The following is a 56,958-nucleotide window of genomic DNA, read 5'->3' on the forward strand; positions in this document are numbered from 1 at the left end:
GACAACGCCCTCCGAACCCTCGCGACCCTCGGCTACGACGTCACCCTCACCCCCAGAACCGCGTGAAAGGTCACCATCCCTTTCCAAGTAGATCCGCCGTGGCACGGGCGGGGGCACGGGGCCAGCGCGCTGGCGGGCGTGGGTCTCGATACGCCGCTGCGCGGCTACTCGACCAGCATGGGGGTGCCGCTGCGCGGCTACTCGACCAGCATGGGGTGCCGCTGCGCGGCTACTCGATCAGCATGAGGGTGCCACTGCGCGGCACTTCGACCAGCAGGGGGGTGCCGCTGCGGGGTCGGCGGCGCGCCCGCGGTCAGGCCTCCGCGGCGCGGAGGGCGAGCTTCGCGTAGAGGTCCTCGAGGAGGAGGCGGGTGTCGACGTGGGTGTAGACGCGCAAGTCCGGGCCGACGCCGACGCGGGGGCCGTACTGGCCGTCGGGGGTGATCGAGGGGCGGGGGACGCGCGCCGTGCGGCTGGAGGAGGCGTCGGGCTCGAAGGCGGAGAGCAGGGCGGTCGCGAGGACGAGCGGGCTGTCGCCGAGGGCGTAGGTCTCGCCGAAGCTGAGGCCGTGCGCGGCGCCCATCCGGAAGACGCCGTCGAGGGCGTCGAAGAGGTGCCGGCCGAGCTCGCCGGCGGTGCGCATCCGCACGCGCAGCTCGGCGACGGAGGCGAGCGGCTGCCGGTACGCGTCGCGCGGGAACTGCTCGATCGGCAGCGCGGACGCGAACACCTCCGCGGCGGCGGGCACGTCGATCAGCAGGTTGTACTCGATCGGCATCGCGCCGGGCGGAGGGACGGCCAGGCCCGGGTGCTCCGGCCCGCCGATCCAGACCAGCGTCATCCGCGACGCGATCGACGGCTCGAGGCGCAGGGCCGCCGCCACCTCCGTCAGCCCGGCACCCGCGCAGAGGTACAGCGGCCGCGGGTCGTCCCGCAGCGCCTCCGCCACGATCGCGCGCGCCGCCTCCGACACATCAGCCCCGTCAGCGGTGTTGGACCCCGCCACCACCGGCACGTCCGGGCGCCCGCAGAGCGCGAGCACCTTCCGTGCCGCCGCGGCCGCGTTGTCCGCCGTCCGGTCGGAGGGATCGAACGGATCCCCTGGCCGCAGCCGCGAGCCGACGATCAGCGCCAGCTCGACCGACGGCGACAGCGCGTGCTGCGCGAGCTGCACCAGCCCGTCCGGATCGCCGGAGTAGTCGTTGTCCGAGATCACCCGCACCCGCGGCGGCACCCCGCCCGCGTCCCCGCTCGCACCCGCGCAAGCGTCCCCGCCCGCGCCAGCACCCGCGCCCCCGCTCACGACACGACCTTCGTCAGCCGCACGGCCATGAACTGCCGCGCCGGCAGCTCCACCCGGAACGACCCCGAGAACACCCCGGGCACCCGCGAGACGGTCATCCCCCAGGTGTCGATCACGTCGACGATCCAGGAGTCGGAGGGGTCGCGCACGATCTGCCGGAACCGCGGCCGGTTGAAGCCGAAGTACACCAGCTGCACGCCGCCGCCCCCGCCCCAGGGCGCGTCCCAGTCCGAGGGCAGCGGGTCGATCCGCCCGTCCGGCATCTCGGCGGTGATCCGCCGCAGGAACGCGATGCGCGCCGGACTGTCGCCGACGAGCTCGCCGCCCTTCGACCACCAGAGCTCCTCGCGGTCGTTGAGGTACGTCTCGCCGTGGCCGACGTAGCCGCCGCGGACCGCTCCCTCCCAGAACCGCCGGACCATCTCCTCGCCGGTGATGTTGCCCCAGCCCTGGTCGATGTCGCCCTCGTAGGCGCACTCGTCGATCACGACGGGCTTGCCCCACTGCTCGCGCCAGGCGTCGGTGTTCTCGGCGGTGCGGTACACGTCGATCCGCTGCACGCTCGCGTGGGTGATCCACGCCCGGGAGTAGTCGTAGAAGCCGAAGCAGTTGTGGATGGAGAGCAGGTGGCCCGCCGGGTCCTCGGCGACGACGAGCGCGGCGAGGCGCTCCCAGTCGTCGACCGTCTTCGACCAGAGCAGGTCGTACTCGTTGGCGAGCGACCACCAGACGTTCGGCGAGGCGGCCAGGCGCCGGACCACGTATCGGGTGACGAGGTCGTCGGCCGCGCGGCCCATGTCCGAGAAGCCCCAGCGGTCGTAGGCGTGGAAGAGGATCACGTCGGCCTGGATGCCGAGCCCGTCGAGATCCGCGACCCGCTCCTCCAGCCGGCGGAAGAACGCGGGCACGGGCCGGTCGAAGTCCCAGCCGTCGCCATCGGGCTCGAACGGGTACAGCTCCGGCTCGTTCGTGTTGTACAGGTACGCCTTCGGGAAGACGCAGTGCCGCACCTTGCTGAACGGCGCGTCCGCGAGCGTCGCGAGGGTCGCCTCCTGCAGCGCCTCGCTCTGGTGCGTCCAGGCGTACGCGGTCGTGCCGAGCGGCAGGTGCCGGGTGCCGTCCTCGTGCGCGAAGTGGAAGGTGTCGGCGACCCGCACCGGCCCGTGCGCGCCGGGCAGGGCGGCCTCCACGGTCACGGAGGCGGTGAGCCCGTCGAGCGAGCGCGCGGTGGACGCGGTGGACACGGTCCAGACGCCGGCGGCAGGAGGCAGGAACCGCACCCGGTACACCCCGTCGCCGTCGTAGAAGCCGCCGGCCCGCACCGTCTCGTCGCCGAGCGAGAACTCCGCCGAGAACTCGACGTCCACGAACGGATTGCCGTGCGCCGGCCCGTCGACGACGACCTCGGCCGGCGCCCACACGGTGCCGGAAGCGACCGGGCGCACCACGGCCGACGCGACAGCCACGTCCTCGCCCTCGTAATCCGCGCGCGGCAGCACGGCCACCCGCTCCGGCCGCGGCGCCGCGACTCCGGAGTCGTCGACCGCGTCGAGCGCCGCCCAGAACGAGGCCTCGCGCTCGGGGTCCGCCTTCAGCAGCGGATCCATCCCCACGACGAGTCCGACGGGGGCGGAGCGCAGCTGCACCAGCAGCGGCGAGTTGACGACACCCGGGACGAAGCGGCGCACGACGTCGCCCGCCTCCCCGTGGTCGAGGACGGCGGCCAGGGTCGATTCGCGGGAGAAGCCCACGGTCACACCTCCACGGTGGTCAGGGTCTGCACGGTGCGCCGGAACTCGGCCTGCATGTCGAGGGAGTCGCGCTGGAGGAGCCACTGCACCTGCAGCCCGTCCATGGTCGCGATGACGCGGATCGCGGCGCTGCGCGGATCCACGCCCGGCACCAGCTGCCCGCGGGTCAGCATGTCGCCGAACGCGCCGGTGAACAGGTCGACGATGAAGCGGTAGCGGTTCGCGAAGTACTCGTGCGCCGGGTGGTCGGCGTGGGTCGCCTCCGCCGAGAGCACGCACTGCAGCTCGACGAGGCCGGGGATCTCGGTGTTGTAGGCGACCAGGTCGATCAGCGCGCGGACCGTGTCGATGCCGGGCACGGCGTCGCCGCTGGGCACCCGGACGATCGAGTGGTCGTCGCGGAGGGTGAGCACCGCCGAGAGCAGCTCCCACTTGTTGGCGAAGTGGTGCAGCACGCCGGCCTGGCTGAGCCCGACCTTCTCGGCGATCTCGCGCAGCGACGCGGCGTGGTAGCCGCTCGCGGAGAAGACCTCCAGGCCCGCGGCCACGATCTCGGCACGCCGGGCGGCGGTCTTGGCGTACTGCCCGCGCGGTCGCCGCGGGGGAGAGGTGGGGAGTGCCATGAAGTGCCTCCAGGCGCATCGTTGCGAGGGGGCACGGAGCCTCCGGTGCGAGAAACCTAGCCGCTAGAGGTTTCCGAGTCAAAAACCTGGCGCCGAGTCGGTTTTCGGAAAGCTCCCCGTCAGCGCCCAGTTCCAAGCGCCTCGCGAGACGTGAACGGTCACGAGAATCACGAAAACCTAACGGGCCGAAGTTTTTCTTCCCAAAACCTAGGGGTCGTCTGTTTTTCGTGTTAGCTTCCTCGGCACCGGTTCATGGGAGAACCGGGAGAACCTGGAGACCGAAGATGTTCCGATGGAAGAGGCTGGCGGCCGCTGCGATCGCCGTCACCACGATGGTCGGCCTGACCAGCTGCGCGGCCGACTCCGGCGGAGGCGCTTCCGGCGGCTCGAGCGAGACGCTCACGCTGGGTGCGATCCAGACCCTGTCGACGTTCGCCGCGGCGGACTCGTACTGGGCCAACGAGTCGCCGTACATGCAGGCCGTCTACGACAGCGTGCTGCGGGCCGAGCCCGACGGCACCATCACCGAGGGCCTCGCCTCGGAGTGGACCTACAACGAGGACAACACGGTCCTCACCCTGAAGATCCGCGACGGCGTGACCTTCTCCGACGGATCGACGCTCGACGCCGACGCCGTCGCGCAGAACCTGATCCGCTTCCGCGACGGCAACTCGCCGGACACGAACAAGATGGCCGACCTCGCCGACGCGGTCGCGACCGACGCCTCGACCGTCACGGTGACCCTCAAGCAGGCCAACCCGACGTTCCTCTTCTACCTGACCCAGAACGCCGGCCTCGTCGAGGCGCCCTCCGCCTTCGAGTCCGCCGACATCCAGACCGTCCCGGTCGGCTCCGGCCCCTACGAGCTCGACGCGGCCAAGACCGTCATCGGCACCTCCTACGCCTTCACCAAGCGCGACGGCTACTGGGACGAGGACTCGGTCCACTACGACAACCTGAACATCAACGTCTACAGCGACTCCACCGCTCTGGTGAACGCGATCAAGGGCGGTCAGGTCAACGCGGCCAACACGGTCGACAACAACGACCTCAAGGAGATCGAGGCGTCGGGCTTCACCGTCAACCCCTTCGAGCTCAACTGGACCGGTCTGCTGCTGCTCGACCGCGACGGCACCATCGCGCCGGCCCTGAAGGACGTCCGCGTCCGCCAGGCCATCAACTACGCGTTCGACAAGGAGTCGCTGCTGAAGGCCATCGGCCAGGGCTACGGCACCCCGACCACGCAGATCTTCCCGACCTCCTCCGAGGGCTACGACGAGTCGCTCGACGACGACTACCCCTACGACCCCGAGAAGGCCAAGGAGCTGCTCGCCGAGGCCGGCTACCCGGACGGCTTCGAGCTGAACATGCCCTCGAGCTCGCTCATCGGCTCCTCGACCTTCACGCTGATCCAGCAGCAGCTCTCCGAGGTCGGCATCACCGTCACCTACACCGACGCCGGCAACAACTTCATCGCCGACGTCCTCGCCCCGAAGTACGCCGCGACCTGGCTCACGCTGCAGCAGGACCCCGACTGGGCCCTGATCAACTTCGAGCTCAGCCCCAACGCGATCTTCAACCCCTTCAAGAACGCCGACCCCGAGCTCGAGACGCTGATCGAGGCCGTCCGCACCGCGGACGAGTCCGGCTACGCCGCCGCCGTCCAGGCCGTCAACGCCTACACGGTCGAGAACGCCTGGTTCGCTCCCTGGTACCGCCAGCAGTCGAGCTTCGTGACCGACGCGAACACCAAGGTCGAGACCCAGACGGGCAACGCCTACCCGTACCTCTGGAACATCACCCCGGCCTGATCCGGATCGGCGGGCGGGTCGGCTCCGGTCGACCCGCCCGCTCCCTCTCTTCGCGCCGCCCGATCCGCTGATCAGGCCCGCGCCCTCCTCCGTTCGAAGGACCACTGATGACCAGGTTCATCCTGCGACGCGTCGTCTCGGGGATCATCCTCGTGGTGCTGATCTCCGTCGTCGCCTACGCACTCCTCTATCTCGGCGGCGGCGACATCGCCCGCCGCATCCTCGGGCAGAACGCGACGCCGGAGGCGGTCGCCCAGCGCGCCGCGCAGCTCGGCCTCGACCAGCCGATCTGGTCGCAGTACCTCGGCTGGCTCGGCCACGCCGTGACCGGCGACCTCGGCAGCTCCTGGTTCACCGGGCAGGCGGTCACCACCGCCATCTCCACCCGCGTCACCGTCACGCTCTCCCTGGTCATCGGCGCCACGATCATCTCCGCGATCGTCGCGGTCGTGCTCGGCGTCTGGGCCGCGGTCCGCCGCGGCTGGGCCGACAAGCTCGTGCAGCTGGTGTCGATCCTCGGCTTCGCGATCCCCGGCTTCCTGATCGCGCTGGGCCTCGTCACCGTCTTCGCGATCAACCTCCGCTGGTTCAAGCCCACCGGCTACGTCAACCTCACCGACTCGTTCTCGGGCTGGATCGCCACGGTCACCCTGCCGATCATCGCCCTCGCGATCGGCGGCATCGCCGGTGTCGCCCAGCAGGTCCGCGGCTCCGTCATCGACGCGCTCCGCCAGGACTACGTGCGGACCCTGCGCTCGCGCGGCCTGCCCGCCAACCGGATCGTCTTCCAGCACGTGCTGCGGAACGCCGGCGGCCCCGCGCTCGCCGTCCTCGCCGTGCAGTTCATCGGCCTCCTCGGCGGCGCCGTCATCGTCGAGCAGATCTTCGCGATCCCCGGTCTCGGCCAGGTCGCGGTCACCGCGACCACCCAGGGCGACATCCCGCTGGTGATGGGCCTCGTGCTGATCACCGCGATCATCGTCGTCATCGTCAACCTGCTCATCGACCTGCTCCAGGGCTGGCTCAACCCGAAGGTGCGACTCTCATGACCGCCACGACTCCGCTGCCCGCCAGCACCCCGTCGGTCGGAGTGGAGGAGCGCGCCGCCCGCACGCACCTCTTCCGCCGCCTGCTGCACAACCCGGTCGGGCTCGTCTCGCTCGTCTTCCTCGCGATCGTCGTCCTCTCCGGGATCTTCGCGCCGCTGCTCGCCCCGGCCGACCCGAACCGCGCCTCGCTGCAGGACGTGCTCGCCGAGCCCGGCGCCGCGCACCTGCTCGGCGCCGACAGCGCCGGCCGCGACGTCCTCTCGCGACTGCTCTTCGGCACCCAGTTCAGCCTCGCCGGCGCCCTGGTCGCGCTCGCGGTCGCCGTCGTGATCGGCGTCACCAGCGGACTGCTGGCCGGCTACTTCGGCGGCTGGTTCGACTCCGTCTCGGCCTGGACCTCCGGCCTCGTGATGGCGCTGCCCGGCTTCGTCGTCCTGCTGGCGGCCCGCGCCGTCATCGGCCCGTCGATGTGGCTCTCGATGGCCATCTTCGGCGTCCTGCTCTCGCCGGCGTTCCACCGCCTGGTCTACGCCTCCGTCACCGCGGTGCGCGGCGAGCTCTTCGTCGACGCGGCCCGGGTGTCCGGCCTCAGCAACGGCCGCATCATCGCCCGGCACATCCTCACCGTCGTCCGCGCTCCCGTCATCATCCAGGCCTCGCTGGTCGCCGGCATCGCGATCGCGATCCAGGCGGGACTCGAGTTCCTCGGCCTCGGCGACCTGTCGATCCCCACCTGGGGCTCGATGCTCAACGACGGCTTCTCCAACGTCTTCAACGCCCCGATCCTGATGCTCTGGCCGAGCCTCGCGATCGCGCTCACCTCCATCGCGCTGACCCTGCTGGGCAACGCGATGCGCGACGAGCTCGAGCGCAGCGCCTCCGGAGCCAAGCGCTCGAAGAAGCGCAAGTCGGCCTCGGCGCCCGCGACGGTGCCGACCAGCCTGTCCACCATCGGCATCCAGACGATGCTCGACGAGGACGCCGCGGCGCCCAAGACCGTCGTCCACGAGGAGGAGGCCGGCGCCAAGAGCTCAGAAGAGATCCTCCGCGTCACGAACCTCTCGGTCGGCTACGGCCAGAACGACGGCTCGGTGAAGACGGTCGTGCACGACGTCTCGCTCGCGGTCCGCCGCGGCGAGATCCACGGCCTGATCGGTGAGTCCGGCTCCGGCAAGACGCAGACCGCCTGGTCGGTGCTGCGCCTGCTGCCCGAGGGCGGCCGGATCACCGGCGGCTCGATCGTCTTCGACGGCAAGGACCTCGCGCACCTGTCGGAGAAGGAGATGACCAAGCTCCGCGGCAAGCGCATCGCGTACATCCCGCAGGAGCCGATGTCGAACCTCGACCCGTCCTTCACCATCGGCACGCAGCTCGTGCAGCCGATGCGGATCTGCCTCGGCCTCTCGAAGGCGGCGGCGAAGGAGCGGGCGCTCGGCCTGCTCGCCCGGGTCGGCATCCCCAACCCGCAGCGCACCTTCGACGCCTACCCGCACGAGGTCTCCGGCGGCATGGCGCAGCGCGTGCTGATCGCCGGCGCCGTCTCCTGCGACCCCGACCTGCTGATCGCCGACGAGCCGACCACCGCGCTCGACGTCACGGTGCAGGCCGAGGTGCTCGACCTGCTCCGCGAGCTGCAGTCGGAGCTGAACATGGGCATGATCCTCGTCACGCACAACTTCGGCGTCGTCGCCGACCTGTGCGACCGCGTCTCGGTCATGCGCGACGGCCGGATCGTCGAGACCGGGCCCGTGCGCTCGATCTTCGCCGACCCCCGTCACCCCTACACCCGCGCCCTGTTCGACGCGATCCTCGAGGAGGGGCCCGCCCGCGGACCGCTCGTCGCCACCACCGCCGTGAAGGAGTCGAGCCGATGAGCGCCGCACCCGCCGCACCGTCCGAGCTGCTGCTGGACGTCAAGGACGTCGTCGTCGAGTACCCGGGCAAGGGCTTCCGCGCGAAGCCGTTCCAGGCGCTGAAGGGCGTCTCGCTCGACATCCGCCCCGGCGAGACCGTCGGCCTGGTCGGCGAGTCCGGCTCGGGCAAGACCACGCTCGGCCGCGCGGTGCTGGGGCTCGCCCCGGTCACCGGCGGCGAGATCCTCTACAACGGGCGCGACATCGCGCACCTCGACCGACGTCAGCGCCGCGGGCTCTCCTCCGAGATCCAGGTCGTCTTCCAGGACCCGTACACCTCGCTCAACCCGTCGCTGACGATCGAGCAGATCCTGGTCGAGCCGCTCACCGTGCGGAAGGTCGACGCCAAGGTCGCCTCGAAGCGGGTGCGCGAGCTGCTCGACCAGGTGGGGCTGCCGCAGTCCGCGGCCGATCGCCTGCCGCGCGAGTTCTCCGGCGGTCAGCGCCAGCGGATCGCGATCGCCCGGGCGCTCGCCCTCGAGCCGCGGCTGATCGTCTGCGACGAGCCCGTCTCGGCGCTGGACCTCTCCACCCAGGCGCGCGTCCTCGACCTCTTCACCGAGATCCAGGAGCGCACCGGAGTCGCGTACCTCTTCGTCTCGCACGACCTCGCCGTCGTGCGGCACCTCTCGCACCGCGTCGCCGTGATGTACCACGGCGAGATCGTGGAGTGGGGCGACGGCGACCAGGTCACCTCCCGCCCGGAGCACGCCTACACCCAGCGCCTCTTCCTGGCGGCCCCCGTCGCCGACCCGGTCCGCCAGGCCACCCGCCGCGAGGAGCGCCGCGCCTTCGTGGCCGCCCACCCCTGACGCCCGCCGCCCCCCGGACGCGCGCGCGTCCCTCCCCCTCTCCGCGAGATGCCACTTATGAGCGCGACACGCCGCGCGATCGCGTCATAAGTGGCATCTCGCGGAGGGGGGTCGGGCGGGGTGCACCGTCAGAAACCCACTACTGCTAGGTTTTGAGGGACGACGACGTCGCCTCCCGAGAGAGAAAGAGTCACCGTGACCGACACCTCCACTGCTCCCCGCATCCCGGCCGAGGGACCTGACGCCGACGCCCTGCTCACCGAGCTGATCGGGCGCCTCGACCTCGAGGAGAAGGTGCAGCTGCTCACCGGCCGCGACTTCTGGACCACCTGGCCGATCGAGAGGATCGGCCTGCGCCGCATGCTCGTCTCCGACGGCCCGTCGGGTGTCCGCGGCGAGGTCTGGGACGAGCGCTCGCCCTCGCTCAACCTGCCCTCCGCCACCGCGCTGTCCTCCTCCTGGGACCGCTCGATCGCCCGCCGCTACGGCGCCGCCGCCGCGGTCGAGGCGCGCCGCAAGGACGTCGACGTCGTCCTCGGCCCGACCATCAACCTGCACCGCTCCCCGCTCGGCGGCCGCCACTTCGAGGGCTTCAGCGAGGACCCGGTGCTCACCGCCGACCTCGCCGCCGCCTACGTGGCCGGCGTGCAGGAGAACGGCGTCGGCGCCACTCCCAAGCACTACATCGCCAACGACTCCGAGACCGACCGCTTCACCGTCGACGTCCGGGTCGGCGACCGCGCGCTCCGCGAGCTCTACCTGCTCGCCTTCGAGCGCGCGATCGTCGAGACCCGCGCCTGGCTCGTGATGAGCTCCTACAACTCGATCAACGGCACCACCGCCACCGAGAGCGACCTGCTGGAGACCCCGCTGAACAGCGAGTGGGGCTTCGACGGCGTCGTCATCAGCGACTGGACCGCGGTCCGCACCGTCGACAGCGCCCGCGCGGCGCAGGACCTCGTGATGCCCGGCCCCGACGGCCCATGGGGCGCCGCGCTGGTCGCCGCCGTCCGCGACGGCTCGATCGAGGAGTCCGTCGTCGACCGCAAGGTCCGCCGCATCCTCCGCCTCGCCGCCCGCGTCGGCGCGCTGGAGGGCTTCGAGCCCGCCGTCGCCGAGCCGGTCCTCGTCGAGGACGGCCGCGCCTTCGCTCGCGAGGCCGCCGCAGCCGGCAGCGTCCTGCTGCGCAACGAGGGCGAGCTGCCCTGGGACGCCTCGGCGCTCACCTCCGTCGCCGTCATCGGCCACAACGCCCGCGAGGCGCGCACCCAGGGCGGCGGATCCGCGACGGTCCTGCCCGAGAAGGTCGTCACTCCGCTCGACGGCGTCCGCGCCGCCCTGCCGCAGGCCCGCGTCGACTACGCCCTCGGCGCGGTGGTGCAGGACGGCGTCGCCCCGCTCGTCCTCGAGACGATCACCAACCCGGTCACCGGCGAGCCCGGCCAGCGCGTCCGCTTCCTCGCCGAGGACGGCGCGGAGCTGTTCGTCGAGGACCGCCGCGCCACCTCGCTGGTCTGGTTCGGCGGCACCGCCCCGATCGCCGCGTCGGCCCGCGTCGAGTTCTCGACGATCCTCACCCCCGCCGCCGACGCGACCGTCCGCCTGGGCTTCGCCGTCGCCGGCACCGCCCGCGTCTACGTCGACGGCGCGCTCTTCCTCGAGGAGACCCTCGCCGCCGTCGGCTCCGACCTCGGCGCCGCGCTGCTCGCCCCGCCGTCGGTCTCCGCGCCGCTGACCGTCACCGCCGGCACCCCCGTCGACATCCGGATCGAGTACGACATCGTGCATGCCGAGGGCGACCTCGAGGGCGCGCTCGGCTTCACCTACGGCCTCGAGCCCGACGCCACCCCCGCCGACGAGCTGATCGCGGAGGCGGTGGCGCTCGCCCGCGACGCCGACGTCGCCCTCGTGGTCGTCGGCACCAACTCCGCGGTCGAGTCCGAGGGCTACGACCGCAGCTCGCTCGACCTGCCCGGCCAGCAGGACGCGCTCGTGCGCGCCGTGGCCGCGGTCAACCCGCGCACCGTCGTGGTCGTGAACGCCGGCGCCCCCGTGCTGCTGCCGTGGCGCGACGAGGTGGCGGCCGTGCTGGTCGGCTACTTCGGCGGGCAGGAGATGGGCGACGCGGTCGCCGACGTCCTGCTCGGCCGCGTCGAGCCCGGCGGACGCCTGCCCACCACCTGGCCGGTCGCGATCGAGGACGTCCCCGTCCTCTCCACGCTGCCGACCGACGGCGAGCTGCACTACGACGAGGGCATCCACATCGGCTACCGCGCCTGGCTGCGCAGCGAGGTCGAGCCGGCCTACGTCTTCGGCCACGGCCTCGGCTACACCTCGTTCGAGCTCGTCTCGGTCTCGACCCCCGAGCCCGTGCGCGGCGGCGAGGACGTCGCGCTCCTCGTCGACGTCGTGAACACCGGCGAGCGCGCCGGCAAGGTCGTGCTGCAGGCCTACGCCGAGCGCCGCGACTCCGCCGTCGAGCGCCCGGTGCGCTGGCTGGTCGGCTTCGAGAGCGCGACGCTGGAGGCGGGTGCGAGCGCGCAGATCGCCGTGACCGTGCCGACCCGCCTGCTCGCCACCTGGAACGACGGCTGGGAGTACGAGGCCGGAGCGTTCACGATCCGCCTCGGCACCTCGCTCGAGGACGTCCCGCTGGTGACCGAGCTGGAGCTGCGCGCATGAGCGGCGGCGTCGTGCCGGGCGGAGTCGCGCAGGGCGGGGTCGGCGCCCCGTTCCCGAACCCGCTGATCCCCGGCTTCAACCCCGACCCCAGCGTCGTCCGCGCCGACGGCGTCTACTACCTGGTCACCTCGACGTTCGAGTACCTGCCCGGCATCCCCGTCTACCGCAGCACCGACTTCGAGACCTGGGAGCGCGTCGGCAACGTCGCGACCCGCGCCGAGCAGATCGGTGTGGAGGAGGTGCCCACCGGCCTCGGCGTCTGGGCGCCGACGATCCGGCACCACGACGGCCTCTTCCACGTGATCGTCTCGGTCCCCGCGGGAGTCGGCACCGTCGTCTTCACCGCGGCGGACCCGGCCGGCGAGTGGAGCGACGGCACCGTCCTGACCGACGCCGACGGCGGCCCGCTGCAGGGCATCGACCCGGACCTCGCCTGGGACGAGGACGGCACCGCGTACGTCACCTACTCCGGCCTGATCCTGAGCGGCGAGGAGGCCGGCGCGCACCTCGGCATCCAGCAGGTGCGGGTCGACCTCGCGGCCGGTCGCATCCTGGAGGAGCCGCGCTCGCTGTGGTCGGGCACCGGCGGCGGCTTCCCGGAGGCGCCGCACCTCTACCGGCGCTCGGTCGACGGCCGGGACGTCTGGTACCTCCTCATCGCCGAGGGCGGCACGGAGCGCGGCCACGGCGTCTCGATCGCCCGGAGCGACGCGCCGACCGGCCCGTTCGAGACCGCGCCCGGCAACCCGTTCCTCACCGCCCGCGGCACCACCCGACCGGTGCAGAACACCGGCCACGGCGACCTGGTCGAGGGCCCCGACGGCTCGACGCTGATCGTGCTGCTCGGCGTCCGCCCGCGCGGAGCGACCCGCGCCTTCTCGGCGCTCGGCCGCGAGACCTTCGTCACCCGCGTCAGCTGGGAGGACGGCTGGCCGGTCGCCGAGCCCGTCGCGCTCGCGCCGCGCGGTCCGCTGCGCGACGACGTCGACTTCTCCGGGCCGCTCGACGCGGGCTGGATCGGTGTCCGCCGCCTCCCGACCGCGCTCGCGAGCGTCGAGGGCGGCCGGCTGTCGCTGCCGGGGGAGGGGCGCACCCTGCGCCACCCGCAGCCCACGTTCATCGGCCGCCGCCAGCTCACCCAGACGATGCAGGCCTCGGTCGTCGCCGACGTGTCGGCCGGCGTCGGCGGGCTCGCCGTCCGCTACGACGAGACGACCTTCGCGTCGGTCGAGGCGGAGTCGACCGGCTCCGGCACGCGGGTCACCGCCCGCGCCGTGATCCCCTCCTTCGAGCAGGAGTGGACCGCCGAGCTTCCCGAGGGCCCGGTGACGCTGATGCTGGAGTCCGAGCGCGACGCCGGCGTCGGCTTCGGCCCCGGCCAGATGACGAGCGACTTCCTCGTCCTCCGCGCGGAGGCCGGCGGCGTCTCCCGCACCCTCGCCCGGATCGACGGCCGCTCCTTCACCGCGGAGACCGCCACCTCCTTCACCGGCCGCGTCCTCGGCCTCTACGCCACCACCGGCACGCCGTCGTTCACCGCCTACCGCTACGCCGGCACCGACGACTGACCCGCGGGTCTCGATACGCCGCTCCGCGGCTACTCGACCAGCATGAAGCGGAGCGGCCCGCGCCTCATGTCGATCGAGTAGCCCTCGCAGCGGGCGTCTCGAGGTCCACCGCCCGCTCCCGGGTTGTACCACGTCTGCGTCCAGCCGCAACCACCTGAACTCCCAGGCGGCTCGCCTCTACCGTCGAGGGAGGCGACCGCAGCAGCGGCCTGCCGCACACCGAGTGAGACATCAAGGAGCACTACCGTGTCGCAGATCATCGAGACCGTCGACGTCAACGTCCCCGTGTCCGTCGCGTACAACCAGTGGACGCAGTTCGAGGAGTTCCCCAAGTTCCTCGACGAGGTCGAGTCCATCCAGCAGGTCACCGACGTCCTCACCGTCTGGAAGGTGAAGGTCGGCCCCGTCGAGCGCGAGTTCGAGGCCAACATCACCGAGCAGCACCCCGACGAGCGCGTCGCCTGGAACAGCACCGGCGGCGAGACCGACCACGCCGGCGTCGTCACCTTCCACAAGCTCTCGGACACCGAGACCCGCGTCACCGTGCAGCTCGACTGGGAGCCCGCGGGCTTCCTCGAGACCGTCGGCTCGCTCGTCGGCGCCGGCAGCCACGCGGTCAAGAAGGACCTCAAGAACTTCAAGGAGTACATCGAGTCCAAGGGCTCCCCGGACGGCGCCTGGCGCGGCGACGTCGAGGCCTGAGCCCGATGTCGGACGACAGCACCCCGGACACCGGCACTCCTGAGGACGGCGGCCTCGGCACCGAGGGCACCATCCCCGACTCCGAGGACGGGATCGCCCTGGGCGTCTCGGGCGACTCGCACTTCAACCCCGAGGAGGACGCCCCGAGCGACTCCGAGGGCGAGGCGGACGAGAAGTAGCAGAACGATGTGAAGGGCCGGAGGCGGTGACGCCCCCGGCCCTTCGTCGTCTCAGCGCCAGGCCCGTGCGTACTGCGGCGGCACCAGCCCGAGCGGAGCCCCCAGCTCGCGCGCCATCCGCGACGGCGCGTGCGGGTCGCGCAGCAGCTCGCGCGCCAGCAGCACCACGTCCGCGTCGCCGCCGGCCACCACGCCCTCGGCCTGCTCCGCCGTCGTGATCAGCCCGACCGCCCCGACGGGAGCGCCGGTCGCCCGGCCCACCTCGCGAGCGAACGGCACCTGGTAGAGCGGCGCCACCGGGATGTCGGTGCCCTTCACGAGCCCGCCGGTCGAGACGTCGAAGAGGTCGACGCCCTCGTCGCGCGCCCACTCCGAGACCCGGATCGTCTCCTCGAGCGTCCAGCCGCCCTCGGCCCAGTCGGTGGCGGAGAAGCGCACCAGCAGCGGCAGCTCGCCGATCTCGGCCCGCACCGCGCGGACGACCTCGAGCAGGAGCCGCGCGCGGTTCTCCAGCGATCCGCCGTAGGCGTCCTCGCGGTGGTTCGAGAGCGGCGAGAGGAACTGGTGCAGCAGGTAGCCGTGCGCCGCGTGCAGCTCGATCACGTCGAAGCCCGCGTCCACGGCACGGCGGGCGGAGGCGCGGAACGCCTCGACGAGGCCCGGGAGCTCCTCGACGTCGAGCGCCCGCGGCACCGCGTAGCCCTCGAACGCGACGGCCGAGGGGGCGACCGTCTCCCAGCCGCCCTCGTCGACGGGGACGGAGCCGCGCCCGCTCCATTCGCGGTAGGTCGACGCCTTGCGGCCCGCGTGCGCGAGCTGGATGCCGGCGAGGGCGCCCTGGCCGTGCACGAAGTCGACGATCGGCGCCCAGGCCGCCTGCTGCTCGTCGTTCCAGAGCCCGGTGTCCCAGGGGCTGATCCGCCCCTCGGGGACGACGCCGGTCGCCTCGACGATCACGACCCCCGCCCCGCCGCGCGCGAGCGAGCCGAGGTGCACGAGGTGCCACGGAGTCGGCACGCCGTCCTGCGCCTCCACCGAGTACTGGCACATCGGCGCGGCCCAGACGCGGTTGCGCGCCGTGCGGGAGCGGAGGGTCAGCGGCTGGAAGAGGGCGGGGGAGTCGGTGGTGGTGCGAGGTGCGTCGGTCATCTCAGGGCCAACCGACGGAGCGGCCCGGGTATGCCCGCTGTCGCGCGGCGCGCGTCCCCCTGACGCGACGCCGACGATCCGCCGACGCCCGGCGCGGCCCTCCGAGGGACGCGCCGCGCCGTCGCTCAGCGCGGCCAGGTCGACCCGGGCGCCTCCTGCCAGACCGAGCTCGGCGGCGCGAGCGACTCCAGCTCCTCGAACAGCGCGTCGGGGATGTCGAGCGCGTCGTCCGCGACGAACGCGTCGTAGTGCTCCGCGCTCGTCGCGCCGACCACCGTCGTCGTCACCCGCGGGTCCCGGGTCGAGAACTGCAGCGCGGCGGCGGCGAGCGGCACGCCCGCCCGCTCGCAGGCCTCGCCCATCGCGGCGACCGCGTCGACGATCTCCTGCGGCGCCGGCGCGTACGCGTAGCTGCGGACCGGCTCGGGCCAGCGCGCGAGCGCCCCGCCGCCGTAGACGGCCGCGTTGACCACGACGACGCCGCGCGCGACGGAGGCGTCGATCAGCTCCTCGGAGGAGCGGTCGACCAGCGTGAACCGGTTGTGCGTGATCACCGCGTCGAAGAGCCCGGTGTCGACGTAGTGCCGCAGCATCGGCGCCGGCCCGCCCGAGATGCCGATGGAGAGCGCGACGCCCGCCTCCTTCACCGCGACGAGCGCGCGCACCGGGCCGTCCTCGGCGAAGGCCTCGTCGTAGGAGATCCGCTCCGGGTCGTGCAGGTAGAGCAGCGGCAGCACGTCCATGCCCAGGCGCTCGCGGCTCTCGTCGAGGCTGCGGCGCATCCGCTCGGCCGAGTAGCTGCCGGTCTCCGGGTCGCGGTCGAGCTTCGTGACGACGGTGATCCCCTCCGGGACCCCGCCGCGCGCCCGCAGCGCCTCGCCGATCAGGCGCTCGCTGTGTCCGAGCGCGTACTCGTTGGAGGTGTCGATCACCGAGACGGCGCGGTCGGCGCCGGAGTCGAGCACGCGCTCGAGCGCGGGCACCGTGTCGAGCGAGCCGACGCGGTCGGGGTTCCAGGAGGTGCCAAGGGTGAGCCGGGTCACCAGGGCGCCTGACGGGCCGAAGGGGCGGAGCGCGGAGGGCTGAGAGGTCATCCCGTCAGCCTGGCAGCCGCGCCCGTCGCCCGTCGAGGGTTCCGTGCACCAGCAGTTCCGTGCACCAGCAGCTCAGTGCACCTGCAGCTCAGTGCACCAGCGTGCTCAGCCACACCACGACGAACCCGAGCAGCGTCGTCACCAGCGTGCTCAGCACCCGCCGTTTCCACGAGCTGCCGCGCCGCGCCGACATCAGGTAGCCGAGCGCCGCGAGGATCACGACACCCGCTCCGAGCGCCAGGTAGTACGCCGTCCACTCGTCCAGCACCCCGAGCGGCCCGAGCGCGAGCAGCAGCGCCGGCACGACCATCGCGGCGATCATCCCGATCGAGTGCCGGGCGGTGTCCCGCACGGCCGCGAGGACCGTGCGCGGCGTCGGATCCGACTCGGGCAGGCGCGCGATCGTCCCGGAGTAGAGGTGCGCGACCCAGAACACGGTCACCGAGCCGAGCAGGAACAGCAGGACGTCCAGGTCGGTGTCCTTGTCCCAGCCGACGGCGATCAGCGTGATCGAGAGCACCGTCCCGTAGATGGCGCCCTCGGTGCGCATCACCGCGCCGAGCACGCCGACCGCGACCACGGCGCCGGTGCGGGTGGTGACGATCCGCCGCTGCGGCGGCGCCTGCTCGAGGGTCGGGGAGTCGTCGGGATCCATGGAGCTCGGCCTTCCGTCGGGCGCGGGCGACCGGCGGCGGACCGGCCTGACCACACCCTAGGGCCTGCGCGCCCGCGGCCGCGTCTTCAGCGGCACGGGCGGCAGGGCGGCGAGCGACGGCGCGACGAAGCCGACCACGTCGGAGTAGTGCTCCTCCTCGCCCGAGCGGACGAACGACCAGCACTTGAGCGACGCGGGCCGGTCGCGCAGCGGCAGCGGGCTCGCCTCGACGACCAGCGCTCCGTCGCTCCGGTAGACCACCCGCGCCGGGACTCCGCGGCGGCGGCCGTCGATCGTGTGGCTCGCGGTGGGGTGGAGCACGCCGTCGCGGCTGTCGAGGCCGATGGAGAGGACGGAGCGGAAGTCGTCCGAGGCCGCGCCCATGCCGATCAGGAAGTCGGGGCCGGTGCCGCGGAGCAGGAACACGACGTCGAGCCCCTTCTCGTGCCGGAGCGCGTACGTCGCGGTCAGCATGCCCCGGCCGAAGGAGGCCGCGCGCGCCTCGGAGTCCTCGTGGTGGGATCGGGCTTCCTGCTCGCGCATGCGGCGCTCCTTCGCGTCTCCGGCTCGGTCGAGGCGCCGCCCCCGCCGCTCGTCGTCTCCTTCACCGTAGAGGAGAGCCGCCCTATGATCGCGCCATGCCTCGCATTCCGGACAGCGTCCCCACGCCCGCGCTCGTGCTCGACGAGGCGATCCTCGACCGCAACATCGCGGCCACCGCCCGCTCGGCTCGCGATAGGGGCGTCGCGCTGCGCCCGCACGCCAAGACCCACAAGTCGATCGAGATCGCCCGGCGGCAGCTGGCGGCCGGCGCGGTCGGCCTCACCGTCGCGACCGTGTCGGAGGCCGAGGTGTTCGCGGCCGGCGGTGTCGAGGACCTCTTCATCGCCTACCCGCTCTGGCTCGACGCCGAGCGCGCGGTCCGGCTGCGCGGCGTGCTCGAGCGGGCGCGGGTCCGGGTCGGCGTCGACTCCGCGGAGTCGGCTCGCCGGCTCGCCGCGGCGATCCCCGCCGGCCTCGAGGTCGTCGTCGAGGTCGACTCCGGGCATCACCGCAGCGGAGTGCCGCCGCAGGAGGCCGGCGCGGTGGCCGCCGCCGCGGCCGAGGCCGGGCTCGACGTGGTCGGCGTCTTCACCTTCCCCGGTCACAGCTACGCCCTCGACGGCCGCCGGGCCGCGGCCCGCGACGAGGCCGCCGCGCTCAGCGCCGCCGGGGCCTCGCTAGCCGACGCCGGAGTCCCGGCCCGCGTGATCAGCGGAGGCTCGACCCCGTCCCTCGAGTTCGCCGACGCGGGCGTCCTCACCGAGCTGCGGCCGGGCGTCTCCGCCCTCGGCGACGCGCAGCAGTGGGAGATCGGCACCATCGGCCCGGAGTCGGTCGCCGTCACCGTGCTCGCGACGATCGTCGCCCGCCGCGACGACCACCTGATCGCCGACGCCGGCAGCAAGGTGCTCTCCTCCGACCGCGGCGCCGCCTCGACCGGCTTCGGCCGCCTGCTCGAGCACCCCGAGGCCCGCATCACCGTCCTCTCGGAGCACCACGCCACCATCACCGGAGTCGACCTCCCGCTCGGCACCCGGATCCGCATCGCCCCCAACCACGTCTGCGTCGCCGTCAACCTCGCCGACGACTACCGCGTCCTCCTCGCCGACGGCAGCACCGCCACCTGGCCCGTCGACGCCCGCGTCCGCAACACCTGACCCCGCTCGCGCCGAGACGTCCTCGAACGGTCGAAGCGTCCAGGTGCTGCTGGACGCCTCGACCAGTGCGGGACGCCTCACCGGCGTGCCCTCGTCCCTGCTGATCGAGCAGCGCGCGTGGCGGGCCGCCCTGCATGCTGATCGAGCAGCCCGCGCAGCGGGCGTATCGAGATCCACCAGCGCCGTACGGATGGCCTGCAGACTCGGCCTGCTGATCACGGCGGGTCTCGATACGCCGCTCCGCGGCTACTCGACCAGCATGCCTGCGGGCGTCTCTTCCCAGTGAATCCCGCGCGGCTCAGCGCCGCGGCACCCGCAGCCCGACCACCGCGGTCAGCCCGAGCAGCACGAAGGCCGACGCGAACGCCGCCGTCGGCGACGCCGCGTCCGCGAGAGCCCCCGCCAGGAGCGGCCCGACGACCCCGCCGAGGTCCGACGCCGCCTGGAAGAACGACACCGGCTTGCCGCCGCGCTCGCCCGCCGCGTCGCCCACGAGTGCGCCCGGCGCCGTCCCCATGAACGCCGCCGCCGCCCCGTACACGCAGAGCAGCGCGATCAGCAGCCACAGCTCGTGCACCAGCGGCATCGCCAGCATCGCGACGGCCGCGACGGCGAACCCGCCGATCAGCGCCGGCCGCCGCCCGACCGTGTCGACGAAGCGCCCGGCCGGCGCCAGCGCGATCGTCTGCACCACCGCCGCGATGGCGAAGGCGATGCCCGTCCAGGCCGGCTCGTCGCCCAGCCCCTCGACGACGAGCACCGGCACGAGCGTCGCCCGGACGCCCATCGCCGACCAGCCGAGCGCGAAGTTCGCCAGCACCGCGCTCTGGTACCGCCGGTCGCGCGCGACCTCGCGCATCGGCTTCGCCACGGCCGTCGCCGCCGCCTCCGCGTCGCGGTCCGGCCGCTGCAGCAGCACCAGCCCGACGATCCCGGCGATCGCGAGCGTGCCCGCGTAGAAGAAGAAGGGAGCGGTCAGCGAGATCGCCGTCAGCACGCCGCCGACGGCCGGTCCCGCCATGCCGCCGAGCAGGAACCCGCCCTGGTAGAAGCCGATCGACCGGCCGCGCCGCTCCGGATCCGCCGTCCGCAGCAGCAGCGTCATCGCCGCGACCGAGAACATCGCGGAGCCGATCCCGCCCGCCCCGCGCAGCAGCAGCAGGTGCGCGTAGTCGCCGGCCAGCCCGACGAGCGCGCTGGACACCGCCACGATCCCGATGCCGACGGCCAGCACGATGCGCTCGCCGACCCGGTCGACGAGCGGCCCGACGAACGGATTCGCGACCAGCCTCATCAGCGCGAAGGCCGACACGACCGCGCCGACCTCGACGTAGCCGACCCCGAAGCTCCGCACGTACACCGGCAGCACCGGCACGACGACCCCGAACCCCAGCATCACGAAGAACGCGACGATCCCGAGGACCTTCACGTCGCGGGGGAGCCGCGCCCCGGGTTCACGGTTCTTCCACGGAGCACGCACCCACCGACGCTACCCCGTGCCCCCGACACCGCGATCCCGGACGGACGGTACCCTCACTCGGATGAGGCGGAGAAGCAGGGCGACGGCAGTGCTCCTCGTCGCGCCCGTCCTCCTCCTCACCGGCTGCGCGCTCCCCGGGCAGACGCAGGACCCGGCCCTCTGCCCGCCCGTCGAGGAGTCGTGGAACGCCTTCGCGGCGGACCCCGCGACGGCGAACCGCGAGGCGTTCGAGGCCGCCCTCGACGCGCTCGAGTACGAGAACGCCACCTCGACGGCGGTCGACGCGGCGCGCTCGGCGAAGTCCGCACTGCAGAGCACCCTCGCCCGGAAGCCGGTGCGCAGTCCGTCCTTCTGGAACGCCCTCGACTTGATCGCCGAGGAGTGCTCCGAGGTCGGCGTCGAGCTCTCCTTCGACGGCCACGGCGAGCCGCTGCCCGCCGTCGGCTGACCCGCCCAGGAATGCCGGGCCGGGACGCGCGTTGTCCTCAGGGATGACTTCCGCAGCAGACCCGTCCACCGTCCCCACTCCCGAGCAGCGCGCCCTCGTGGTCGGCGCCACCGGCATCGGCGGCTCCGCCCTCGTCGACCTCCTCACCGAGCGCGGCTGGCCCGTGACCGCCCTCTCCCGCCGGCCGATCGCCGAGCGCCCCGGCGTCACCCCGCTCTCCGCCGACCTCCGCTCCGCCGAGGACCTCGCCCGCGTGCTCGCCGACGAGAAGCCGACCCACGTCTTCTTCACCGCCTGGTCGCGCCAGGCCACGGAGGAGGAGAACATCGCCGTCAACGGCGGCATGGTCCGCGACCTCCTCGCCGCGCTCTCGCACGCGCCGCTCCAGCACGTCGCGCTGGTCACCGGGCTCAAGCACTACCTCGGCCCGTTCGAGGCGTACGGCCAGGGCACGATGCCCGACACCCCGTTCCACGAGGAGGAGGAGCGCCTCGACGCGCCCAACTTCTACTACGCGCAGGAGGACGAGCTGTTCGCCGCCGCCGAGCGCGACGGCTTCACCTGGTCCGTGCACCGCTCGCACACGGTGATCGGCCACGCGGTCGGCAACGCGATGAACATGGGCCTCACGCTGGCCGTCGCCGCGTCGATCCACCGCGCGCAGGGCACGCCGTTCGTCTTCCCCGGCTCGCTCACCCAGTGGAACGGCCTCACCGACATGACCGACTCCACCGTCCTCGCCGAGCAGATGCTCTGGGCGTCGACGTCGGAGGCGGGCCGCGACGAGGCGTTCAACGTCGTCAACGGCGACGTCTTCCGCTGGCGCTGGATGTGGTCGCGGATCGCCGAGCATTTCGGCGTCGAGCCCGTCGGCCCCGGCGAGGAGCCGCAGCCCCTCGAGCAGCAGATGGCCGGCGCCGACGAGGTCTGGCAGCGCCTCGTCCGCGAGCACGACCTGATCGAGCCCGACCTCGAGCGCGTCGCCTCCTGGTGGCACACCGACGCGGACCTCGGCCGGCAGATCGAGGTCGTCACCGACATCAGCAAGTCGCGCCTGGCCGGCTTCGGCGTGCACCACCGCACGGTGGACTCGTTCACGGCCCTGTTCGACCGCTACCGCGCGGAGCGCCTGATCCCGTAGCCCCGTCCGGTCGCCGATCCGTCGCCCGCACGACACCCGGGCGACACCCTGCGTCCCCCCGCGCTGCCTAGCGTCACGGCATGGCGGCGGCGGAGTACGGACGGGTGGGCACCCGGTGATCGAGCGGGTGGACCCGTTCCTCGGCACCGAGGCGACCCTGCTCCCCGACGCGACCGGGCTCGCGGCGACCTGGTGGTCGCCGAAGCCGCAGATCGGCAACACGCACCCGGGCGCGACCTTCCCGCTCGGGATGGTGTCCGCCTGCTCCTACTCCGGCGCCTACCCGACCGGCTACGGCCGGTACGACCTGGCGCTCGAGGGCGTCCCGCCGACGATCCAGGACGGCCTCGTCGCCTCGGGCTTCACGCACTTCCAGCAGTCCGGCACCGGCGCGATCCGCAAGTACTACAACTACCTCCGCGTCACGCCGATGCTCGAGCCGCTCGACGAGCTCGGCCGCAGCTGGGCGATCGAGGACGAGGTCGCCGAGCCCGGCTACTACGCCGCGACCCTCTCCTCCGGCATCCGCGCCGAGCTGACCGTCGGCCCCGCCTCGGTCGTGCACCGCTACACCTTCCCCGAGCACCGCAGCGCCCGCGTGGTCGTCGACGTCTCGCTCGGCGGCCTGGCGATCCCGTCCGGAGCGACGATCCCGCTGCGCGCGCAGCTGCACTCGATCTCGCCCGGCGTCGCGGCCGGCGAGGTCGTGATGGAGGGCGCGCCGCTCGCCGTCCACCTCGAGTGCGACGCCCTGCAGTGGCGGCAGATGCTCTGGTACGACCGCCGGCTGATGCCGGGCGGCACCCGGCTCGACTTCGACCACATCCGCCCGACGACCCTGCGCCCGTTCGGGCTGATGTGGGCCGGGCCGAGCACGGCCGGCCAGACCGTCGAGCTGCGGATGGGCTTCTCCCTCCGCGGCACCGAGCGCGCCCGCGAGAACCTGCACCGCGACGTTCCGCCGACGACCGGCGGCTTCGACCAGCGCCGCGACCGCACCCGCAAGACCTGGCGGAAGCGCCTGCGCACGATCGCCGTGGACACCCCCTCGACCGAGCGCGAGACCGTCTTCGCCACGGCGCTCTACCACTCGCTGATCAAGCCCTGCCTGGCGCCGGACGAGAGCCCGTTCTGGCCGACCGACGGCCCGTTCGTCTTCGACCTCAGCACCATGTGGGACATCTACCGCACCCAGCTCCCGCTGCTCACCGCGCTCCTGCCCGAGCGCGCCGTCGAGATCGGCGCGGCGCTGCTCACCATCTGCGAGGAGGAGGGCAACTTCCCGATCGGCTACCGGATGGCCAAGGGCAGCGACCGCTTCTCCCGCCAGGGCAGCGCGCTCGCGCACACCTTCCTCGCCGACCTCTGCCGCCTCGGCCTGCCCGGCATCGACTGGGAGGCGGCCCTCGTGCACATGGGCGAGGACCTCAAGCGCACCTACGGCGAGGAGTTCCTCGCGGCGGGGGAGGCGCACCCGATCAGCCACACCCTCGACCTCGCGCACGGCTACTGGTGCACCGCGGTCGTGGCGCGGCACGTCGGGGACCACCTCCTCGCCGACCAGCTCGAGGAGCGGGCGGCCCAGTGGGTGAACGCCTACGACCTGCGCTCGGGCCTGCTCAAGGACTCCACCTACTACGAGGGCACCCGGCACAACTACTCCTTCCGCCTGCTGCACGACATGGCCGGCCGCATCGCGATCAGCGGAGGCGACGATGCCTTCGTCGCGCAGCTGGACGAGTTCTTCGGCTACGGCGCCGAGCCCGTCGTGCAGCCGGGACTGCGCCCGGACCGCGCGGAGATGCTCGCGGGCGCGGCGCTCGGCCGCTTCGAGGGGCTGAACAACGAGCCCGACATGGACGCGCCGTGGGCGTACCACTACGCCGGCCGCCCCGACCGCACGGCCGAGATCGTGCACGGCGTGCTGCACCAGCGCTTCGGCGCCGGCCGCGGCGGTCTGCCCGGCAACGACGACTCCGGCGGCCTGAGCTCCTGGTACGTCTGGGCGAGCCTCGGGCTCTTCCCGGTCGCCGGCCAGGGGCTGCTGCTGGTCAACGCGCCGGCCTTCGCGCGGGCGTCGATCGCGGTGGGCGGGGCGGACGTCGAGCTGCGCACGACCGGCTTCGTCGAGCCGGTGCCCGGCGGCCCCGTCCAGTACGTGCAGTCCGCGGAGCTGAACGGCGCACCGCTCGACGCGAGCTGGATCACCGCCGCCGAGCTGCACCGCGGCGGCGAGCTGACGCTGCACCTCGGCGCCGAGCCGGCCGGCTGGGGGAGCGCCCCCGAGCACCGCCCGCCGTCGTTCCCGCGGCACTGAGCGCCCCGCACCCCCTCCACCGCCTTCACCCCGCCCGCCTCCATCCCGCCCGCACCGATCACCCCTGAAGGAGCACCATGGACCAGAGCACGCACGCCCACACCGTGCAGAACCGACTCGTCATCGTGGTCCGCGCGGATCCGGTGATCTGCGGGCACTCGGTCGAGGCCCGCAACCTCGCCGAGACCGCCCTCGAGCGCGGCTTCGACGAGGTGCGGATCGTCACCTGGCCGATCGAGCGGCTCCAGGCCGCCGGCCTCCCGCTCAAGCCGCTCGACGCCGTCCTCCCCTACAGCGACGGCATCATCGTCGAGCGCCCGGAGCCGGTCGGCGACTACAAGGTGCCGGACGGTCGCTTCCTCGCCGGCATGGTCGGCCGCCTGGTCGAGCTGTTCACCGACGGCGTGCCCACCGTCTGCCTCTCCCTCTACCTCAGCCCGCACACCCTCGCGGTGGCGGACGCCCTGCGGGCCGCCTGGAGCACCGGACTCCCGGTCGACGTCACGACGATCGCCGAGGCGGTCGGCTCCGACGTCACGAACGTCGTCCGCCGGGCGGTCGAGGAGGGCCGCCTCGGCGCCGCCGCGCACATCTTCGCCTCGTACCTCTCGCAGGACCACTGCGTCGCGGTCTCCGAGTACACCCGCGACCTGATCGTCGAGGAGGCCGAGCGGATCGACGCGGTGCACGGCACCCGCTTCGCCGAGCAGTGCCACGCGCGCATCGAGATCTCCTACCCGGCGATCGACTCCGACGCCTACACCGGGCTCGACCCGGCCGTGGTCGACGAGGTGGTGCGCGCCCGCGGGCTCCGCACCGACGGCTACGTGCTCTTCCTCTCCCGGCTGACGGAGGCGAAGGGCGTCGAGGATCTGATCGCCGGCTACGAGCGCAGCGCCGTGCACACGGACCGGGAGCTCGTCATCGCCGGGCGCGGTCCGCAGGAGGCGGAGCTGCGGCGTCTCGCCGCCGCGTCGCCGCTGGCGCACCGCATCCGCTTCCTCGACGACGTCGGCGACGCGGAGAAGCCCTACCTGATGGCCGGCTGCTCGGCGTTCGTGCTGCCGAGCAAGCCGCGCCCGGAGTTCGTCGAGACCTTCGGCATCGCGCTCGCCGAGAAGATGCTCGCGGGCGGCGGACCCGTCATCACGACCCTGACCGGCGGCATCGGCGAAGCGGTCGGCGAGCACGCGTTCATCACCCCGGTCGACGCCCCGGACACGATCGCCGCGCTGCTCGACCACGTGGTGCTCGAGCTGACCGCCGAGGACCGGGCGCAGCGGGCCGTCGCGGCGCGCGAGTACGCCCTGCAGTTCGACCGCCGCAGGGTGTTCGACCGGATGTTCGCCCGGCTCGGGCGACCGGTGCAGGCGGGACAGGCCGCCTAGGCGCCGCCCTCAGCCGCGACGGCCAGGCGGTAGCGGACGAAGCGGAGGGTGAAGCTGTGCCGGTCGCCGCTGCCGAGGCGCTCCGCCAGCACGCGGATGCCGAGCACGGCGACGACGCGCCACCACTCGAGCTCGTCGGCGACGACGGCGGTGAACTCGTCGCCGGGCCGGACGTCACCGGGATCCGTGCCGGGGGCCTCGGCGCTGGAGCGCGGGGCGGTGGTCGTGTCGAGCATGGCGCCGACTCCTGTCGGCAGGCCTCGCGGGAGCGCTTCGGGTGCGCCGCGCACCCGGATGCCGGGCCCACGAGAGGGGGAGCTCGCTACCCGGCATCCGGTCATGCGCGCGGTCACGGGGTCGAGCCCGCCGGAACGAACCCGGACCGCACTCGAAGTGTAGGCCTGTGCCCTGGGCGTGGCGCGGAATGTCAAGCGCTTGCGAGGCAGTTCGGAGAGTCCGACAGATATCGGCGAACTCGATGCCGGCCGGTCGTTCAGAGACGGCCGGCGCCAGGCGGCGAGCGTCAGTCGGCTGACGTCAGGCGGCTGACATCAGGCGGCCGTCGTCAGGCTGCGGGCTCCGCGCGGCGCAGCGGCACCGCGGTCGCGCCGACGGGCTCGGGGACGATGCGCAGACCGGCGCCGCTGTTGGCGCGCTCCATCAGGGCCTCGATCCACTCGGGGTTGATCGTGGGCTGTCGGCTGCCCTTGAAGTCGAACTGCAGCGGGATGGTGGGGTGCATCCAGACGCCGCGGCGGCCGGTCCCGGCGTTCGGGCTGGCGTCGAGGGTGAGCAGGAAGCGCTCGTCCCGGCGGAACTTGTTGATGATGACGATCTGCAGGTGGGCCAGAGTCCGGTCGTCGACCTCGATGGCCGCCGGAGGAGTGCCGTACATGATGCTGCCCATGGTCTTCTCCCGTTCGCGCGAAGACAGGAGCCTGTCCCTGTCGCTAGAAAGACTGTCTACTAGTTTGACTAACGATGTCAAGCCGGGCCGGATGAACGGACGGTGACGCCCGGAGAGCCCGAGCACCCACGCCGAGGACGCGTGTTCCGCAGAGAACGCGGAGGGTGCGGCCGAGCCGAGCGGCTCAGGCGCGGCGTCGCTCGACGGTGAGCTCGTGGTCGGCGTCGTCCTCGAGGACGTCGCCCTGCTCGCCGGGGATCTCGACGATCTCGCGGACGGTCTGCAGGAAGCGGACCACCGCGCTCGCCTCCTCGGGGGAGAGCTGCTCGGCCGCGGCGAGCATCCGCTGGTTCATGTCGTCGAGCGTCTCGCGCACCTCGCGGTGGGAGGTGGGGGTGGCGACGATCCGGATCGCGCGCCGGTCGCTCGGGTGCGGCTGGCGCAGGACGTGGCCGCTCTTGACCAGGCGGTCGATCAGCACGGTGGTGGAGGCGGAGGAGATGCCGAGGTAGGCGGCGAGGTCCTTCGGGCTGACGTGCTGGCCGCCCTGCTGTCGGCGCATGAGGAACTGGACCGCGAGCAGATCGTTCTCGCCCATGCCCATCGATCCGCGGGTGCGACGGCGCATCGCGCTCTCGGCCGTGCGAAAGGCCCGCATCGCGCCGAGGACCTCGGCGGCCCCGGGCGCGCTCGGAACGGCCGGGTGCCGGAGGGCAGCCGGTCGAGTCAGCGCGACCTCGTCCATGCACCACAGCTTAGACAGTCATGTAGCAAGAAGATCTAGTCATGTACAACCCCGTCCTGGTGCTTGTCCTCGGCGACCCCAGACGGTACGAATGGACAAGCTAGTTAGACGAGCTAGCGAAATCAGAGGAGGAGGACGGCATGCTCGACACCGCACCGGTTCTCCCGCTCTCGGATCCCCTGCTCGGCACGACTCTGGCCGATCGCTACCTCCTCCTCGAGCGCATCGGCGAGGGCGGCAGCGCGACCGTCTTCCGGGCGCGCGATCTCCGTCTGGCGCGCTCCGTCGCCGTGAAGGTCTACCGCGAGATCGCCGACACCCCGAACGAGCGGTCGCGGCGCGAGCGCGAGGTGCGCCTCCTGATCGACTCCCGCCACTCCTCGATCGTCGAGATCCTCGACCAGGGTGAGATCGCGACGGAGGAGGGCGCGCTCGCCTTCCTCGTCCTCGAGTACTTCGATCCGGCCGACCCCGCCGCCGGCTGGTTCGCCTCGGGCGACGAGCGGCTGCTCGCCGAGGTCGGCGCTCAGCTCGCCGACGCTCTGGCGCACCTGCACGCGCGGGACGTCCTCCACCGGGACGTGAAGCCCGAGAACGTGCTGGTCCGCACGCGGTCCGTCGCCGCCGCCGGTGCTCTGCACGAGGCGAAGCTCAGCGACTTCGGCATCGCCCGGGCCGTCGACGACGCGCGGCTCACCCGCTCGGACGTCCTGGTCGGGACCGCGGCGTACCTCAGCCCCGAGAGCCTCGGCTCCGGGACGGTCGGCCCGGCGTCCGACGTCTACTCCCTCGGCCTGGTGCTGCTCGAGGCGGTCTCCGGACGTCGTGCCTACACCGGCACCACTTTGGAGATCTCGCTGCAGCGGATGCACCACGCTCCGATCGTCTCCGACTCGGTGCCCGAGCGCTGGCGCGGGCTGCTGACCGAGATGACTCGGCTCGACCCCGCCTCCCGCCCGAGCGCCGACGAGGTCGCACGCCGACTGTGGTCGGGACTGCGCGATCAGCCGCAGGCCACGCCGCTGCGCAGCGGCGTGCACGGGGCGATCGCGGCGCTCTCGGCGGTGGCGGTCGGCGTCGCCTCGACGCTCGCTCTGCTCGGTCGCCTCGGCTGACGCATCGACCCCGGTCCCGCGCCGCCCAGGTGGCGGGCAGGAGTGCTGTCGTAGTCTCCCGGTGACCGTCGACCCGCTGACCGTCGACCGACGCCGACCGTCCGCTGCTCTGGCCGCGGACCCGAACGGAGCCGATCCCATGAGCCCGCGCCGCCTCTTCCGCATCCTGTCGATCCTCGAGGCGGTGACCTGGACGCTCCTGCTCGTCGGCATGCTGCTCAAGTACGCCGTCGGAGTCGGCGACTGGCCGGTGAGCGTGGCCGGCCCGATCCACGGCTTCGCGTTCCTCGCCTACGGGGCGGCCGCGCTCGTCCTCGCGGTGAACCAGCGCTGGACCGCCGGAGCGACCCTGCTCGCGCTCGCCAGCGCCGTGGTGCCGTACGCGACGATCCCGCTGGAGCGCGGCTTCGAGCGCCGCGGGCTCCTCGAGGGCGACTGGCGCCGCGAGGCGGGCGCCGACCCGCGTGACCGGAGGCTCCCGAGCCGGCTGCTGCGCTGGGCGCTCGGCCGCCCGGTCCTCGCGGCCGCCCTGGTCCTGGCCGCCGTCGCCGCGCTCTTCGCTGCGCTGCTCGTCGTCGGCCCGCCCGGCGGCGGCGAGGCCTGACGCGCCAGATCGGATCGCCCGCGGAGCGGTCGCATCGAGATCCACCCGCGTCAGCATGCCGGCGGATGCTCGCCCGAGCATCGTGGGTCTCGATGCGCGCTGCGCGCTGCTCGACCAGCATGTGCGCACGCACGCCGGCGCACCCTGCGCGGTTCCTGCAGCACGTGCGGGCTCGCCCCGACGTCCTGCGCGCGATTCCCGCTGATCGAGTAGACCGCGCAGCGGGTGTATCGAGCGGAGGGGGCGCCTTCGGCGCCAGCGCAGGGCGGGGAAGAGACCGACGTCCTTGCGGTGGTGGGTCTCGATACGCCCCTGCGGGGCTACTCGACCAGCATGTCTGCGGGCGTCTCTTCCAAGTAGATCCCCCCACCTTCAGAACGGCGCGGGAACATCGACGAAGTGCGGCCGTGGAGGCGGGTCGGGCGGACGCCCGGGGAGTGCCGGTGGCTGGCTGCTGATCCGCCGGCCCGTCGGGCTCGTCCAGACGATCGTCCCGTCGCCGCTTGTGACGTAGGTCCACTGGTCCCCGTGCCGGATGTGGTGGTGGGACGTGCAGAGCGAGACGAGGTTCTCCAAGGACGTCTCTCCGCCGTTGCGCCATTCGAGGGTGTGGTCGGCCTCGCTGGTCGCGGCGGGGCGGGTGCAGCCGGCGAAGCGGCAGGTCTGGTCCCGCAGCTGCAGGTGCAGGCGCATCTGCGGCGGTGGGACGCGGTGGGTGCGGCCGACGGAGACGACCGCGCCGGTCTCCGGATCGGTCAGGACCCGGGTGAACGAAGGAGCCGTGCGGATCAGCTCGCGGGCGATCGGGGCGGGGACCGGTCCGTAGCCGTCGAGATCCGCGGGCGCGTCGTCCAGACCCACGGCCGTCGACGCGGCGAGTGTCAGCCGGACCTCGGCGCGGACGCCGGGGACGAAGGTCGGGTCGGGTCGGTGCTCGGCGTTCGGCGTGGTGCCGGCGATGTCGCCCTCGCAGAGCAGGTCGACAGCGGCGTCGGCGCTGAGCTGCTGGAGGGTGCGCGGGTCGCCGTCGTCGCGAAGGGTGCGGGCGATGCGGCGCAGGCGGTCGTAGGCGCCCGTCACCGCCGTTGCGGGGGCGTGGACGCAGAGGGTCGCCATGCCGTCGACGTCCGGGGTGACCCAGACGGCGCGGTCCTCCTTCGCGCGGGCGTGACGCTCGGCGAGGGGCTCCTCGTGCAGCTCTTCGCGCCAGCGGCTCAGTGTGCGACGCAGCTGGGTGGTCGTCATCGTGAGAACGGCGTCGGCAGCGCGCTCGTCGAGCGCCGCGCGGGAGGTCTCGGGGAGGCTGCTCGCGGTCCGGCAGATCGCCTCACCGGCCTCCCAGAGGATCCGCGCGTCTCTCAGCAGGGCGCGGGTGAGGGGAAGGTGCTCCATCAGCATCTGCGCGGTCTCGAGCCGTCGGCAGACCTCCCGCTCGGACACGCCGAGCGTCACCGCGAGTTCGGCACGGATCGAGCGCTCGACGAGGTCCCGGGTCTCGCTCCGGGACGCCCCGCGGGCGAACGCTTCCGGGACGGTAAGGGCGACGCGGTGGCCGCGGTGCATCCGTTCTGCCGCTTTCAGGCGCGTCGGGGATGCGGCGCGCTCGGCGGCGGCGGCGTCGGTGAAGCAGTCGCGCACCTCCGCGAGTGCTGCCGCGTTCTCATCTTCAGACATACGCGTATTGAAGCAGGAGCCACCGACTGCCCGGTCGGAACCAGGGGCTGACCGGGGACAAAGTCGTCGGAACGCGAGTGTGGAGGAGACCCGCTCCCGGATGTCTCGGCGATGGTGGGTCTCGATACGCCGCCGAAGGCGGCTACTCGACCAGCATGCACGGGCCGCCGGAGGCGGCTACTCGACCAGCATGCAAGGGCCGCCCGAGGCGGCTGCTCGACCAGCATGCACGGGCCGCCGGAGGCGGCTACTCGACCAGCATGAACGGCTGCCCTGCGAGATGCCGGACCGGCATGGGGCCCCTCTCTTGCTGGTCGAGTAGTGCGCGCAGCGCGCGTATCGAGACCCACTCGCGTCACAGGGACGAGCCTGCGGACCGGCCTTGCTGATGACGGCGGGTCTCGATACGCCCTGCGGGCATCTCGATGAGCAGGGGTCTCCCTGCGGGCGACTCGATCAGCAGGGGATGCGGCGCGGCGTCAGGACGCGCGGGTCGCGGCGTCGATCAGGATCTCGGCGGCGCGGCGGGCGTGCAGGGCGGACTCGGGGGTGCCCGAGATGGCGGCGGTGGTCTGCGCGCCCTCGGCCAGGATGGCGAGCTGCTGGGCCAGCTCGGGGCCGCCTCCCACCTCCTCCGTCAGCACGGCGAGGAAGCGCTGGAAGGTGTCCTTGTGCTCGCGGGCCAGCTGCGCGACCGCCGGGTTGGACGAGCCGAACTCGCCGAAGGCGTTGATGAAGCTGCAGCCGCGGAAGGAGTCCTCGGAGAACCAGTCGAAGAGGAAGTCGTAGATCGCCAGGAGCTTCGGGCGGGCGCCCGCCGCGGCGGCGACCCGGCTGCGCACGCCGAGCGTCCACTGCTCGTGGCGGGCCTGGAGCACGGCCAGGACCAGCGCCTCCTTGCTCGGGAACTCCGAGTAGAGCCGCTTCAGCGAGACGCCGGCGGCGGTGCGCAGCGCGTCCATCCCGACCGACTGGATCCCGCGCTCGTAGTAGAGGCGGTCGGCCGCCGCGAGGATCGCCTCGCGGGGAGGCGTTGCTTCGAGCGTCGGCGGCGTCATCCCTCCATCGTAGGCGCTGAGGGAACGCGCGTTCTCAGTTGTCCGACACTCGTTCGGCACTCAGCGCCCCGAGGCCCGCCCCGGTGTCGGTGGCTGCTGCTAGCGTCGGCCCCGCTCGGACCCCTCCTGATCGTCACCGGCGATCGGGCCCGCGCGAGAGGCGGTCCCCGTGGTTCTGGCGATGCAGGCGGACGACTTCGGCGGGCCCGAGGCCCTCCACGCGGTGACGACCGAGCCCGGCGAGCCCGCCGCCGGCCGGGTGCGGATCCGCGTGCGCGCCGCGGGCGTCAACCCCGCGGACGCGAAGCTCCTCCGCGGTCTCTTCGGTCGTGGGCGCACCCCCGTCCGGCCCGGCAGCGAGGTCGCGGGCGTGGTCACCGCCGTGGGAGAGGCAGCGACGGGGCCGCTCGGCGACGTCCGCGTCGGCGACGAGGTGGTCGCCTTCCGCGTCTCCGGCGGCTACGCCGAGGAGCTGGTCGTCCCGGCCGCCTCGGTGCTGCCGAAGCCGCCGGGCCTCGCCTGGGAGCAGGCGGCCGGGCTCCTGCTCACCGGCACGACCGCGGTGCATCTGCTCGAGGCGACGCACGTCTCCGCCGGCGACACCGTCCTGATCCACGGGGCGAGCGGCGCCGTCGGCAGCCTCCTCGTCCAGCTCGTGCGCGAGCGCGGCGCCCGTGCCATCGGCACGTCCAGCGAGCGGGGCGCCGCCGTCGTCGAGCGCTTCGGCGGAGAGTCCGTCCGCTACGGCGCCGGCCTGGTGGAGCGGGTGCGCGCCCTCGCCCCCGACGGCGTGGATGTCGCGCTCGACACGGCCGGCACCGACGAGGCGCTCGACGCCTCCGTCGAGCTCGTCGCCGACCGCTCCCGGATCGCCACCGTCGCCGGCTTCGAGCGCGGCGCGGCGCTCGGCGTCCTGGTGCTGGGCGGCGGCGCCGGCGCCGATCCGGGCACCGCTCTGCGCGACGCCGCCCGGGCACCGCTGCTCGAGCGGGCCGGCCGCGGCGAGCTCGAGGTGGTGCTCGGCCCCTCCTTCCCGCTCGCCTCGGCCGTGGAGGCGCTCGCGCTGGTCGAGTCGGGCCGCGCCGGCGGCAAGGTGGTGCTCCTCCCCTGAACGCCGTCGACCCCAGCGCCGCAGACTCCCGATCCGCGGACCCGCGCCCCGTCGACCTCGTCGCGAACGGCCCCTTCGACGTCGTCGGCGCCGCGAACCTCCTCCTGCACCACGCGCTGCCCGGCGTCGAGCGGGTCTCCGACGACGGGCGGCGGCTCGAGCGGCTCGTCACCGTCGGGTCGCGGGCGGTGCCGCTCGCGCTCGAGCTGACCGCGACCGGCGTGCGGGTCACGACGACCGACCCCGCCGTCCTCCCGCTGGTCCGCGCCTGGTTCGATCTCGACTCCGACGTCGAGGCGATCGGCGCCGCCCTCGCCCGCGATCCGCTGCTGGCCCCGATGGTCGCCGCGCGGCCGGGACTGCGGGCGACGCAGTACCCCGCGCCGTTCGAAGCCGCCGTGATGGCGGTCCTCGGCCAGCAGGTGTCGGTCGCGGCGGCGAGGACCTTCGGCGGGCGCGTCGTGACAGCGTTCGGCAGTGAGCGCGAGTGGGGCCTCCACTCGTTCCCCACGCCCGAGGCCCTCCTCGCCGGACCGATCGAGGAGCTGCGCGCTGCGATCGGCGTGACCCGGGCCCGAGCCGCGACCGTGCGCGCCGTGGCCGCAGCCTTCGCCGACGGGCTGGTGCTCGACCGCGCGGGCGACCTGCCCGAGCAGCGCCGGCTCCTGCTCGCGATCCCCGGCATCGGCCCGTGGACCGCCGACTACCTCGGCCTCCGGCTGCTCGGCGACCCGGACGCGTTCCCCGCGGGCGACCTGGTCCTGCGCCGCGCGCTCGGCGGCATCAGCACGGCGGCGGCCGACGCGGCCTCGCAGGCCTGGCGTCCGCACCGCGCCCACGCGGCCTTCCACCTGTGGGCCTCGACGGGCGCCGTCTGAACCCGTCGGAGCGGCCCGAGCGCGTTTCGCCTAGCCCGACGAGGCGCGCAGGACGAGGGTGCCCTCGAGGAGCGTCGAGCCGGTCACGCCGCCGACCAGGCGGTCGAGGGCGGCCTCGGCCAGCGCTTCGAGCGGCTGCCGCAGCGAGGTGAGCGGCGGAGCGCTGTACTCGCCCTCCCAGGTGCCGTCGAAGCTCGCGACCGCGATGTCGTCCGGCACCCGGAGCTCCGCGTCCCGCAGCGCGCGGAGCACGCCGATGCCGATCAGGTCGGAGGCGGCGAAGACGGCGTCGGGCCGGGGCGACAGGCCGGCCAGGACCCGGCCGGCGGCCCGGCCGCCCTCGCGGGAGTAGTCGCTGCGGAGCGCGGGACCCGGCTCCCGCCCGGCGTCGCGGCACGCCGACTCCCAGCCGCGCCGACGGGCCTCGACGCGGCCGCGGTCGTCCCGCTCGAGGTCGCCGACGAAGGCGATGCGGCGCCGCCCCGTCTGCAGGAGGTGGCGGGTCACCGCCGCCGCGCCGGCCTCCAGGTCGACGCCGACGCCGTTCGCCCCCGACTCGTCGCTGCTGTTGAGCTGCAGCCAGGGGACGCCGAAGGAGTCGATCGACCCCCGGTCGACGGGGCCGCCCGCCAGGAGGAGCACCCCGGCGATCTGCCGCGCGGTCAGATCGCGGAGGCGGGCGTGCAGGGCGTCGACGTCCGGGATCGAGGTGACCACGAGCAGATCGAGTCCTCGGGCGCGCGCCGCGTCCTCGACGGCGCTGGCCAGCTCGGTGAAGAGCGGATTGCTGAACACCCGCCGGCTGCCGACCGGGGCGAGCAGGGCGATGGTCCGGGAGGTCCCGGTCCGGAGGGCGGCCGCCGTGGCGTTCGGCCGGTAGCCGAGCTCGGCGATCGCCGCCCGCACCCGCGCCGCGGTCGCCTCGGCGACGGGCGCGGTCCCGGTGAGCGTGTACGTCACGACGGCGTCGCTGACGCCGGCCAGGCGGGCGACGTCGCGCCGAGTGACCCGTCGCGAGGTGTTCATCGCAGCGAACCTACCGCGCCCGTGCCCCCAGCGCCCGTGCCGCCGCCACCGCCCGCCCGAGCGCAGTCACCCGCCTCAGCTCGCGGGCGGCTGCACGCTCCCGACGCGGGTCACCTCGTAGAGCACTCCGCGCTCCGGGTGCAGGAGCGGCGGGACGAGTCCCGCTCGGCCGAGCAGGGCGCCGGACAGCTCGAAGGCCCCGCCGTCCTGCGGCCACCAGATCGCCTCGCGGGGGGCGAGGCCCCGCGTGCCGACGACGATCGGGGCCACTCGGTACACCGACTCCGGATCGAGGCCGGGCAGGCGGACCCGCCCGGGGGAGACGACGCCGGCGCGCGCGAGCGAGACGTACGCGTAGACGGCGGCCGAGCGGTCGGGAGCGACGACGCCGTGCACCGCGATCGTCTCGTCCGGGTGGTCCAGGCGGACGAGGTCGCCGCCGTGCAGCAGCGGCCGGAGCCGCTTGTGCAGGGCGATCCACTGGCGCAGCTCCTCGAGCTCCTCGTCGCCGGCGGAGCGCAGGTCCCACTCGACGCCGAGGTGGCCGAACAGCGCCGTCAGGGCGCGGAAGGATAGGTCGTGCACGCGGCCCGTCGTGTGCGAGGCCCCCGACGCGATGTGGGTCCCCATCAGCTCCGGCGGCAGCAGCTGGCCGGTCCAGCGGTTCATCTGCTGGCGGTCGAGCGGGTCGTTGTTGTCGGAGACCCAGACGCGGTCGGTCCGCTCCAGGATCTCCAGGTCGACCCGCGCTCCGCCCGAGGAGCAGGACTCGATCTCGAGCTCGGGGTGCAGGGCCCGGATCTCGTCCATCAGCCGGTAGACCGCGAGCGTCTGCCGGTGCACGCCCGGCGCTCCGTCGGGGCGCCGGCCCGCGTCGGTGAGGTCGCGGTTGTGATCCCACTTGATGTAGCCGATGTCGTACTCGTCGAGGATCGCGAGGATCGCGTCGCGGAGATGCGCGAAGCAGTCCGGATCGCCCAGGTCGAGGACCTGCTGCCAGCGCGACTCGGGCGGCATCCTGTCTCCGGTCGAGAGGATCCACTCGGGGTGCGCCCGGGCGAGGTCCGAGTCCGGGTTGACCATCTCGGGCTCGAACCAGAGCCCGAACTGCAGGCCGAGGGACCGGACGTGGTCGACCAGGGGGTGCAGGCCGTCCGGCCAGACGTCGCTCGAGACGGTCCAGTCGCCCAGGCCGGAGTGGTCGTCGCGTCGGCTGCCGAACCAGCCGTCGTCGAGCACGAAGCGCTCGATCCCGAGGTCGGCCGCGCAGTCGGCCAGTTCGACGAGCGCGTCGAGGTCGTGGTCGAAGTAGACGGCCTCCCACACGTTGATCGTGACCGGGCGCGCAGACTTCGGGTGACCGGGCCGCGCCCGCAGCTGGCGGTGGAAGCGTCGCGCGACCTCGTCGAGTCCGTCGCCGTAGACGGCGTGGATCCACGGTCCGGTGTAGGTCTCGCCGTGAGCGAGCCGGACCTCGCCGGGCAGCAGCAGCTCGCCGCCGCCGAGGGTCTGCACGCCGGTGTGCACGCGCTCGACCTGGTGGACGTGGTTGCCGGACCACGCGGTGTGCACGCCCCAGACCTCGCCGCGGGCGAAGCCGAAGCCGGGCTCGCCGACGCTGAGCAGGGTGGCGGCGTCCGCCCCCGTCCGCCCGTGCCGGCCCTCGCGGCGGTGCGCGCCGATGGTGACGGCCGAGCGCTGCGGCACCCGCTCCTTGCCCCAGCGGCCGGCGAAGTCGAGGATCTCGCTCGCCGAGGCCGGGGTGGGCAGGCTGAGCAGGAGCTCGTCGACCTGGTAGCCGTCCCCGCCGAGGTTGGTGAGCGCCGCCCGCATCCGCAGCACGCCGGAGGGGTCGAGGACGATCACGATCTCGAGTCCGAGCGCGGCGACGTCGTCCCGGGCGCGGACCACGAGCGTGCCCGCGCCGGCGTCCGCGATCTCGCCGGCCGCGAGGGCGGCGCCGTCGAGCTCGAGGCTCGTGGTGCGGAAAGCCGGCGACCAGGCCGCCCCCGCGCGGGATCCGCTGAGGCCGGGCCGGCCGGTCCAGCCGGTGGAGTGCTCGAGGAGCACCGCGAGGCGGATCGGCTCGTCGATGTCGTTCGGGCCGACCGGGGCGACGCCCGAGAGCACCAGCGCGTCGAACGCCGCCCGATCGAGTGGCCCGCAGTCCGCCCCCCAGTGCGCGACCGACGGGAGCCGGGAGTCGCTGAGGTCCAGCACGAGGGCGACTCCGGCGCTGCGGAGGACGACTCCGGTCGAGGAGGTGGCGAGTGTCACGGTGAGTGTTCCTGTTCTGCCCGGATCGGGGCTGTTCTGCCCGGATGGGGGCTGTTCTGCCCGGATCGGGGCTGTTCTGCCCGGTCAGGGCGCGGACGACGCGCAGCCGCAGGACTCCCGGAGGAGCAGCTCCCCGCGGAACAGCGTGTGGTGCGCCTTGTCGGGCGTGAAGTCGATGATGGTGTCGATCGCAGCGCGGGCCATCTCGCGGACCGGCTGCTTGAAGGAGGTGAGCCGCGGAACGCTGAACGCGGACTCCGCGGTGCCGTCGTAGGAGATGATCCGGAGGTCCTCCGGGACCCGGAGCCCGAGGTCCGCCGCGCCGCGGAGGACGCCGATGCCGAGGAGGTCCGAGCCGGCGAAGACGGCGTCGGGCCGGTTCGGGGTGTCCAGGAGCATCCGCGCCGCCTCGATCCCGCCCTCGCGTGTCCAGGTGGTGGTGACCACCGGTCCGGGCTCCAGGCCGATCTCCTCGATCGCCTCGGCCCAGCCCAGCACCCGCGGGTCGGTGGTGTCCTGCGAGCTCGCGCCGATGACGAGGCCGACGGAGCGGCAGCCGTGCACGTCGGCGAGGTGCTGGACGACGGTGCGCGCGCTGTGGCGGATGTCGACCCCGACGCTGGCGGCGCCGTCCGCGGGATGGAAGGCGTCGATCCACATCACGGGGACGGGGATCGAGTCGAGGGAGGAGCGGTCGCTGGCGTGCCGGACGCTCGAGAGCATCACGCCGTCGACGCCGCGCTGCGCGATCTCGTCGAGCAGCCGCACCTCCGTCTCGAGGCTCTCGTGCGAGTTGGCGATGAGCAGCGCGTAGCCGCGCTCCGTGGCCGCGATCTCGAGCTGCAGCGCGTACTCGGAGAAGAACGGGTTGCTCACATCGGCGACGATGAGGGCGAGGGTGTGCGTCCGGCCGGTGCGCAGGGCGCGAGCGGTGGAGTTCGGCCGGTAGCCGAGCTCCTCCATCGCCGTCCGCACGCGCTTCGCCGTCTCGGGAGTGACGTGCTTCGCCCCCGTCATCACGTAGCTGACGACGGCCGAGCTCACCTGCGCCCGCTCCGCGACGTCGTTGCGGGTCGGGCGCTTGCGGGGGGTGGTGGTGTCCGGCACGGGGTCTCCTCGAGTAAGCGACGATCGGCGGAGAGGGGGACAGGATCGCCCCCTCTCCGCCAGTCTGGCCGAAGCGCTACTGGAACAGCGCGTTCACCTGATCGTTCGCCGACGACAGGGAGGACGGGTCGGCCTGGCCCTCGAACACCGCGTCGACCGCCGGCTGCATGATGCCGTTGATCTTCGCCGCGTTGTCGGAGATCGGGAAGAGGAACGTGGTCCCCTCGTCGACCTGCCCGGTGAAGGCCGTGACGTCGATCCCGCGCTCCGCGAAGGCGGCCTGGGCCGCGTCCGAGCCGGAGGGGATGGCCGGGAAGACGACGCCGGCGGCGCCGATGACGTTCTGGCAGTCGGCGGAGGCCATGTACTCGACCCACTTGGCCGAGGCGGCCTTGTTGTCCGAGCCGGACCAGATGGAGTCGGCCAGTCCGTTGAACATCGTGGCGCGCTTGCCGTCGGGGCCGGTCGGGGTCGGCGCGGTGCCGACCTGGATGTCCTTGAGGCCGTAGAAGGAGTTGATGTTCCACGAGCCGTTGGTGATCATCGCGTACTTGCCGGCGCCGAAGGTCTGCGTCGAGTCGCTGCCGGTGACGGCCGCGAGGGAGGGCATGTAGCCCTCGTCGATGACCTTCGCCATCCAGCCGATGGTCGCCTGGAAGCGCTCGTCGTCGTAGTTGTACTTCGTACCCCAGGGGTTCTTGTCGGTGTAGCTCCAGCCGGTGGTGCCGGCGTACATCGACCACTGGGTCTGGCCGTTGCCGCCGCCGGACTGGCCGTCCAGGCCCAGGCCGTACACGGCGACGCGGGTCTTGTCGAAGCCGGCCTCGTCGCCGCGGACGCCGTTGACGTCGACGGTGAGGTGCGCGATGGCCTTCTCGTAGCTGCCGCCGTCGTCCGGGTTCCAGTCCAGGCCGGCGATCTGGTCGGCGGTGTAGCCGCCGTCCTCGACGAGGGCCTGGTTGTAGAAGATCGCGGTGGTGTCCCAGTCCTTCGGGAGCCCGTAGCGCTCGCCGTCCTCGCCGACCCAGAGGTCCGCGAGGCCCTTCTGGTACTGCGAGACGTCGACGCCGTCCTTCTCGACGACGCCGTCGAGCGAGACGACCTGGCCGTTGTTCACGAAGTCCGCGAACTTCGAGAGGTGGTCGGTGAACACGTCGGGGGCCGTGCCGGCGACGAAGCCGTTGGTGAGCTTCGTCCAGTAGTCGTCCCAGGAGTACTGCGAGATCGTGACGCTCACGTCCGGGTTCGCGGTGTGGAAGTCGTCGGCGCACTGCTGGTAGGCGGCCTTCTGGTTGTTGTCCCAGAGCCAGTAGTCGATGGTGCCGGAGGCGGAGCTGGTGTCGATGTCGGCGCTGTCGCCGCCACCGCTCGCGGCGCCGCCGGAGCCGCCGACGCAGCCGGTGAGTCCGAGGGTGAGGACGGTGGTGCCGGCCAGGACGGCGGCGGATCGTCGGAGGATGCGGGTCATGGTGCTGGTTCCTGTCTGCTGCTTCATTGCACGGGAGGGAAGGGAGGGGGAGAGTGAGGAAGGGGAAGGGGAGGAAAGAGGGGAAGGGGAAGGGGGCGGAGACGAGGGAGGGGGCGGAGAAGGGGGAGGGGGCGGAGAAGAGGAAGGGGGCGGAGAAGAGGGAGGGGGCGGAGAAGAGGGAGGGGCGGTCACTTCACGCCCGAGAAGCCGATGGAGTCGACGATGCGACGGCCGAAGGCGAGGAAGAGGAGGAGGACGGGGATGGCGGCGACGACGGTCGCGGCCATCAGTCCGGCCCAGTCCGGGCTGCCGCCCGGGGTCTGCGAGCGGAAGACGCCCAGGGCCACGGTGAGCACGCGGCTGTCCTCGGTGTTGCCGGCGAGCAGCGGCCAGAAGTAGTCGTTCCAGGTGTTGATGTAGGTGAGGATGCCCAGCGTCGCGAGCGGCGCCGTGCTCATCGGCACGATGAGGCGGAAGAAGATCCGCAGCTTGCCCGCTCCGTCGAGCTCGGCCGCCTCCTCGATCTCGCGGCTGATGCCGAGGAAGAACTGGCGGAGGAAGAACACCGCGAAGGGGGTCATCAGCAGCGTCGGCAGCGAGAGCCCGATGAAGGAGTTGAGGAGCCCCAGATCGCGCATCAGGACGAAGTTGGGCAGGGCGGTGAAGATCGGCGGGACCATCAGCGCGGTGAGGAAGAGGAAGAAGACGGCGTCGCGGCCGGGCCAGCGCAGTCGCGCGAAGGCGTAGGCGGCCAGGGAGCAGAAGAGCAGCTGGCCGAGGGTGACCAGGGTCGCGTAGGCGACCGAGTTGCGCAGGTAGAGCCAGAAGTTCACGGAGGCGCCCGACCCGCCCTCGGCGAGGGCCTGCTCCTGGGTGGAGAAGCCCAGGACGCGGGCGAAGGCGCCCCAGGTGAAGTCGACGGGCAGCAGCGAGGTCGTGTCGCTGGCGAGGGCGTTCCCGGTCGAGAACGCGGTGCGCACCATCCAGAAGAACGGGAAGAGGGTGACGACGAGGGCGAGGATCAGTGCGATCCAGGCGACGACGCGGCCGAGGGAGGGGCGGCGGGCCGGTCGGGTGCGCGCGGGGACGGGCGCGGGGGACGCGGCGGCGGCGGGATCGAGGGCGACGGGAGCTGCAGTGGACATCGGCGTTCCTTACGCGAGGTCGGACTGGTCGGCGCGCAGCAGCCGGAGCTGGATCAGCGCGACGCCGGCGAGGATGACGAGGAGGACGACCGAGATCGCACTGGCGTAGCCGAAGTCGTTCTCGCCGAAGCCGACCTGGTAGATGTAGTACTGCATGACCCTCGTGGCGTTGACCGGGCCGCCCCGGGTGGTGACGGCGACCGTGTCGAAGACCTGGAACGAGCCGGTCACGGTGACCACGAGGACCAGCGCGAGCACCGGCCGCAGCAGCGGCAGGGTGATCTTCCAGAACGACCGCCACTCGCTCGAGCCGTCGATCGCGGCCGCCTCGTAGACGTAGCTCGGGATGAGCTGCAGGCCGGCGAAGACCAGCAGCGCGGTGTAGCCCATGTGCCGCCAGACGTTGACCAGCGCGATCGTCGGGATCGCCCAGTTCGAGTCGGCGAAGAACGGGATCCGGGTGAGCCCGAGGTTCTCGATGACGCTGTTGACGAGGCCGAGCTGGTAGTCGAGCAGGAGGAACCAGATCATCGCCGCGATGACGTTCGAGATCAGGAAGGGCAGCAGGATCGCCCCGCGGATCACCACGGACTGGGTGAGGCGGTGCATCAGGACGGCGAGGCCGACCGCGACGACCGTCTGGACGACGATGTTGATCAGGACGTACTCGAGGGTGACGCCGACCGAGTTCCAGAACAGCGGGTCCTTCGCCAGGCGGAGGTAGTTGTCGAAGCCGATGTACGACGGCGCGCTCATCAGGTTGTAGTCCGTGAAGCTGAGGTAGATGCCGCGGATCGTCGGGACGACGTAGAAGGCTCCGAAGCCGACGGCCGCCGGGAGGATGAAGGCGAGCGCGACGAGCAGCTCGGAGCGGCGCGCCCGGCGCCGGCCGAGCGACATCGTCGGGCGGATCCGGACCGCGTCGGCGCCCTGGCGGGTGCGCCCCTCGCGGAGAGCCGTCATCGTGCGCACCCGGTTCGTCGCGCGTTCGACCGTCGTGAAAGCAGCAAGAGATGACTCCTTCGTCATTGTCCGAGCAGGTGAGGAGGCGCCCGTTCCGCGGTGCGGGGGAGCGTGCTGCGAAGGAAGCTACACGAGTAACCGGGAGGAATTCAACTGTTGAATGATTGTTCTTACATAACTACAGTCGGGCTCGGCTCCGAGCAGTGCTGCCGGGTCGGAGAGAGAGCATCATGACGATTCCGCCCGTGGATCCCGCACGCATCGCCGTGCAGATCGACCCCGACGGCGCCTTCGCCGACGTCCGATGCTCGGGCGTCCGCGTCCACCTCGTCGAGACCGGCTCCGGCGGTCTGCGGGTCGAGGTCGGAGCCGTCGCCGCCGTCTCGCGGGTGCGGCTGCGCTGGGCCGCAGCGATCCCCGAGGACTGCCTGGTGCTCGGGGACGCGTGGGAGCGCTCCTACGGCGAGCTCGAGTGGCGCGGCGTCCGCGCCGAGCGGGTCCTGCCCTGGACGGCCCTCGTGCACCACCCGCGCACGGGCACGACCGACGGCTGGGGCGTCGAGGTGGGCGGCGCCTCGCTCGCCTTCTGGCAGGTCGACCGGCGCGGAGTCACCCTGACGCTCGACCTGCGCAGCGGCGGTGCGGCGGTCGTCCCCGGCGACCGCATGCTCACTGCGGCGATCGTGCACGTCGTCTCCGGCGGTCAGGGGGCGCTCGCCGTCCAGCGGTCGCTCCTCCGCCGGCTCTGCCCGCAGCCGCTCACGACGGGCGGACCCCTGGTCGGCGCGAACAACTGGTACTACGCCTACGGACGCGACTTCGGCCTCGCCGCCGTCGTCCGCGACGCGCGCACGATCGCGGACCTCGTCGGCGACCACGCGGTGCGCCCGTTCGGCGTCGTCGACGACGGCTGGAGCTCCGCCGGGACCGCCGACGGCCTCGCGGCCTCACCGGGTCCCTGGCGGGCGGGTCGCCCGGACCGCTTCCCCGACATGGCCGAGGCGGCGGAGGCCGTCCGCGCCGAGGGCGTGCGGCCGGGCGTCTGGTTCCGGCCGCTGCTGACGCGCGAGGAGCCGATCGAGGGAGTGCGGGCCGGGCGGGACGGGGCGCTCGCCCTCGACCCCAGCTCGCCCGCCGTCCTCGAGCTCGTCGCGGAGGACACGGCGCGCCTCGGCGGCTGGGGCTTCGAGCTGATCAAGCACGACTTCTCGACCTACGACCTCCTCGGCTCGTGGGGTCCGGACTTCGGCGCGGCGCCCGGCTCCGGGCCCGCGCTGCACGACCCCTCCGTCACCACCGCCGAGGCGCTCGTGCGCTTCTACGCGACGGTGCGCGCGGCCGCCGGCGAGGCGCTGGTGCTGGGCTGCAACGTCGTCGGGCACCTCGCCGCCGGGCTCGTGCACGCGCAGCGGGTCGGCGACGACACCTCGGGCCTGCACTGGGACCGCACCCGCCGCGTCGGCGTCAACGCGCTGGCGTTCCGCCTCGCCCAGCACGACGCGTTCTTCACCCTCGACGCGGACTGCGTGCCCAGCACGACCGCCACCGACTGGGCGCTGAACCGCCGGTTCCTCGACCTCATCGCCCGCAGCGGGACCGCGCTCTTCGTCTCCGTCGATCCCGCGACGCGGACCGACGCCGTCGACGCCGACCTCGCGCAGGCGCTGCGGCTGGCGCTGGACGGCGGCACGCCCGGGGGAGTCGCTCCGCTGGACTGGCTGCACTCGCCGACGCCGTCGCGGTGGTCGGCGGGCGACGACGTCCTCGAGTACGACTGGGTCGGCCCCGGCGGTGCCGACGCCTTCGAGCCGTTCCTGGCCGGGAGTCCGGACCCGGCACTCTGAGCGGGGGCGGGCACGGCGCCCGCCCCCGCTCCGTGCGTCAGACCCGCGCCGACGCCGGGAGCGGCTCGCCGACCGCGACCGGGGCGTCGCCGTGGTCGGGGATGGGCAGTCGTGCCCCGTTCTGCCGGGCGGACTCCATCGCGACGAGCCCCGGCAGGGTGTAGCGGGCGGCGACCCAGGCGTTCACGGTCGGCAGCGTGCCGGTCGAGACGGCGCGGACGAAGTCGTCCACCAGGAAGTGGTGCGAGCCCTCGTGCCCGTTCGGCGCGCCCTCCAGCTCACCGGGGAGGCGTGCGGCCTCCTCCTCGTGCACCGGTGCGTGGCCGCTGACGAAGGCGGCGCGCAGGGCGGGGGAGACGTTCTCGAGGCGCGGGTCGTCGTCCGCCATCGTCGCGGTCGTCGCGAGCTGCTCGGTCACGTCCTCGACGCCCTCGCCGGTCTGCCAGACGCTCGTCTGCACGAGCTGCTCGAAGACGCCGGTGGTGCCGAAGAAGCGGAAGCGGCTCTCGCGGAGGAAGGACGGATAGCCGACCCGGCGGAACTCGTTGATGCGCATCGAGCCGCCGCCGTCGAGCTCGAACAGCGCGGTCATGTTGGAGAAGTCGTTGCCGAACATGCTGACCTCGGTGTCGAAGACCCCGTCGTCGAGGTGGTCGCGCATGCCGGTGCAGCTCACGCTGGTCGCGTGCCTCGGCACGGCTCCGAGCACGCCGCCGATGGAGTGGGTCGGGTACCACATCGGCGGGTAGCTGGCGGTCGACTTCCAGTCGTCGCCGCCGCTGTAGCGGTAGGCGTCGTAGAAGCCGTGGTCCATGTCGTGCAGGTAGTCGCCCTCGAGGTAGAAGACGCGGCCGAAGGCGCCCTCCTCGTGCTTGCGCCGCGCGAAGACCGTGGCCGGGTTGTACTGGCTGGTCTCGCCCATCATGTAGGTCAGGCCGGTCGCCGAGACCAGCTCGATGATCTCCGCGATCTCGTCGGCGTCGCTCGCCATCGGGACGGCGGAGTAGACGTGCTTCCCCGCGCGCAGCGCCCGGGCGACCAGGGGTCCGTGGGTCCAGCGCTGCGTGAACAGGGCGACCGCGTCGACCGCCGGATCGGCGAGCATCGCCTCGAAGCTCTCGTGCGTCCCGGCCAGTCCCTCCGACTCGACGAGCGTCTCCGCGCGGCCGTCGAGGACATCGGTCACGGTGATCGCGCCGACTCCGGGGTGGCGGTGGAAGAGATCGGCGAAGTGGCGGCTGAACTGGCCGGCGCCGACGATTCCGAGGGTGAAGGTCATGATTTCTCCTTAGAGCCGACGACGATCGGTGGCGCGGCGGACCCAGTTCAGCACGCGGGTTTACTCGTGTCAATAATGCGGAGCACGAGAACCCGGACGGCACGGAGCGGCGCAGGAGCGAGCCGCGCAGGAGCGGCCCGCGTCTAGGTTAGGTACTCGACGTCGTCGTACTGCACCGCGTCGTCCGGCTCGAACTCGTCGACCGGCACGTCCTCGTGCTCGAGGATGACGGCGACGCCGGGGGAGACGAGCACGCAGACCTCGCGGTCCCCGGCGACGGTGAAGCTCACCATGCCGCCGCGCTCGCGGACGGCCTCGACGAGCTTCTTCTCCAGCTCCTCGGTGTCGAAGGAGAGGGCGAGCAGGAAGCGGCGGCCGTCGATGCTGAGGCTGGTGCGCCGGGTCGTGGGCGCAGGCGTCGGCCCGCGCCGATCGGAGCCGGGGGTGACGGCGCGCACGCGCATCGGGGAGGCGTGCATCCGGATCACGGAGTTCATTCGGGATCCGGCCGGGACTCGTGGTGGCGGAGACCGTGCGAGCGACGGTCCTCCTTCATCTCGGACTCGAAGAGGTGGCGGCGACCGGCGGCGAGCTCGTCGCGCGCGGCGCGCTCCTGGTCGCGGAAGGCGGCGTAGTAGCCGTCGTCGTAGTCCTCGACGATTTGGAACGTCCAGCGGCCCTCGATGACGTTCCGGCCGACCAGCTCCTTCTCCAGGGAGTCGGCCACCTCGTCGCGCCCCGCCTCGCGGAAGGCGTCGACCGCCTCGCCGAGCGCGAGGTCCGCGGCGCCGGTCAGCCGGTGGAAGCCGTAGAGGAGTCCGCGCGCGTGCTCGACGGTCTCGAGCGCCTCGGAGAGCTTGCCCAGCGCAGCGACGGTGGCGTCGTCGAGACCGTCCGGACGCAGGTGCGCGGAATCGGGGTGGTCGTGTGAGCTGGTCATCTCCGAGAGCTTAGGCCGACCATATTCCGCTGTGACCCCCTTGCGCCGCCGGCCGGAACCGGTCGTGCCGCGGCTGAGCGGTCTCGAAGGCGGGCGTTCAGGCGCGGCGGATCGGCGCGAAGCCGTCGGTCTTGCCGGGGTCGTGGAAGTCGCGGACCAGCCGGGCGACCAAGCCCGGCTTCTCCACGATCACGCCGTGGCTGGCGCGCGGGACGACGGCCAGCTCGGCGTCCGGGATCGCGTCGTACATCGCCAGGACGTGCTCGAAGCGGATCTCGTCGTCGTCGCCGAAGAGGAGGAGCGTCGGCACCGCGAGGCCGCGCAGGTCCGCGGTGGTGAGCTCCGGCTCGCTGGCGTGCAGCGCGTCGAGCTTCGCGACGACGGTGTCCCAGTGCGCGGCGCCGTCGGGCGACACCTCGGCGTAGCTCTCCCTCAGGAAGTCGGGAGCCTCGCCGTCGAGCACGCCGGGCAGCCAGCCGTCGTGGTGGAAGACGCCGGAGGAGAAGACCAGGCTCACCACGAGGTCGGGGCGGCGGAGGGCGACGTGCAGGGCGACGATCGCGCCGTCGCTGTGGCCGAGGAGGTGCACGGGGGCGCCGGGCAGCGACTCGATCAGGGCGATCGTGTCGCGCGCCATCGCGGCGAAGCTCAGGGGAGCGTCGGTGTCGGCCGTGCGTCCGTGGCCGCGCTGGTCGGGCAGGTGCAGCGTGTAGTCGCCCTGCAGCTCCGCCACCAGCGGCTCGAGCGAGCGCGAATCGGTGCCGCCCGGGTGCAGCAGGACGAGGGCGGGGCCGTCGCCGATCCGGCGGCTCTGGAGCGGTACGGCGTCCTCGATCATGCGGCGAGCGTAGCCCTGCGCTCGCGCGGCGGGAAGGATCGCTCGGCGGCAGGACGGCGCGCCGTCAGCGGGTGGGGACGCGCACCGGGAGCGCGACGAGGTGCACCTCGCGCAGCTCGCCGTCCTCGGCGACCGCGGTGAGGTAGGTGCAGGCCGGCTGGCGGCGGCGGTCGGTCGGCGAGCCGGGGTTGAGCAGCCGCATCCCGGCCGCGGTCCGCGAGTCCCAGGGGATGTGGCTGTGGCCGAAGACGAGCAGGTCGGCGCCGGCGTGGGCGGCGTCGGCGCGCGCCTCCCGGCCGGCCGCGGGGCCGGTCTCGTGCACGACGCGGACGTCGAGCCCCGCGATCTCCGCGCGGGCGACCTCGGGGAGGCGCGCGCGGAGCCCGGCGGGATCGTTGTTGCCCCAGACGCCGAGCAGACGCGCAGCCCGGGACTCGAGGGCGTCGAGCGCCGCCTCGTCCACCCAGTCGCCGGCGTGCACGACCAGGTCGGCCTCGTCGACCGCCCGCCAGACCTCGTCGGGCAGTGCCCTCGCGCGCTTGGGGAGGTGGGTGTCGGCGAGCAGCAGCAGCCGCACCGGGCCCTCGAGCCGCAGCGTCGGCGCGGCGGGTCGCCCGTCCGGCATCAGAGCGCGGGGCCGGGAGTCGGCTCCACCCCGCCGTCGGCACCGGGCTCCTCGGCCGTCGCGGAGTCGCGGAGGCGGGCGTCGAGCGCGTCGAGCGCGGGGACGAACCACAGGTGGTCGCCGCGGTTCGACTCGACGACGAAGTCGTGCAGGGTGCTCGAGGCCGAGACGTGCTCGGTGATGTCGCCGACGACCACGAGCCGCTTGCCGTACATCACGAAGCGCTGCACGAACTCACCGGCGATGCCGGAGCGGAGCCGGAAGAACTCCGGATCGAGGCGGCCGACCGGGACGACGATCGTCTCGGCGTCGCTGCCGTAGATCTCGCCGATGACCGCGAGCGCGTCCTCCGAGGTGGAGAGGGCGGGCCCGTCGTCGTCGACGAGGAGGAGGGGGACGCCCTGGCGGGTCTCGGTGCGCATGGACCCAGCCAACCACGTCGCTCCGCGCACGTCACTCCGCGCGGAACGAGCGCAGCCGCAGGCTGTTCAGCACCACGAAGACGCTGGAGAACGCCATCGCGGCCCCCGCGACCAGCGGGCCGAGCAGGCCGGCCATCGCGAGCGGGATCGCCGCCACGTTGTAGGCGAAGGCCCAGAACAGGTTGCCCCGGATGACGCCCAGGGTCCGCCGGCCGAGCCGGAGCGCGTCGGGCACGCGGGCGAGGTCGTCGCCGACCAGGGTGACGTCGCTCGCCTCGATCGCCGCGTCGGAGCCGGCGCCCATCGCGATGCCGAGGTCGGCGGCGGCGAGGGCGGCCGCGTCGTTCACGCCGTCGCCGACGAAGGCTACCGTGCGGCCCTCGGACCGCAGCCGCTCGATCACGGCGAGCTTCTCCTCCGGCAGCACCTCGGCGACGACCTCGTCGATCCCGACCGCGGCGGCGACGGCCGAGGCCGCGCGCGGGTTGTCGCCGGTCAGCATCAGCACGCGCAGCCCCCGGGAGCGGAGCGACGCGACGGTGCGCGCCGCCTCGGGCCGCGGCTCGTCGCGGAGGACGGCGAAGCCGCGCAGCTCGCCCTCCCAGCCGATCCCGACGACGGTGCCGCCGTCGGCCGCGGCCTGCTCGGCGCGGGCGGCGAGGTCGCCGGGCGCGTAGCCCCACTGCTCGTCGAGCCAGCGCAGGCGCCCGGCGACGACGAGGCGGCCGTCGACCCGGGCGCGGACGCCGAAGCCGGCGCTCGCGCGGAACCCGGTCGCCTCCGGGATGGTCAGCCCGCGCTCCTCCGCGCCGCGGACGATCGCGGCGGCGAGGGGGTGCTCGGAGCCGCGCTCGACGGCCGCGAGCAGGCGGAGCGACTCGTCGTCGCTCGCCGCCGCGACGGTGAAGGCGCCGGTGGTCAGCGTGCCGGTCTTGTCGAGGACGACGGTGTCGACGCGGCGGCTCGTCTCGAGCACCTCGGGTCCGCGGATCAGGATGCCCAGCTGCGAGCCGCGGCCCGTGCCGACGAGGACGGCGGTGGGCGTGGCGAGCCCGAGCGCGCAGGGGCAGGCGACGATCAGCACGGCGACCGCGGGCGAGACGGCGGCGGCGAGGTCCGCTCCGGCGAGCAGCCAGCCGACGAGGGTCGCCAGCGCGAGCACGACGACGACCGGCACGAAGACGGCGGAGACCCGGTCGGCGAGGCGCTGCACCCGCGCCTTGCCGGCCTGCGCTTGCGAGACGAGGCGTCCCATCCGGGCCAGGGTCGCGTCGGAGCCGACGCGGTCGACCCGGACGGTGAGCACGCCGTGCGCGTTGAGGACGCCGCCGGTGACGACGGAGCCGGGCCCGACCTCGACGGGGACGCTCTCGCCGGTCAGCAGGCTCGCGTCGACGGCGCTCGAGCCGTCGAGGACGGTGCCGTCGGCGGCGACGACCTCGCCGGGTCGCACGCGCAGGCGGTCGCCGACCGCGAGGGCCGCGGCGGGGACGCGCTCCTCGGAGCCGTCGGCGGCGACGCGGGTCGCCTCCTTCGCGCCGAGCCTCAGCAGCGCGCGGAGGGCCGCACCGGCGTCGCGCTTGGAGCGGGCCTCGAGCCAGCGGCCGGCCAGCACCAGCACGGGAACGGCGGCGGCGACCTCGAGGTAGATCTCGTCGTGGCCGGAGCGGGTGCCGAGCAGCTCGAACGGCATGCTCATCCCGGGCCGGCCGGCGTCGCCGAGGAAGAGGGCGTACAGCGACCAGGCGAAGGCCGCGGTGGTGCCGAGGCTGATCAGGGTGTCCATCGTGGTCGTGCCGTGCCGCAGCGCCCGCCAGGCGGTGCGGTGGAACGGCCAGGCACCCCAGACGGCGACGGGCGCGGCAAGGGTGAGGCAGAGCCACTGCCAGTTGGCGAACTGCAGCGCGGGGATCATCGACAGCAGCACGACCGGCGCGGCCAGCAGGGCCGAGATGGTGAGGCGGGTGCGCAGGACACGGCGCTCGGACTCGGCGGCCTCCTCCTCGCGGGAGGGGGCGCCGTCGTCCGCACCGTCGTCCGCGACGGGCGCCGCTCCGGAGACCGTGGCCGTGTAGCCGGCGGCCTCGACCGCGGCGATCGCGTCGGCGGCCGTGGTGCCCTCGGGCAGCGCGAGCGTGGCGCGCTCGAGGGCGAGGTTGACGCTCGCGCGGACGCCGGGGAGCGCGTCCAGGCGGCGCTCGACCTTGGCGACGCAGGACGCGCAGGTCATGCCGCCGATCGCGAGCTCGAGCTCGGCGGGTGTCTCCGTGCGGCCGGTCGCGGCTGCGTCGGCCATCGCTGCGTCTGCCATCTCTGAGTCGGCCGTCTCAGGCCAGGGGCGCGAGGCGGTACCCGGCGTCGGCGACGGCGGCCGCGATCTCCTCGCGGCCGAGCGGACGGGAGGAGCCGACGGTGACGGTGGAGACGCCGTCGGGGAGGAGGGAGATGTCGATGCTGTCGACCTCGGGGTAGGCGGCGAGCTCCTCGGTGACGCTGCGGACGCAGTGCTCGCAGGTCATCCCGGCGACGCCGAAGCTCTGCACCGAGGCGCCGCCCGCGGCGGAGCCGTGCCCGGACGCGTGCGCGGAGTCGTGACCGCCGCAGGCGCAGGCGCCACCCGACCCGCAGCCGCCCCCGGACCCGCCGACGGCTCCCTTGGCGGTGAGTCCGAGATCGAGGTGCGCGGTCATGCTGTTCTCCTTGCGTGGGGCGGGGGACCCGGCGGAGGGATACCCCCCGGGGGTACTCCCATCGTAAGCCCGTCGGCGCTCGCGGGCAAGGCGGAGGCGGAAGGCGGGAGAATCGACGGAGGAGCGCCGCGGTCCCGAGTGCTCCGGGGGAGGGGACATGGCCGCCGCACCGACGCCCGACTGGGGCGCCCCGCCGCCGCACGCCTCCGCGCATCCGCTGCCCTCCGATCCACTGCCCCCGCGGCGCCGCTTCGAGCCGACCGCACTGATCACCTCTCCGGCCGAGGCCCGCCGGGCGCGGGGCGCGCTCGCCGCGCAGCTGCGCCAGACGTCCCCGGCGAACCGGCGGCGGCTGGCCGAGTTCGCGGCGGTCGCCGACGGGGTCGCGCTGCTGCGCGGCCGCGAGTTCGACCGGGCGCTGCGGCGGATCGCCGCCCCGGCCGCCGCCGTCGCACCGGACGCCACGGGCGTCGTCACCCTCGGCGCGGACGGACCGGCGCTCGCCGGGGAGCGCGCCGACGCCCTGGCCATCGCGGACTGGAGCGACGTCCTCTCGGTCGAGGTCGGCACGGTCGCGCACGGCGCCTTCCGCGTCCGCGCCGTCGTGCTCGCCGTGCTGGCGGCCCGGCCGGAGCGGGGGGCCGCCGCGGGACAGGGCTTCCGCGGCCTGGTGTCCGACGCGGCCCGCGCCTCCGCGGCCGCCCTCGCCGCGCGGGCGCGCCGCCGCGTCCTGGTGCCGCTCGTGGTCGCCACGCCGGGGCCGCTCGGCTGGACCGTCGCCGACGACCGCACCTTCCTCCTCGCCCTCGACCGGGTGCGCCGCGCGCACGGTGCCCGATGAGGGCGCGGCTGCCGTTCGCGCTCGCCGCGATCGCCGCGCTCGCGCTCGGGCTCGCCCTGCGCTTCCTCCTGGCCGGCCTGCTCGCCGACCTCGCCGGCAGCGTCCTCTACGTCGTGCTCGTCGCGCTGCTGGTCTGCGTGCTGCTGCCGCGGATCCCGGCGGTGACCGCCGCGGGGATCGCCCTCGCCTGGTCGATCGCGATGGAGCAGCTCCAGGCGATCGGAGCGGCCGCCCGACTGGTCGAGCTGTGGCCGCCGCTGCGGCTCGTCGTCGGCAGCACCTTCTCCTGGCTGGACATCGCCGCGTACGTGCTCGGCGCGGTGGTCGCCGCCGCCGTGCTGATCGCGGTGGCGCCGCGCAGTCGCTTCGAGCGCGAGGAGCCGGGGCGGGACGAGCCGGGCCGCGGGGAGCCGGGGGAGCTCCGCCCGTAGGGTGGGCCCATGCACGAGGCGACACCGGCACTGCCCCCCGCGAACGACCGGGCGCACGCGGACGACCGGGCGCACGACACCCGCCGCGACCGCCGCACGCCGGAGCCCGTCGACCGCTTCGCCACCGGCGAGGAGTTCCCGGAGTACCGGGTCGACCTCGAGCGCATCCGGTTCTCGCCCTACTTCGCCCGGCTCTCCGCGGTCACGCAGGTGATCTCGCCCTCCGGCGTCGGCCAGGTCGTGCACAACCGGCTGACCCACTCCATCAAGGTCACCGCGGTCGCCCGCGCGATCGCGATGCAGCTGACCACCACCGACACCGCCCAGCGCGAGCTGGTCGAGCGCCTCGGCGGCTGCGACCCGGTCGTCGTGCAGGCGGCGGCCAGCGCGCACGACCTCGGCCACCCGCCGTTCGGGCACCTCGGCGAGCAGGCGCTCGACCGCCTGGCCCGCGAGAAGCTCGGCCTCGAGGAGGGCTTCGAGGGCAACGCGCAGTCGTTCCGGATCCTCTCCGAGCTCGACGTCTGCGAGACGGTCGAGGCGGGGCTCAACCTCACGGCCGCCTCGCGCGCCGCGGTCCTCAAGTACCCGTGGGGCCGCACCGTCTGCCGGCCGGACCTCGAGACCGCCGACCCGACCGAGCTGCCGCGCGGCTCGACCGCCAGCCGCTGGGAGACCGCGCCGCCCAAGTTCTCGGCCTACACCCTCGACCTCGACGACCTGCTCGACTCCCGCACCGGCTTCACCGCGATCGCGCCGTGGCAGCAGACGCTGGAGTGCTCGGTGATGGACGTCGCCGACGACATCGCCTACTCGCTGCACGACCTCGACGACTTCTACCGCGCGGGCGTGCTGCAGCAGGCGGCCGTCGCCGTGGAGTTCCGCGCGTTCCTCCGCGAGCAGAACGCGCTGGCCGCCCTCGACGCCGACGAGCTCTGGGCGCGGGCGCCCGGCCACTCGCTGGAGATGCTGCGGCGCCGGCTGGTGGCCCGCGACCCGTGGATCGCCAGCGACGAGCACTTCCGCTCCTCCGTCGAGCGGGTCTCGACCGAGCTGGTCGAGGGTCTGCTCGCGGTGCCGTTCGACGGCTCCACCCGCACCGAGCGGGCGATCGAGTCCTTCGTCTCCTCCTGGATCGGCCGGCTGCAGCGCTCGGTGCTCGTGCTCGCCGAGCCGAACGTGCGCTCGGGCCACCTGACGCTGCTCCCCGATGCCTGGCACGACGTCGCGGTACTCAAGTTCGTGCACACCCGCTTCGTCATCGACCGGCCCGACTTCGCGACCTATCAGCGCGGTCAATCGCAGGTGCTCGGGACGCTGGTCACCCACCTCGACGCCTGGCTCGACGATCCGCGCGACGGCCCGCGCGCCCCGCAGAAGCTGCTCGACCTGATCGAGCTGGCGACCGACGGCTACTTCCGCCTCCGCGCCGACCGCCCCGAGTGGCTGCCGGCCGGCGAGCGCGGGCGCCCGCGCGTCGATGCGGAGTCGCTCCAGCGCCTCGGCCGGGCCCGCGGCGTCGTCGACTACGTGGCGACCCTCACCGACGAGCAGGCGATGGCGCTCGCCGCCCGCCTCCGCGGCGACCGCGAGCCCTGGGCGATGGGCACCTGAGGCGGCCCGCGCCGCCCGCGGCTGTCGGCCGCACCTCCGTCCCTGCTCGCCTCCGCCCGCACCTGCGCTGCACCTCCGCTGCACTTCCGGCTCGTGAAACCGGCCCCGGCTCGCGAGACCGGCCCCGGCTCGCGAGACCGGCCCCGGCTCGCGAGACCGGTGAATTCCGACGAGCCGAGGCGGTTCCCGCGAGCCGAACCTCGGCCGCCCGTGCCTCCGCCGACACCTCCGGCTCGCGATTCCGGCCTCGGCTCGTGGGATCCGCCTGTTCCAGCGAGCCCGAGCTGTTTCTGCGAGCCGAACGTCGGCGGCCCGCACCTCCGGCTCGCACTTTCGGTCACGGCTCGTGGAATCCGCTCGTTCTGGCGAGCCGGGGCGGTTTCCGCGAGCCGCAGCTCGGCCGCCTGTTGTTGCGCCGACACCTCCGGCTCGCGGTTCCGGCCTCGGCTCGCGGGTTCCGGCTGTTCCAACGAGCCGAGGCTGTTTCCGAGAGCCGAGCGTCGGCGGCTCGGACCTCCGGCTCGCGGTTTCGGCTCCGGCTCGTGGAATCCGGCCGTTCTGGCGAGCCGGGGCTGCTTCCGCGAGCCGAAGCTCGGCCGCCTGTTCCTCCGCCGACACCTCCGGCTCGTGATTCCTGCCTCGGCTCGCGGGATCCGCCAGTTCCGGCGAGCCGAAGCTGTTTTCGCGAGCCGAACGTCGGCGGCCCGCTCCTCTGGCTCGTGATTCCGGTCTCGGCTCGCGAAACCAGGCTGTTTCAGCGAGCCGAGGCTGATATCGCGAGCCGAACGTCGGCGGCCCGCACCTCCGGCTCGCGGTTTCGGCTGCGGCCCGTCGGATCCGCCTGTTTCGGCGGGCCGGAGCAGTTTGCGCGAGCCGGAGCTCGGCGGCCGTCACGTCCGGCTCGCGATCTCAGGTCCGGCTCGTCGAATCCGCCTGTTTCCGCGAGCCGAAGCCGTTTCCGCGAGCCGGAGGTGCGCCGAGCGCCGGGTGGTTGACACCGGAGGGTCGCCTGTGGCCACCCGGAGAGCACCCGCGAGAACGCGCGCGATTCCGCGCCAGCGCGCGCAGAAGGCCCCCAGAGTGTGCATGTCGCCGCCGTCCAGCCCGCGTCCAGCAAGCGTCGGGTGAACGACAGCGTAAAATCACGGGGGCACATGCCGAGATCGACAACTCGATAGGGAGTTCCGTTGGACGGAAACGCAACGACCACGCACCGCAACGTCGCATTGCTGTCCGTCGCAACCACGATGGCCCCCCGGGTGACCACGTCGGAAGAGATCGACGCGCGACTGGCGCCGGCGCTGAAGCGGCTGCGACTCCCCACCGGACTCCTCCAGCGCGTCGCCGGCGTGCAGGAGCGGCGCAACTGGGGCCCCGAGCAGGGCTTCGACGGGGCCGCGATCGAGGCGGGCAAGCGCGCGCTGGCCGAGGCCGGCATCCGGCCCGACCAGATCGGGCTGATCATCAACACCTCGGTCACCCGCAAGCACCTCGAGCCCTCGGTCGCCGTGCGCCTGCACCACGGGCTCGGCCTGCCCTCCTCCGCGATCAACTTCGACATCGCGAACGCCTGCCTCGGCTTCGTCAACGGCATGACGCTCGCGGCCCAGCTGATCGACTCCGGCCAGATCAAGTACGCGATGATCATCGACGGCGAGGACGCCGACGAGATCCAGGTCAACACCATCGAGCGCCTCAGCCGCGAGGGCATCAAGCGCAAGGACTTCATGAGCGAGTTCGCGAGCCTGACCCTCGGGTCCGGCGCCGCGGCCGCGATCCTCGGCCCGGCCGACGAGCACCCCAAGGGCCACCGGATCCTCGGCGGCATCACCCGCGCGGCCACCCAGTTCAACGAGCTCTGCGTCGGCAGCGTCGACGGGATGTTCACCGACGCGAAGGCGCTGCTCAAGGGCGGCATGGAGCTCGTCGTCTCCGCCTGGAAGGAGGCGAAGCGCGACTGGAGCTGGGGCGGGATGGACCGCTACATCATGCATCAGGTGTCGGACGTGCACACCAACGCCTTCGTGAAGGCCGTCGGCATCGACCCCGAGCTGGTGCCCACCACCTACCCGACCCTCGGCAACGTCGGCCCCGCGTCGATCCCGATCACCCTCGCGCAGGAGTCGAAGACCCTCGAGCCGGGCCACCGCGTCCTGCTGCTGGGCGTCGGCTCCGGCATCAACACCGCGATGCTCGAGATCGCCTGGTGAGCGCCGCCGCCGGCCGGCACCCGGCCGCCAGGATCCGCCGCGCACTCGGCTCGACCTCGGCGGCGGAGCTGCCGCCGGCGGGACTGGACGGCCTCGATCCGTCCTGGTCGCGCCTCGTCGACGCGCCCGACGCGCACGGCGTCCCGCGCCGCTGGCATCTGCTCGACACGCACGAGGCGCTGGGCGGCGTCGAGCCGCTCGGCACGATCCTCTGCGTGCACGGCAACCCGACCTGGTCCTACCTCTGGCGCGCCCTCGCCGCCGCCACCGTCGCGGCCGCCCGCCGCGGCGAGCCGGCCTGGCGCGTCGTCGCCGTCGACCAGCTCGAGATGGGCTTCTCCGAGCGCACCGGCGAGCTGCACGCCCTCGCCGACCGCGTGCGCGAGCTGTCGAACCTCACCGACGTCCTCGGCCTGACCGACGTCGTCACCCTCGGCCACGACTGGGGCGGAGTCGTCTCGCTCGGCTGGGCGGTCGACCACCCCGAGCTGCTGCGCGGCACGATGCTGCTCAACACCGCGATCCACCAGCCGGCCGACGCGCCGATCCCCGCGCCGCTGCGGCTCGCGCTCGCCTCCGGCGTCCTCGGCGCCTCGACCGTCGGCACGCCCGCGTTCCTCGAGACGACGCTCGCCCTCGGGCACCCGGCGATCCCGGCCGCGGTCAAGGACGGCTACCGCGCGCCTTACCGCTCGGCGGAGCGACGGGGCGGCGTCGGCGGGTTCGTCGCCGACATCCCGGTCGGCCCCGCGCACCCGAGCCACGCCGAGCTGGAGCGGATCGCCGCGGGCGTCCGCGCGCTGGAGACCCCGGCACTGCTGCTCTGGGGCCCGCTGGACCCGATCTTCTCGGACCGCTACCTCGACGACCTCGTCGACCGCCTCCCGCACGCGCAGGTGCACCGCTTCGAGGGCACCGGCCACCTGCTCGCGGAGGACGTCGACTACTCCGCCGCGGTGCTCACCTGGCTCGGCGACGTCACCGCCGGCGTCCAGGCCCCCGACGTGCAGCGCCCGACCGTGCCGATCGAGCCGCTCTGGCGGCACCTGGACGAGCGCGTCGAGGACGACTCGCTCGCGCTGGTCGAGATGGCGCCGCCCGGGGGAGGCGGCCCGCGCTCGGTGTCCTGGCGGCTGCTCTCGCAGCGGGTCCGCGAGCTGGCCGCGGGGCTCCGCGCCTCGGGCGTCGCGCCGGGCGACCGCGTCTCGCTGCTCGTGCCGCCCGGCGCCGATCTCACCGCCCTGCTCTACGCCTGCCTGCGGATCGGCGCCGTCGTGGTGGTCGCCGACGCGGGCCTGGGCCTGCGCGGGCTGACCCGCGCCGTCCGCGGTGCCTGGCCGGACCTCGTCGTCGGCGCGCTGCCCGGGCTCGCCGTGGCCCG

Annotated in this window: 50 protein-coding genes (1 of these 50 only partly in view); 23 read left to right on the forward strand and 27 right to left on the reverse strand. The window is 73.3% G+C overall.

Features of this window, described 5'->3' with window-relative positions; genetic code table 11:
- Positions 1-313: 313 nt before the first annotated feature.
- The 3 genes from EDF43_RS14465 to EDF43_RS14475 form a co-directional block, all read right to left on the reverse strand.
- Positions 314-1,234 carry a nucleoside hydrolase gene (locus EDF43_RS14465; protein WP_132437467.1) on the reverse strand — a complete coding sequence of 307 codons (921 nt, stop codon included), beginning with the start codon at positions 1,232-1,234 and terminating at the stop codon, positions 314-316.
- Between the two features lie 65 nt (positions 1,235-1,299).
- A complete protein-coding gene (locus EDF43_RS14470) occupies positions 1,300-3,060 on the reverse strand; it encodes a DUF5605 domain-containing protein (protein ID WP_243699272.1) in 1,761 nt (586 codons plus the stop codon).
- Positions 3,057-3,677: a TetR/AcrR family transcriptional regulator gene (locus EDF43_RS14475; RefSeq protein ID WP_132437468.1), complete on the reverse strand. Its 621-nt coding sequence runs from the start codon at positions 3,675-3,677 to the stop codon at positions 3,057-3,059. The genes EDF43_RS14470 and EDF43_RS14475 overlap by 4 nt, the downstream gene beginning before the upstream one ends.
- Before the next feature lie 284 nt (positions 3,678-3,961).
- Here EDF43_RS14475 and EDF43_RS14480 point away from each other — a divergent pair, with 284 nt between their 5' ends.
- The 8 genes from EDF43_RS14480 (at position 3,962) to EDF43_RS21910 (ending at position 14,393) form a co-directional block, all read left to right on the forward strand.
- Positions 3,962-5,488, forward strand: coding sequence for an ABC transporter substrate-binding protein (locus EDF43_RS14480; protein WP_132437469.1), 1,527 nt, complete (start codon positions 3,962-3,964; stop codon positions 5,486-5,488).
- 107 nt (positions 5,489-5,595) lie between these two features.
- Positions 5,596-6,537: an ABC transporter permease gene (locus EDF43_RS14485; RefSeq protein ID WP_123736712.1), complete on the forward strand. Its 942-nt coding sequence runs from the start codon at positions 5,596-5,598 to the stop codon at positions 6,535-6,537.
- Complete coding sequence (locus EDF43_RS14490) at positions 6,534-8,411, forward strand: dipeptide/oligopeptide/nickel ABC transporter permease/ATP-binding protein (RefSeq protein ID WP_132437470.1); 1,878 nt, start codon at positions 6,534-6,536, stop codon at positions 8,409-8,411. The genes EDF43_RS14485 and EDF43_RS14490 overlap by 4 nt, the downstream gene beginning before the upstream one ends.
- A complete protein-coding gene (locus EDF43_RS14495) occupies positions 8,408-9,262 on the forward strand; it encodes an ABC transporter ATP-binding protein (protein ID WP_123705418.1) in 855 nt (284 codons plus the stop codon). The genes EDF43_RS14490 and EDF43_RS14495 overlap by 4 nt, the downstream gene beginning before the upstream one ends.
- Before the next feature lie 222 nt (positions 9,263-9,484).
- Positions 9,485-11,944 carry a glycoside hydrolase family 3 C-terminal domain-containing protein gene (locus tag EDF43_RS14500; protein ID WP_132437625.1) on the forward strand — a complete coding sequence of 820 codons (2,460 nt, stop codon included), beginning with the start codon at positions 9,485-9,487 and terminating at the stop codon, positions 11,942-11,944.
- On the forward strand, positions 11,941-13,512 hold the full coding sequence (locus EDF43_RS14505; protein WP_132437471.1) for a glycoside hydrolase family 43 protein: 1,572 nt from the start codon (positions 11,941-11,943) through the stop codon (positions 13,510-13,512). Before EDF43_RS14500 ends, EDF43_RS14505 begins: the two co-directional genes overlap by 4 nt.
- Before the next feature lie 246 nt (positions 13,513-13,758).
- Entirely contained in the window at positions 13,759-14,214 is a 456-nt protein-coding gene (locus tag EDF43_RS14510; protein WP_123736715.1) for an SRPBCC family protein, read from the forward strand.
- A 5-nt stretch (positions 14,215-14,219) separates the two neighbouring features.
- Positions 14,220-14,393 (forward strand): hypothetical protein, encoded by a 174-nt coding sequence (locus EDF43_RS21910; protein WP_164874539.1) that lies wholly within the window; start codon positions 14,220-14,222, stop codon positions 14,391-14,393.
- Positions 14,394-14,444: 51 nt separating this feature from the next.
- Here EDF43_RS21910 and EDF43_RS14515 read toward each other — a convergent pair whose 3' ends face one another.
- From EDF43_RS14515 to EDF43_RS14530, 4 genes are all read right to left on the reverse strand, one after another.
- Entirely contained in the window at positions 14,445-15,542 is a 1,098-nt protein-coding gene (locus EDF43_RS14515; RefSeq protein WP_132437472.1) for an NADH:flavin oxidoreductase/NADH oxidase, read from the reverse strand.
- 125 nt (positions 15,543-15,667) lie between these two features.
- Complete coding sequence (locus tag EDF43_RS14520; RefSeq protein ID WP_132437473.1) at positions 15,668-16,636, reverse strand: aldo/keto reductase; 969 nt, start codon at positions 16,634-16,636, stop codon at positions 15,668-15,670.
- Between the two features lie 88 nt (positions 16,637-16,724).
- Positions 16,725-17,291 carry a hypothetical protein gene (locus EDF43_RS14525; RefSeq protein ID WP_123705415.1) on the reverse strand — a complete coding sequence of 189 codons (567 nt, stop codon included), beginning with the start codon at positions 17,289-17,291 and terminating at the stop codon, positions 16,725-16,727.
- A 57-nt stretch (positions 17,292-17,348) separates the two neighbouring features.
- A complete protein-coding gene (locus tag EDF43_RS14530) occupies positions 17,349-17,834 on the reverse strand; it encodes a hypothetical protein (protein WP_132437474.1) in 486 nt (161 codons plus the stop codon).
- A 95-nt stretch (positions 17,835-17,929) separates the two neighbouring features.
- Between EDF43_RS14530 and EDF43_RS14535 the strand changes: the two genes are divergently transcribed.
- Complete coding sequence (locus EDF43_RS14535; protein WP_132437475.1) at positions 17,930-18,991, forward strand: alanine racemase; 1,062 nt, start codon at positions 17,930-17,932, stop codon at positions 18,989-18,991.
- Positions 18,992-19,289: 298 nt separating this feature from the next.
- Here EDF43_RS14535 and EDF43_RS14540 read toward each other — a convergent pair whose 3' ends face one another.
- The gene (locus tag EDF43_RS14540; RefSeq protein ID WP_243646326.1) at positions 19,290-20,471 is read right to left on the reverse strand and encodes an MFS transporter; all 1,182 of its coding nucleotides are present in this window, start codon (positions 20,469-20,471) and stop codon (positions 19,290-19,292) included.
- A gap of 88 nt (positions 20,472-20,559) precedes the next feature.
- Between EDF43_RS14540 and EDF43_RS14545 the strand changes: the two genes are divergently transcribed.
- The 4 genes from EDF43_RS14545 to EDF43_RS14560 all read left to right on the forward strand — a co-directional run bounded on the left by EDF43_RS14545 (position 20,560) and on the right by EDF43_RS14560 (position 25,765).
- On the forward strand, positions 20,560-20,919 hold the full coding sequence (locus EDF43_RS14545) for a hypothetical protein (RefSeq protein WP_165909129.1): 360 nt from the start codon (positions 20,560-20,562) through the stop codon (positions 20,917-20,919).
- Between the two features lie 43 nt (positions 20,920-20,962).
- Entirely contained in the window at positions 20,963-22,060 is a 1,098-nt protein-coding gene (locus EDF43_RS14550; RefSeq protein WP_132437477.1) for an SDR family oxidoreductase, read from the forward strand.
- A gap of 115 nt (positions 22,061-22,175) precedes the next feature.
- Positions 22,176-24,377 carry a glycoside hydrolase domain-containing protein gene (locus tag EDF43_RS14555; protein WP_132437478.1) on the forward strand — a complete coding sequence of 734 codons (2,202 nt, stop codon included), beginning with the start codon at positions 22,176-22,178 and terminating at the stop codon, positions 24,375-24,377.
- A 77-nt stretch (positions 24,378-24,454) separates the two neighbouring features.
- Positions 24,455-25,765, forward strand: coding sequence for a glycosyltransferase family 4 protein (locus tag EDF43_RS14560; protein WP_132437479.1), 1,311 nt, complete (start codon positions 24,455-24,457; stop codon positions 25,763-25,765).
- On the opposite strand, the gene EDF43_RS14565 is transcribed toward EDF43_RS14560, so the two are convergent.
- From EDF43_RS14565 to EDF43_RS14575, 3 genes are all read right to left on the reverse strand, one after another.
- Positions 25,762-26,001: a hypothetical protein gene (locus tag EDF43_RS14565; RefSeq protein WP_132437480.1), complete on the reverse strand. Its 240-nt coding sequence runs from the start codon at positions 25,999-26,001 to the stop codon at positions 25,762-25,764. The two genes, EDF43_RS14560 and EDF43_RS14565, sit on opposite strands and share 4 nt — an antisense overlap.
- A 329-nt stretch (positions 26,002-26,330) precedes the next feature.
- Positions 26,331-26,672, reverse strand: coding sequence for an ATP-dependent DNA ligase (locus tag EDF43_RS14570; protein ID WP_123705407.1), 342 nt, complete (start codon positions 26,670-26,672; stop codon positions 26,331-26,333).
- Between the two features lie 184 nt (positions 26,673-26,856).
- Positions 26,857-27,300, reverse strand: a complete 444-nt coding sequence (locus tag EDF43_RS14575) for a MarR family transcriptional regulator (RefSeq protein ID WP_243699273.1) — start codon at positions 27,298-27,300, stop codon at positions 26,857-26,859.
- A 257-nt stretch (positions 27,301-27,557) separates the two neighbouring features.
- Here EDF43_RS14575 and EDF43_RS14580 point away from each other — a divergent pair, with 257 nt between their 5' ends.
- Positions 27,558-28,532, forward strand: coding sequence for a serine/threonine-protein kinase (locus EDF43_RS14580; RefSeq protein WP_132437481.1), 975 nt, complete (start codon positions 27,558-27,560; stop codon positions 28,530-28,532).
- 139 nt (positions 28,533-28,671) lie between these two features.
- Positions 28,672-29,136 carry a DUF3817 domain-containing protein gene (locus tag EDF43_RS14585; protein WP_132437482.1) on the forward strand — a complete coding sequence of 155 codons (465 nt, stop codon included), beginning with the start codon at positions 28,672-28,674 and terminating at the stop codon, positions 29,134-29,136.
- A gap of 372 nt (positions 29,137-29,508) precedes the next feature.
- On the opposite strand, the gene EDF43_RS14590 is transcribed toward EDF43_RS14585, so the two are convergent.
- Positions 29,509-30,810, reverse strand: a complete 1,302-nt coding sequence (locus EDF43_RS14590; protein ID WP_132437483.1) for an HNH endonuclease signature motif containing protein — start codon at positions 30,808-30,810, stop codon at positions 29,509-29,511.
- Positions 30,811-31,289: 479 nt separating this feature from the next.
- A complete protein-coding gene (locus tag EDF43_RS14595) occupies positions 31,290-31,868 on the reverse strand; it encodes a TetR/AcrR family transcriptional regulator (RefSeq protein WP_132437484.1) in 579 nt (192 codons plus the stop codon).
- Positions 31,869-32,037: 169 nt separating this feature from the next.
- Here EDF43_RS14595 and EDF43_RS14600 point away from each other — a divergent pair, with 169 nt between their 5' ends.
- Complete coding sequence (locus EDF43_RS14600) at positions 32,038-32,979, forward strand: NADP-dependent oxidoreductase (RefSeq protein ID WP_243581259.1); 942 nt, start codon at positions 32,038-32,040, stop codon at positions 32,977-32,979.
- On the forward strand, positions 32,976-33,857 hold the full coding sequence (locus EDF43_RS14605) for an AlkA N-terminal domain-containing protein (RefSeq protein WP_279389008.1): 882 nt from the start codon (positions 32,976-32,978) through the stop codon (positions 33,855-33,857). Before EDF43_RS14600 ends, EDF43_RS14605 begins: the two co-directional genes overlap by 4 nt.
- A 30-nt stretch (positions 33,858-33,887) precedes the next feature.
- Here EDF43_RS14605 and EDF43_RS14610 read toward each other — a convergent pair whose 3' ends face one another.
- From EDF43_RS14610 to EDF43_RS14640, 6 genes are all read right to left on the reverse strand, one after another.
- Positions 33,888-34,883 (reverse strand): LacI family DNA-binding transcriptional regulator, encoded by a 996-nt coding sequence (locus EDF43_RS14610; protein WP_132437485.1) that lies wholly within the window; start codon positions 34,881-34,883, stop codon positions 33,888-33,890.
- A 75-nt stretch (positions 34,884-34,958) separates the two neighbouring features.
- Positions 34,959-37,160, reverse strand: a complete 2,202-nt coding sequence (locus EDF43_RS14615; RefSeq protein WP_132437486.1) for an alpha-galactosidase — start codon at positions 37,158-37,160, stop codon at positions 34,959-34,961.
- An 84-nt stretch (positions 37,161-37,244) separates the two neighbouring features.
- Positions 37,245-38,267, reverse strand: a complete 1,023-nt coding sequence (locus EDF43_RS14620) for a LacI family DNA-binding transcriptional regulator (RefSeq protein WP_132437487.1) — start codon at positions 38,265-38,267, stop codon at positions 37,245-37,247.
- Between the two features lie 76 nt (positions 38,268-38,343).
- Entirely contained in the window at positions 38,344-39,735 is a 1,392-nt protein-coding gene (locus EDF43_RS14625; RefSeq protein WP_132437488.1) for a sugar ABC transporter substrate-binding protein, read from the reverse strand.
- 188 nt (positions 39,736-39,923) lie between these two features.
- Positions 39,924-40,880 (reverse strand): carbohydrate ABC transporter permease, encoded by a 957-nt coding sequence (locus EDF43_RS14635; RefSeq protein WP_123736734.1) that lies wholly within the window; start codon positions 40,878-40,880, stop codon positions 39,924-39,926.
- Between the two features lie 9 nt (positions 40,881-40,889).
- On the reverse strand, positions 40,890-41,780 hold the full coding sequence (locus tag EDF43_RS14640) for a sugar ABC transporter permease (RefSeq protein ID WP_123732896.1): 891 nt from the start codon (positions 41,778-41,780) through the stop codon (positions 40,890-40,892).
- A gap of 308 nt (positions 41,781-42,088) precedes the next feature.
- Between EDF43_RS14640 and EDF43_RS14645 the strand changes: the two genes are divergently transcribed.
- A complete protein-coding gene (locus EDF43_RS14645) occupies positions 42,089-43,687 on the forward strand; it encodes a hypothetical protein (RefSeq protein WP_207901777.1) in 1,599 nt (532 codons plus the stop codon).
- Between the two features lie 37 nt (positions 43,688-43,724).
- On the opposite strand, the gene EDF43_RS14650 is transcribed toward EDF43_RS14645, so the two are convergent.
- The 8 genes from EDF43_RS14650 to EDF43_RS22360 all read right to left on the reverse strand — a co-directional run bounded on the left by EDF43_RS14650 (position 43,725) and on the right by EDF43_RS22360 (position 50,481).
- On the reverse strand, positions 43,725-44,966 hold the full coding sequence (locus EDF43_RS14650; RefSeq protein ID WP_132437489.1) for a Gfo/Idh/MocA family oxidoreductase: 1,242 nt from the start codon (positions 44,964-44,966) through the stop codon (positions 43,725-43,727).
- Positions 44,967-45,109: 143 nt separating this feature from the next.
- Complete coding sequence (locus EDF43_RS14655) at positions 45,110-45,463, reverse strand: hypothetical protein (RefSeq protein WP_123736736.1); 354 nt, start codon at positions 45,461-45,463, stop codon at positions 45,110-45,112.
- Entirely contained in the window at positions 45,460-45,906 is a 447-nt protein-coding gene (locus EDF43_RS14660) for a hypothetical protein (protein ID WP_123736737.1), read from the reverse strand. The genes EDF43_RS14655 and EDF43_RS14660 overlap by 4 nt, the downstream gene beginning before the upstream one ends.
- 97 nt (positions 45,907-46,003) lie before the next feature.
- The gene (locus EDF43_RS14665) at positions 46,004-46,744 is read right to left on the reverse strand and encodes an alpha/beta fold hydrolase (protein ID WP_132437490.1); all 741 of its coding nucleotides are present in this window, start codon (positions 46,742-46,744) and stop codon (positions 46,004-46,006) included.
- Between the two features lie 64 nt (positions 46,745-46,808).
- On the reverse strand, positions 46,809-47,369 hold the full coding sequence (locus EDF43_RS14670) for a YfcE family phosphodiesterase (RefSeq protein ID WP_207901779.1): 561 nt from the start codon (positions 47,367-47,369) through the stop codon (positions 46,809-46,811).
- Positions 47,369-47,791, reverse strand: a complete 423-nt coding sequence (locus EDF43_RS14675; protein ID WP_132437491.1) for a DUF4180 domain-containing protein — start codon at positions 47,789-47,791, stop codon at positions 47,369-47,371. Before EDF43_RS14675 ends, EDF43_RS14670 begins: the two co-directional genes overlap by 1 nt.
- A 31-nt stretch (positions 47,792-47,822) precedes the next feature.
- Positions 47,823-50,087, reverse strand: coding sequence for a heavy metal translocating P-type ATPase (locus EDF43_RS14680; protein WP_132437492.1), 2,265 nt, complete (start codon positions 50,085-50,087; stop codon positions 47,823-47,825).
- Positions 50,088-50,118: 31 nt separating this feature from the next.
- Positions 50,119-50,481 carry a heavy-metal-associated domain-containing protein gene (locus EDF43_RS22360; protein ID WP_132437493.1) on the reverse strand — a complete coding sequence of 121 codons (363 nt, stop codon included), beginning with the start codon at positions 50,479-50,481 and terminating at the stop codon, positions 50,119-50,121.
- A 157-nt stretch (positions 50,482-50,638) separates the two neighbouring features.
- On the opposite strand from EDF43_RS22360, the gene EDF43_RS14690 reads away from it, so the two are divergent.
- From EDF43_RS14690 to EDF43_RS14710, 5 genes are all read left to right on the forward strand, one after another.
- Complete coding sequence (locus EDF43_RS14690; RefSeq protein ID WP_132437494.1) at positions 50,639-51,322, forward strand: hypothetical protein; 684 nt, start codon at positions 50,639-50,641, stop codon at positions 51,320-51,322.
- Entirely contained in the window at positions 51,319-51,753 is a 435-nt protein-coding gene (locus EDF43_RS14695; RefSeq protein WP_132437495.1) for a DUF2809 domain-containing protein, read from the forward strand. The genes EDF43_RS14690 and EDF43_RS14695 overlap by 4 nt, the downstream gene beginning before the upstream one ends.
- A gap of 9 nt (positions 51,754-51,762) precedes the next feature.
- A complete protein-coding gene (gene dgt / locus EDF43_RS14700; protein WP_132437496.1) occupies positions 51,763-53,367 on the forward strand; it encodes a dGTP triphosphohydrolase in 1,605 nt (534 codons plus the stop codon).
- Positions 53,368-54,554: 1,187 nt separating this feature from the next.
- Positions 54,555-55,577: a 3-oxoacyl-ACP synthase III gene (locus tag EDF43_RS14705; protein WP_123446645.1), complete on the forward strand. Its 1,023-nt coding sequence runs from the start codon at positions 54,555-54,557 to the stop codon at positions 55,575-55,577.
- Positions 55,574-56,958: the 5' portion of an alpha/beta fold hydrolase gene (locus tag EDF43_RS14710; RefSeq protein WP_243646328.1), read on the forward strand. Its footprint extends 1,312 nt past the window's final position; the window shows 1,385 of its 2,697 coding nt (coding positions 1-1,385); it begins with the start codon at positions 55,574-55,576; the stop codon falls past the right edge of the window. The genes EDF43_RS14705 and EDF43_RS14710 overlap by 4 nt, the downstream gene beginning before the upstream one ends.

Source organism: Rathayibacter sp. PhB179 (genome assembly GCF_004345345.1).
GTDB lineage: Bacteria > Actinomycetota > Actinomycetes > Actinomycetales > Microbacteriaceae > Rathayibacter > Rathayibacter festucae.

Coding starts and splice junctions, on each gene's coding strand:
- EDF43_RS14475 (WP_132437468.1), bottom strand. CDS start 3,677: ATGGCACTCCCCACCTCTCCCCCGCGGCGACCGCGCGGGCAGTACGCC.
- EDF43_RS14480 (WP_132437469.1), top strand. CDS start 3,962: ATGTTCCGATGGAAGAGGCTGGCGGCCGCTGCGATCGCCGTCACCACG.
- EDF43_RS14485 (WP_123736712.1), top strand. CDS start 5,596: ATGACCAGGTTCATCCTGCGACGCGTCGTCTCGGGGATCATCCTCGTG.
- EDF43_RS14490 (WP_132437470.1), top strand. CDS start 6,534: ATGACCGCCACGACTCCGCTGCCCGCCAGCACCCCGTCGGTCGGAGTG.
- EDF43_RS14495 (WP_123705418.1), top strand. CDS start 8,408: ATGAGCGCCGCACCCGCCGCACCGTCCGAGCTGCTGCTGGACGTCAAG.
- EDF43_RS14505 (WP_132437471.1), top strand. CDS start 11,941: ATGAGCGGCGGCGTCGTGCCGGGCGGAGTCGCGCAGGGCGGGGTCGGC.
- EDF43_RS21910 (WP_164874539.1), top strand. CDS start 14,220: ATGTCGGACGACAGCACCCCGGACACCGGCACTCCTGAGGACGGCGGC.
- EDF43_RS14515 (WP_132437472.1), bottom strand. CDS start 15,542: ATGACCGACGCACCTCGCACCACCACCGACTCCCCCGCCCTCTTCCAG.
- EDF43_RS14520 (WP_132437473.1), bottom strand. CDS start 16,636: ATGACCTCTCAGCCCTCCGCGCTCCGCCCCTTCGGCCCGTCAGGCGCC.
- EDF43_RS14525 (WP_123705415.1), bottom strand. CDS start 17,291: ATGGATCCCGACGACTCCCCGACCCTCGAGCAGGCGCCGCCGCAGCGG.
- EDF43_RS14530 (WP_132437474.1), bottom strand. CDS start 17,834: ATGCGCGAGCAGGAAGCCCGATCCCACCACGAGGACTCCGAGGCGCGC.
- EDF43_RS14535 (WP_132437475.1), top strand. CDS start 17,930: ATGCCTCGCATTCCGGACAGCGTCCCCACGCCCGCGCTCGTGCTCGAC.
- EDF43_RS14550 (WP_132437477.1), top strand. CDS start 20,963: ATGACTTCCGCAGCAGACCCGTCCACCGTCCCCACTCCCGAGCAGCGC.
- EDF43_RS14560 (WP_132437479.1), top strand. CDS start 24,455: ATGGACCAGAGCACGCACGCCCACACCGTGCAGAACCGACTCGTCATC.
- EDF43_RS14565 (WP_132437480.1), bottom strand. CDS start 26,001: ATGCTCGACACGACCACCGCCCCGCGCTCCAGCGCCGAGGCCCCCGGC.
- EDF43_RS14570 (WP_123705407.1), bottom strand. CDS start 26,672: ATGGGCAGCATCATGTACGGCACTCCTCCGGCGGCCATCGAGGTCGAC.
- EDF43_RS14575 (WP_243699273.1), bottom strand. CDS start 27,300: ATGCGCCGTCGCACCCGCGGATCGATGGGCATGGGCGAGAACGATCTG.
- EDF43_RS14580 (WP_132437481.1), top strand. CDS start 27,558: ATGCTCGACACCGCACCGGTTCTCCCGCTCTCGGATCCCCTGCTCGGC.
- EDF43_RS14585 (WP_132437482.1), top strand. CDS start 28,672: ATGAGCCCGCGCCGCCTCTTCCGCATCCTGTCGATCCTCGAGGCGGTG.
- EDF43_RS14590 (WP_132437483.1), bottom strand. CDS start 30,810: ATGTCTGAAGATGAGAACGCGGCAGCACTCGCGGAGGTGCGCGACTGC.
- EDF43_RS14595 (WP_132437484.1), bottom strand. CDS start 31,868: ATGACGCCGCCGACGCTCGAAGCAACGCCTCCCCGCGAGGCGATCCTC.
- EDF43_RS14610 (WP_132437485.1), bottom strand. CDS start 34,883: ATGAACACCTCGCGACGGGTCACTCGGCGCGACGTCGCCCGCCTGGCC.
- EDF43_RS14625 (WP_132437488.1), bottom strand. CDS start 39,735: ATGACCCGCATCCTCCGACGATCCGCCGCCGTCCTGGCCGGCACCACC.
- EDF43_RS14635 (WP_123736734.1), bottom strand. CDS start 40,880: ATGTCCACTGCAGCTCCCGTCGCCCTCGATCCCGCCGCCGCCGCGTCC.
- EDF43_RS14640 (WP_123732896.1), bottom strand. CDS start 41,780: ATGTCGCTCGGCCGGCGCCGGGCGCGCCGCTCCGAGCTGCTCGTCGCG.
- EDF43_RS14650 (WP_132437489.1), bottom strand. CDS start 44,966: ATGACCTTCACCCTCGGAATCGTCGGCGCCGGCCAGTTCAGCCGCCAC.
- EDF43_RS14655 (WP_123736736.1), bottom strand. CDS start 45,463: ATGAACTCCGTGATCCGGATGCACGCCTCCCCGATGCGCGTGCGCGCC.
- EDF43_RS14660 (WP_123736737.1), bottom strand. CDS start 45,906: ATGACCAGCTCACACGACCACCCCGATTCCGCGCACCTGCGTCCGGAC.
- EDF43_RS14665 (WP_132437490.1), bottom strand. CDS start 46,744: ATGATCGAGGACGCCGTACCGCTCCAGAGCCGCCGGATCGGCGACGGC.
- EDF43_RS14670 (WP_207901779.1), bottom strand. CDS start 47,369: ATGCCGGACGGGCGACCCGCCGCGCCGACGCTGCGGCTCGAGGGCCCG.
- EDF43_RS14675 (WP_132437491.1), bottom strand. CDS start 47,791: ATGCGCACCGAGACCCGCCAGGGCGTCCCCCTCCTCCTCGTCGACGAC.
- EDF43_RS14680 (WP_132437492.1), bottom strand. CDS start 50,087: ATGGCCGACGCAGCCGCGACCGGCCGCACGGAGACACCCGCCGAGCTC.
- EDF43_RS22360 (WP_132437493.1), bottom strand. CDS start 50,481: ATGACCGCGCACCTCGATCTCGGACTCACCGCCAAGGGAGCCGTCGGC.
- EDF43_RS14690 (WP_132437494.1), top strand. CDS start 50,639: ATGGCCGCCGCACCGACGCCCGACTGGGGCGCCCCGCCGCCGCACGCC.
- EDF43_RS14695 (WP_132437495.1), top strand. CDS start 51,319: ATGAGGGCGCGGCTGCCGTTCGCGCTCGCCGCGATCGCCGCGCTCGCG.
- dgt (WP_132437496.1), top strand. CDS start 51,763: ATGCACGAGGCGACACCGGCACTGCCCCCCGCGAACGACCGGGCGCAC.